The following is a 55,159-nucleotide window of genomic DNA, read 5'->3' on the forward strand; positions in this document are numbered from 1 at the left end:
CTCCTGCGAGGGATGGTATTTGTTCCTATGACACAGCGTAGTCGTCCGACGAGGTACGAAATCGACAGCGGCGGAAAATTTCCGCTTGAAACCGATGCCGCGTGTCTCCACTGATGACGGTATGAGTCGTGGAATACACAAGGAGCAACAGGATGGCAACGGCAAATCTGATTCCGCGTATCGGCCTGGGCACCTTTCGTCTCAAGGGGCAGGAGGTCATCGACTCGGTGAGTTCCGCGCTCGAACTGGGTTACCGGCATATCGACACTGCCCAGGCGTACGAGAATGAAACCGAGGTGGGGCAAGCGATTCGGCAAAGCGGCGTGCCGCGTGACGAGATCTTTCTCACCACCAAGGTGTGGTACGACCGCCTCGAGAGCGATGATCTGATCAGGAGTCTGGAAGAGAGCCTCGATCGGCTCGGCGTGGACCACGTCGATCTGGCGTTGATCCACTGGCCATCGCCGAATGGCGAGGTGCCGATGGGCGAAACCATCGGAGCCCTCAACGAGGCGCGAGAGAAGGGGCTGACGAAACACATCGGCGTGTCCAACTTCACCATGGCGCATCTCGACGAAGCGCTCGGCGTGCCCGGGGGTGAGCATCTCGTCACCAACCAGATCGAGGTGCATCCCTACCTGGCCAACCGTAGGGTGGTCGAGCATTGCCAGGCCAGCGGGCTGCAAGTCACCGGCTACATGCCGCTGGCGGTGGGCAAGGTGATGAAGGACCCGCTGCTGCAGGAAATTGCCGACGCCCACGGCGCGACACCGGCACAGGTCGCCCTGGCCTGGGTCGCCGGCCGCGATATCGTGGTGATTCCGTCGTCCACCAAGCCGGAGCACCAGCATGCCAACCTGGCGGCACTGGAACTCGAGCTCAGTGACGACGAGATCGCCAGGATCGACAAGCTGGACGCCGGCGAGCGCATCGCCGATCCCGAATGGGCACCGCGGTGGGATGAATGAGCGAGTGACAGCCAAGATCCTCGTGAGTGCCTGTCTGCTCGGTAGCCCGGTGCGTTATAACGGCAGCGACAAGCGCATCGAGCATTCGCTGCTGGAGCGATGGCGGTGCGAAGGGCGTCTGGTCTCGATCTGCCCTGAAGTCGCCGGCGGCCTGCCGACGCCGCGTCCACCCGCCGAGATCGAACAGGCAGCCAGCGGGAGCGACGTACTGGAAGGCGAGGTGCGTATCCTCGATGCCCAGGGTGACGATGTGACCGCGCCCTTCGTTGCCGGCGCTCGGCTGGCGCTGCAAGTGGCCCGGGAGTATGACTGTCGCTTCGCCCTGCTTACCGACGGCAGCCCCTCCTGCGGCAGCAGGGAGGTCCATGACGGCAGCTTCAACGGTACCCGTCATGCCGGTGAAGGCGTGACGGCCGCCTTGCTGCGTCGGCACGGCATCGAGGTCTTCGCCCATGACGAGATCGAGGCGCTGGCCGAGCGCCTCGGCGGGCTTTGAGTAGCACTCTTCCGAATAACCAGGCGAGATACGACTTCCGGGCCCGTCGCGAAGTCGACTTGACTGGCCGACTCTAGCGGTTACGCTCACTGTTTCCTCCGTCCTTGCAGACCCGACCATGCATCCCCAGAGAGAAATCCTGCACAACGAGCTTCATGCCCGGCCCTCGATCTATTTCACGGGGCCGGCATACCTGCACCATTTCGCCTTTCTCGATGCCGATGGCGTCTGTGACACCATCATTCGCCGTCTTTGCGAGGCCGCCGAGACGCCGCTGGATACCAACGCCGCCCAGGGGATCATCAAGCTCGAGGGTATGACCCTGAAGTGGGAGCGGCACACGGAATTCTTCACCCTCACCATGCTGGTGCCCAAGGTCGAAGACGGCGAGCACTGGCCTGAACCCCCCGTCGTGCTGGCGCACATCGTCGATCAACACCAGGACGTGTTGATCAATGCCAGCCTGGTGCTGATCGAATCGGCGACGCACTGGGCGGGAGATACCGCGGCCTATGGTTTCCAGGACCCGGCCGGCTCGAATGTCGGTGGTGGGGACGCCACCGTGTGGAGTGACTTCCGACTCACTCCGGAGGGCGTCAATCGTCTGCTGGTCGTCAATCGCCAGCTCAATGACTATCGCCTGGGCAGGATGACGCGTCGGCTGCTGGAAATCGAGACCTACCGCATGATGGCTTCGCTGTCGCTACCACTGGCCAAGGAACTCAGCAAGGAACTCAGACAGTTCGAACACGAGCTCGGCGACCTTTCGGACCGCAATGCCGAGAACGATCACGGGAGCCCGCGGCCGTTATTGGATGCCATTTCGTCGCTCTCGGCACGCCTGGAACGCAGCAGTGCTCGCTCCCGACAGCGTTTCAGTGCGACCGAGGCCTATGCCAGGATCGTGTTCAGCCGTATCGAGGAACTGCGTGAAACCCGGGTGGAGGACTGTCAGCGGCTGGGTATCTTCATCCTGCGACGTTTCCGCCCGACGGTCCGTTACTGTGCGGCGATCGACAAGCGCCAGGTGAGCCTGGCCCAGAGTGTCGCCCAGTTGAACGACCTGCTGCGAACGCGAGCCCAGGTCGAGATCGAGGAACAGAACTCGGAAATGCTGCAGAGCCTCAATGAACGCACCAGCAGCCAATTGAAGATCCAGAAGGCTGTCGAAGGGCTGTCGATCATCGTCATCAGCTACTACATCGTCAGCCTGTTCAAGCTTTCCCTCGAAGGGGTCGATGCCCTCGGTCTGGCGGTCGAGCCGCGACTCGCGGCCGCCATCCTGGGCCCCCTTGGCATCCTGATCATCGGGGGGCTGGCCTGGCGTATCTGGAAGGTCAAGCGTCACTGAGCGAATCCCTTCAATTTTTTCGTTGCCTGCCGATAACGCATGACACGACCCGGTAACGACCGGGTCGACTGTGCTGTTCTCTGCGATTCTCAGAAGGCAATGAAATGAAAAGACGCCTGAGCATCCGGGCCATGCTGATTGGCCTCTTCGTGGTATCTCAAGGAAATCGTCGAGCGCCTGGAGCAGGTCACGCACTTTGCCTCGGAAATCGCCGATGCCACCCAGGAGCAGTCGATCGGTATCGAAGAGATCAACCGGGTGATCGCGCAGCTTGACCAAGTGACCCAGCAGAATGCCAGCCTGGTACAGGAGGCTTCGACGGCCAGCCATAGCCTGGACGAACAGGCGGCCGAGATGCATGCCCTGGTCGGCCATTTTCAAGTCACTGGCGACCCGACGTCACCGCCAGCCCATCGGCCGGCCTTGAGTGACAAGAGAGAAACAGCGACCACTGACGGGTGAAAAGGGGGAGCGATCATGGTGGTGGCATCGATTGCCGCTCATTCAGCATGCAATCGAATGCCTCTTGTCTTATGTTCGATGGACAGGCTTCGCTAACGGACTGCTGGAGACACCATGATTCGCACCCTGCTGGTCACCGCCGACGGTCAATTCCACACCGGCAACGAGGAACTCATTGCCCGCTGGCGTGACGACCCGGACAGCCATATCTGGATCGACCTGCAGGGTGAACCGATGGCGCGAGAGCGGGCATTGCTTGAGGAATTTGGCTGTCACCCGATGGCCATCAACGACGCGCATCGTGAACGTCATCCGCCCAAGATCGAGGAATTCGAGTCTCACACCCTGGTCATCTATCGCGGCATCTCCTCCTTCGATGCCGAACTGAACTACCAGCCACAACAGATCTCCTTCTTCATCAGCGATCGTTACCTGATCAGCCTGCATCCCGGCATGGCCATGAGCGTCGACCGCTTGTTCGAGCATGAGGGCAAGCCCCTGCTTCGGATATCCCCCGAGCATGTCGCCTTGAAGATCATGTATATCTCCGCGGGTTTTTATCTGGATGGCCTGCTGGAATTCGAAACCCAGCTCAGCGATCTGGAAGATGAACTGCAGGAAGCGGGTACCGACAAGCTGATGCGGCGAATCATCAGTTATCGGTCGCGACTGGTGAAGATGCGCCGTATCTTCAATTACCACCAAGGCATCACGCGGGAGCTGATTGCCTACGACTACCGACACCTCTCGCGCGAAAATGCCGAGACGCTGCACGCCATCAACGATGTCTACGAGCGCTTCGAGCGGCTCTATAGCCTGACGCAGATGTACTACGACATCTGTGGTGACCTGATCGACGGCTACATATCGATCTCGTCTCACCAGCTCAATAACACCATGCGCATCCTGACGGTCATTACTGCCATCTTCGTGCCGCTGACCTTTATCGTCGGCATCTATGGCATGAACTTCGAGCATATGCCGGAACTGGGCTTCAAGTACGCCTATTTCGTGGTGCTGGCCCTCATGTTCGGTATCGGCGTTGGCCTCACCTGGATATTCCGCCGCAAGGGGTGGATCTGAGATGGTTGCCCTTATGCCGTGGTCGTGGTGCCGAGAACTCCGGTGTTGGTCAGCCTGGCCCGCAACATCAGCAGGGCAGCCATCAGCAGGATGACCAGGCCGGCCAGCAACAGCGGAAAGGCCTGGGCGCCGACCAGATCGAGCAGTGGGCCGGTGAGCGATGGTGCGATCATTGCTCCCAGGCCACAGGCAAGAAAAATCAGCCCGGTGTTGCGTCCCGTCATCTCCATGACCTGATTGCCCAGGCTGAGCAGCGTCGGAAACAGGGCCGATGCCGACAGCCCGAACAGCAGCACCGCCAGCGACAAGGGCAGCCACAGTGCATGGAGCGCGAGAGCGGTCAGCAGTCCCAGGCCCAGGCAACCGTAGAGCATCGTCCAGGGAGACCCCCAGCCCAGCAGCGGTATGGCCAGTAGGCGCCCCAATGACAGGGCGAGCCAGAACAGCGACACCAGGAAGGCGGCGTCATCGGCGGATAGGCCATTGAGGGTGCCGTAGGTGGTGATCCAGCCGGCGAAGGTGATCTCGGTGCCAACGTAGAGGCCGAACATCAGCATGAAACCGGCCAATAGCCAGGCATCCCGGGGCTTGGCGGGAGATTCCTCCGGTGCGCCTTCACGGGAGCGCTGCCGGAGTGGGCTGGCCAGGCGCGACAGCGGCCATATGAGTGCCAGCAGATAGAGGCCGACAAGCCAGAAGGCCCAGTGGAACTGCCCGGTCAGGGCGATCGCAGTGATCATGACCAACGGCACCAGCATGTTGCCCAACCCGAAACAGAAGTGCAGGGCACTGATATGCGGCCCGGCCATCTCGCGGTGGGTCCACAGCAGTAACGTATTGCCGCCGGTGTTGAGCGAAACCTCCGAGAGCCCGAGCAGGAACACCACCGCGGTGAGCACGGCAAGCGCCACGCTCAAGGGGGCCAGAACGAGTCCCAGGACAGCCAGCAGTACCATGCCGGTCAGTAACCGGTGACCTGGTAAGCGATCCAGCAACAGACCGGCGCTGACAGCACCGATCATGGTGCCCAGCGCCCGCGCGGTAAACAGGATGGCGATCTGGCTCATGCTCGAGCCGGTCATCGCGGCGAGATGCGGCAGGGCCGGGCCCAGCAGCCCGGCGGTCATGCCAGCGCCGACAAACATCCCGAAGTAGGTAAGGGTCACCTGCCGATGGTGACGGCTGGGAAAACGCAGCATGTCCAATCCCTGGCGAAACGCATGGAGTCGAGGACGCATCCTGACGCATATGGCTGCGAATGTTGCCACCGATGAGGGTGTGACGTAAACGTTTTAGTTTGTCATCATCACGCCCTCCCTGGAGAAGCTCCCTCCAGCAAATGACCGGGTCTCGCCAGCGGCTATTCCAGCACCCACGGCTCCAGCGACACTTCGTCCTTGCAGCTATCGTCCACGGTCGCCTGGGGATCGCCGAGAAACTCCTGGATCATGATCGAGCGGCATTCGGTGACGGGGCTGTGCCCCATGGCCTGAAACTCCACGAACTGCAGATTGGGCATGGTGCGTGCCGCATGCTCGCTCCAGCGCGTTCCGCAGCACGGGTCCATCTGGCCATGAATCGCCAGGGCCGGCGTCTCCGAGACCAGCGGGTCGTTGTGCTCCGCCGGCACATCGCCGTCTTCGCCCCACCAGGCGCATAGCCATGGAGGTTCGAAGCCCAGCACCGCGGGTTCGCGTTGGACCGCGGCGATCGAGTCCTCCGGGGTGGGGCGATTGGTGCCCATGTCGCTGCAGACATGGGCCAGGAAGTAGCCCAGCGCATAGGTGGGCGCTTCCGGCTCGGGGTCGTAGTCGTCGATCAGGAAGAAATCCTTCAGGCGGGAGTAATCGCCTTGCTCGATGTCGGTGATCAGACTCGGCAGCATCGCGTAGTCGCTGGCCAGGGTCAGGTAGAGAGTGTCGATAAAGGCCGCGCCATCGAAGTAGAGCGTCTTCTCGCTGCCATCGGCCTCCTTTACGGTGGTGACGAAAGGCTTGGCATCGAGGGCCCGGCGTGCCCTGTCGATGGCCAGGAACCAGGCGGGCAGCATCTCTCGGCAACCTTCACGCTGCGTTACGCACAGGGCCAGGGTGTCGGTGAAGGTCTGCTTGGCGGTATACAGCTCGTCCACGGGCGCGCGATTGCGCAGGTTGATGAACCAGGGCCAGCCGAGAATCGCCGCGCGCACACTGTCCGGGTGATACTGGATGTAGGACAGCACCGTGCCGCTACCCGTCGATGAGCCGAAGGCGTCGATGGTGTCGTAATCGAGCAGGCGACGAATCTCCTCGACGTCCCGGCTCACCGAGTAGGAGTTGTACTGGGAGACGTCGATGCCCTCATCGACGAGCTTCTGGTAACAGTCGGCCACGACGCCGGTGATGCTATCCAGGCGTTCCATGGGATCCAGCGAGGAGGCAATGGCCGGCGTGTGGATGATGTTGTGGTAGGGAGACACCGCCGCATAGTCGGGACATTCCAGCGCCGGTTCGGCATGAATGAACCCGCGGTGATCCATCGTCACCAGCGTGCGGTTGCCGACGTCCTTGAGCAGTTGCTCCAGGTAGTCGCGATTGCCGAGCGAGGAATAGCCGGGACCACCGGGGAAGAAGATGACCGGCACATCGGCACTGTCGTCTCCTGACGCCGCTTCTGCTTCGGGCTCGAACACCGCCACGGGCAACTCGATGATGATGCCGTTCGGCTCGTCCCAATTCTCTTGGCCATAAAAGGTGTAGCACTGCGCCTGTAGCTCGTTCAGCACCTGCGTCGCGCACTCCGACGGCTCCAGGCGGGGAACCTGGTCCGACGATTGGGCGTGGGCTGGCGCCTGCCAGAAGGCGGCGCCAAGCAACAGGAAACCAAGCGTGAGAGGAACGGCGGGAGAGGGGTAGTGAGGATAGCGGATGAATTTCATGGTCAGCCACCGAGGTTTGTTATTGGGCTTGTCCGTGATCGCTGACTCTCAAGCTAGCAGGGGCGGCTAGGGGGGCAAGTGGCAGCGTAACTGTTCCAACCGCGCATAGAGATGTTCCGTAAAGAAACCGTGCATCAGGAAACGCTGGCTCAGGTTCCCGGGGCCAGCCAGTCGAGGGTCACCAGGTCCAGCACCACCGGCCAGTTGCCAGGCATCGATGTTTGTTGGAAGATGTTAGGAAACGGTGTTCGAAAACTTTAGTCAAGAACGCAATATTTGCAAGAGTCACAGCGAGCGGCAGGGGAGGCTACGACTTGAGCCAACGACAAGGAAATGCCACGGCGCATCAGGCCGTCAGAGACCGCTATCCCGATGCCTTGCGGGCCGGCGCCTTGCTGGTGGTGGTGTTCGGTCACTGGATCGCGACATTGCCGCGGCTCCAGGACGGGCAAATGGTGGCGACCGATCATCTGCTGGTGGTCTGGACCGGGGCCGGGGTTCTCACCTGGGTGCTGCAGGTCGTACCGCTGTTCGTGTTCGTGTCGGCCGCGGTCAGTGCGGATGGCGCCCTGCGCCGGCTCGAGGAAGGCCATCGACAACTGCATTGGTGGGCAGGCAGGGCACTGGGCCTGGCCCGCCCCACGGTCACCTACCTGGCTGTCCTCATGGCCTTCGCCATCGTTGCCGCCTATACCGGCGGTCGCCTCCTTGGCCCCCTCAACCATTCGCTGACGATCCACTTGTGGTTCCTGATGATGCTGCTGGGGATCCAGGCGTTGCTGCCGCTCAGTGTCTGGGCCGATCGTCGTTGGGGGCTCAAGGCCGTGGTCGGCCTGCTCGCCATCGCCGCTGTCGTCGATCTACTGCGTGCTCGTATCGCGTCTCCCGGTGACCTGCTGGAATTGGGAGCACTGGTCACCAGTCGCGACGGTGGGATCGGCTGGGTCAATGCCGCTGCCGTCTGGCTGTTGCCACAACAACTTGGCATCGCCTGGAAGCGAGGCCGCTTCGCCGGGCCACGTGTCGGTATCGGCCTGCTGCTGCTCGGGCTGCTGTGGCTGGCTGGCACCGTCGCTACTGGCTATCCCGTGGCCATGGTGGATGGCGAGTTCGGCAGCCCCAGCAACCTTCTGCCGCCGACGCTGGCACTGGTGGGGGTGATGTGGATCCAGGTGGGTGCGGTGCTGACATTCGAGGGTCCGGTGCGGCGGCTGCTGGAGCGTCGTCGGGTGGACCGGCTGGTGGCGATTCTCGGGGCGCTGGGGATGCCGCTGTATTTGTGGCACAAGTTCGCCGAGTTGCCAGCGGCATGGCTGGGGGAACGCCTGGGCGTTCCCATCGATGCCGGGGTCCCCGGGGAAGTGGGGTTCTGGTTCGGCCGCCTGTGGTGGATCGCATTGTGTATTATCGTGGTTGCGCCCGTCATGGTGGCGGTCGTGACGTTCGAGATGCGCCGCAAGCGGGATGTGGCACATGCCACCGTGACTCCGGTGATTGTGGTGGGAGGGGCGGTGCTGATCGGCGGCATCGTTATCAGCCTGGTGCTGGGCGCGCTTCCCGGCGCCATTTTCGGCCTCGTGGGCGTGGCTGCCGCGTCCTATCTGCTGCGCGCTCACCCGCAGCCGCAGCGTGCCTGATGGGGGCGCCGTCCTGTTCAACAACCTCATTGCGATAGATAAGGATTCCTATGTCACCCCAGGCACTCTTGGCAGAACTGGAGAGGAAGGGCGAAGAAAACGATGCCCGAACCACCGAGCGATGCCGGAAATATCTCAACATCACCCGCGACACCGGTCAGTTCCTGGCAGTGCTGCTCAAGGCCATGCAGGCCAGCAGCGTGCTGGAAATCGGCACCTCGAATGGCTACTCCACCCTGTGGCTGGCCGCGTCGATCGTTGAGTCGGGACGGATCACCACCGTCGAGGTCTCGCCCGACAAGGTGCGCGAGGCTCGCGACAATTTCGCCAGGGCCGGGTTGGCACACAAGATCCAGCAGATCGAAGGCTCGGCAGCGGACTACCTTCGAGCGCAGAAGGCATGCTTCGATGTCGTCTTCCTCGATGCCGAGCGCTCGGAATACATGGGCTTTGCCGATGATGTGGTCGCGGCACTGAAACCCGGTGGGGTGCTGGTCTGCGACAATGCCGTCTCGCATCAGGCGGAACTGGCCGACTTCATGGCCCATATCGAGAGCCTGCCGGCCTTCACGACCTGCCTGGTGCCCGTCGGCAAGGGCGAGTTCGTGGCGTACAAGGAGGCGGAATAAGCCTCGCCGCTACCGGTCTGCTACGGTTATGACTAACAATCTCTCCAGCGATGAGGTTTGACGCCATGATCCATGACCCCAGCGGACACATCAGCCTGCACCCCAATCCACAGCGGGTTCGCGTCTGGGTCGGCGGGACACTGATCGCCGATACCCATGACGCCATCGAACTGCGCGAGAAGGGCTATCCCCATCGCCAGTACATTCCGCGCCAGGACGTCGACATGCAGCGCCTGGTTCGCTCGACCACGGTCACCCACTGCCCGTTCAAGGGCGATGCCAGCTACTACTCCGTCGAGCTGGACGGGGAAACGGTGACCGATGCCGCCTGGAGCTACGAACAACCGTTCGAGGCCATGGCCGATATCGCTGAACACCTGGCGTTCGATACTCGCCTCGTCGACGAAAAGCACTCCTGATAACCGGGAATCACCTTGATAAGCCATTTCTTGTTTGAAATGACTCGCCTCGACAACTACTCCTACAAGTAGCTGGCAGGATGGTGCTTAGCATGAGCGCCGAGCCCAGCGCATGGCGCTCCGACATGGTTTCGCTAACAAACGGAGGTTTTGTTATGCAAGTCAGAGAAGTCATGACGCCACGGTCACAGGCTAGCTATCTCGACATGGATGCGAGCATTCGCGAGGTGGCCGAGAAGATGCAGCAAGACGGCTCAGGATTCGAGCCGTTGGTGCAAGGCGACAAGATCGCCGGTACGGTCACCGATCGGGATATCGCCGTCCGTGCGGTTGCCGAGGGCAAGAGCCCTGATGACAAGGTGAGTTCCATCGCTACCACCAGTGTTCTCTATACCTTTGAGGACAAGGACGTCAAGGACGTGCTCCAGAACATGCGGGAGCAGAAAGTTCAGCGTCTGGTGGTGCTCAACAACGCCAGCGACAAGGATTTTACTGGAATCCTTAGCTTGGGTGACATAGCCAATCGCTGCGAGGATGACGAAGCGGCCAAAGGGATCGTCGGCTGCTGCAAGCATTATCACTAACCGTCTCTCAGCAGTTCTTTGTCAGGCACCGCTTATATATGCGGTGCCGCTTTTTTGTTGCCACGCCCTGGAGTGGTCCCCTCCCGTGCGGCACAGGCGATAGTGCACGGTGACGGAGGGCCGATGTGCTGCTTCTCGAAAGACTTTTCCCTTGAGGTTCCGTGGGTTGCGTGATTTGTGGCAGAAGGCAGAGGCGCAGGCTAATGTGAGGTGGCGAGCACGCTCGTTTCCGTAGGGGAACGGGTAACCGTCGGATCGTCCTGTTCCCATATCCATGATCACATGTCCACGAGGGAGGTAGCCATGACCAACCTAGTCCCCACTCCCCATCTCGCCGTCAACGATGGAGAAGCCGCTGTGGCATTTTACGAGAAAGCCTTTGGCGCGACACTCGAAGGAAAGCATCTTGCCGAGGACGGAAAGCGGTTGATGCATGCTCATCTGAATCTTGGCGCTGGCGCGATCTATCTGCATGACGAGTTCCCTGAGTTTGGAGACCATGGTGGTGCCAAGGCTCCCACGCGGCTTGGTGGCGCGAGCTGCGTCATCCATCTCGATGTACCTGACGCCGATGTCGCCTGGGAGCGGGCAGTCAACGCCGGCGCGGAAGTCATCATGGCGCTCGACAATCAGTTCTGGGGGATGCGGTATGGCCAGATCAAGGATCCCTTTGGTCATATCTGGTCCATCGGTGGCCCAGTGAAATGAAACACCGTTCGATATGAGGTCAAGATGAAAAATCTGACGGGTTCGTGTTTGTGTGGGAAAGTAGAAATCCAGGTGGCGGATAAATTCGACTTTATCGGCTACTGTCATTGTTCGGAATGCCGCAAGTGGTCGGGCTCCGCGTTTGCGGCCGGTGGTCTTGTGGATGCAAAGGATTTCACGATTACGGTCGGGGAGCAGTTCGTATCCCGCTACCCGAAATCCGAGGAGACGGAATTGGGGTTTTGCGGCCACTGTGGTTCGAGCCTGTTCTCCCACAAGCTGAAACGAGGGAAATATATCGTTCGGCTAGGTGTGCTCGATGATGCCCCCACGCAGCAACCCAATGTGCATATATTCTGTGCATCGAAGGCGCCGTGGTTCGACATCACCGACCAGCTCGATCATTTCGATGAGCTTCCATGAACGTGACTTTAGTGAGTTCTTCCCGGCCAATGGAGAAGATACCATGATAGCCGTCATATTCGAAGCCATGCCGACACCCGACCAACGTCAGCGTTACTTTGATATTGCTACCGAGTTGAAACCGCTGCTTGATGATATCGAGGGCTTCATCTCCATCGAACGTTTCCAGAGCCTTAATGACCCGAATAAACTGCTGTCACTTTCGTTCTGGCGCGATGAAGCTGCCATCGAGCAATGGCGACGCCTGGAACAGCATCGAGCCGCGCAGCGGGCGGGTAGGTCCTCGATATTCGAGAACTACCGACTAAGGATTGCTCATGTCGTGCGTGACTACGGTCTCGACGACCGCGAGCAGGCGCCAACGGATAGCCGCGAAGCCCATGGGCGATAGTGCTGTCATTTTTTTGGGTTGGCGGACAGACCCAAGAAATCATCGAAGCCTTGGCCCGCCCTAGGGATGAGGCTTCGAAACAAGCATGTTGTGCTGATCAGTGCGGGGAGCTTTCTTGTTCAAGCAAATCGGTATCCACGTCAAGCTTATGTAATACGATCACTTGTTCAGACTTGAGCGTCGATCGCATCCGCTCTCGACACTTGATCCCTTCTTCTGACCAGTCATGCTCTTTCTCGTAGGTTTCATGATCTGGCCATTGAGCATAAGCGATGAATTTACCATCTTCCGCTCTATGCAGGCGCGAGCCTAGGCTGCCGAAATTCGTGTGGATATACTTTGTCGTTTCTTCCCAGGCTTCACGAAACGCTTCCTCTTTCCCTGGGATAACATCGAACTCCAGAATGATAGCCAGCATACTTCTTCCCTTTTAAACAAATAAATAATCGGAAGCATTAAGCATGCCAGAAAGGTTCTTCATTTTCGTCCTTCCTTTGACTGTCCCCGGGGCTTGCTGCAGCCGCGATGGTACGCCATTCCCTCAGGCTCTTCCTAACTCGCATAAGGATACGAGTCCGATGAGGAGTCCCTCGGACCTGGTGGCCGCGGTAGCGCGGATAGAATTCAAGGAAGAAATTCGGATCCAGGTTCGTGCCGCCTTCTGGTGCTGCGACTGGCTGGTTGCGAGATAACCCATACACCACTCTTTGCATCGAAGGCATTGCCAAGAGAGGATGGGCTTCGCGAAGCGAAGCCCATTAATTCACGTGGCGTGACGCTCAGGATCCGATTTTCCAGAGCTGGAGCAGCGGCTCCTTGATGCCGTTGCGCCTGGCCACGTACTCGGCTTCGCGCCGCGCGTTGGCTGCTTGCTCCACGCTCATCGGTCCCTCGTCCGGCTCACGTCGTGCCGTGACTATCGTACGCCCTGCCCAGGAGGCTCTGACGATACCTAGGTGGAAGCGGCCAATTTCAGTGATGTGTTGAGTGTTCATGGGATGCCCTCCGGTTTGGGTGCATGTGCTGGACATGGCTTACCCCTGACGCTGCAGCTTTTTTTACAACCGGGTCTGTGCGCTTTCGACGACAGGCTTACCTGAACGTTAGTACACATTTTGTTACATTCAAGGAGATTATTGAGCGCTCGTGTCGACGGGGGCATAACGCCTAGACTCGAAGGGTATCCCTGTTGATGGGAGGCTAGGCTCATGGTCACACCCCTTACCTGCGTACGCCAGCTTGCGACTCGGTGAGCGCAGCAGCGACTACGATGCGCTGCTGGAGCAGGTCGGCGACCGGCCGTTCGTCCTGCTCGGCGAGGCCTCCCACGGCACCGCCGAGTTCTGTCGTCTGCGCGGAGAGATCACTCGACGACTGATAACGACGGCCGTCGAGCCTTTCGACCGAGGTGAAAGCTGGCAGAAAAAGAAGAGGCTCCCGAGACTTATCCCTTCGGGGTTTGAGCCACACCGGCGCCTCGATTGGGTAGAATGAAATTTGACCAACGGCTTCGAAGCGGGCGCTGCCCGTTCCTCATCATGGCAATCGAACCTGACAGCTCGGTGATCCCGACGCAATACTGGCACGCGCTTGACGATGGGCGCATCCAGTGCGATGTCTGCCCACGCGCCTGCAAGTTGCGCGAAGGCCAGCGCGGGCTGTGTTTCGTTCGCGCCCGCGAGGGCGACCAGATCGTGCTCACCACCTACGGGCGCTCCAGCGGCTTCTGCATCGACCCCATCGAGAAGAAGCCGCTCAACCACTTCCTCCCCGGTACTTCGGTGCTCTCCTTCGGCACCGCGGGCTGCAATCTCGCCTGCAAGTTCTGCCAGAACTGGGACATGAGCAAGTCCCGGGAGATGGACACCCTGGCCGACGCCGCCAGTCCCGAGATCCTGGCGGACGCCGCCGTGGCCCGCGGTGCCCACAGTGTCGCCTACACCTACAACGACCCGGTGATCTTTCTGGAGTACGCCAGGGATGTGGCCGACGCCTGTCGCGAGCGCGGCGTGCGCTCGGTGGCCGTCACCGCGGGCTATATCTGTGACGCCCCGCGGCGGGAATTCTTTGCCCACATGGACGCGGCCAACGTCGACCTCAAGGCGTTCACCGAGGGTTTCTACCGCAAGATCTGCGGCGGCAGCCTGACTCCGGTGCTGGACACCCTGGAATACCTGCGTCACGCCACCGACGTCTGGCTCGAGATCACCACCCTGCTGATCCCGGACGAGAACGACTCGCCGCCGGAAATCGAGGCCCTGAGCCGCTGGGTAATGGATCGGCTCGGCCCCGACGTGCCGCTGCACTTCACCGCCTTTCATCCGGACTGGAAGATGCGCGACAAGCCGCACACTCCCTCCGCCACGCTGAGCCGGGCGCGCGAGATCGCCATGGCCAACGGACTGCGCTACGTGTTTACGGGCAATGTGCACGACTCCGCTGGCGGCAGTACCTACTGCCACCACTGCGGGGAGCGTCTGATCGGACGTGACTGGTATGCCCTCTCGGAGTGGAACCTCACCGACGCCGGCCACTGCCGGCGATGCGGTACCCGCTGTGCGGGGGTGTTCGCCGGCCCGCCCGGGCACTGGGGCCGCCGTCGTGTGCCGGTGCGCCTCGCTCGGTCGTAGCCACGATGAGGGCACCGTGGTCCCGACGCCGCTGCTGCTTGGGGCACACCCGCATTTCCAGGCGACCTTCACACCTTGACCTTGCCCCGCAGCGCCTTGGTCTTGCCCTTGTGGGTCTTCTTGTCCACCCGGCGCCGCTGGGAGCCTTTGGTGGGTTTCGTCGGCCGGCGGGCCTTGTGCTGCTTCACCGCGCTCTGGATGAGTTCCTTGAGCCGCGCCAGGGCATCCTCCTTGTTCAACTCCAGCGTGCGGAAGCTCTGCGCCTTGATGACGATCACCCCCTCCTTGCTGATCCGTTGATCGGGGAGGGCCATCAGGCGCTCCTTGTAGAAGGGCGGTAGGCTGGAGTTGAGGATATCGAAACGCAGGTGCACCGCGGAGGCGACCTTGTTGACGTTCTGGCCGCCCGCCCCCTGGGCGCGGATCTGGCTGATCTCGATTTCCCACTCGGCCAGTTCCACCGTATTGGAGATGGTCAGCATGGCATGCCTCGTGATGACGATTCGATGGCTTTGCTACAGGCTACACCACATCGCCATGATCCGGCTTGGGCTCCCGCCCGACAAGCTGTGGGTCCAGCCGTAAATGCCATGAAGGCTTCGTCGGTCGTCCCGTTACCCGGCGGCGTCTCCCGGGATCGGTATCGTGCGGGTCACGTAGCCCAACCGTGGCCCACCGATACGCAGCGTGATCTCTCCCTCGCCTTGGATGACCCAGCGGGCACTGGTCTGGTGAGCGTTACCACGTGAGCGCTGAAACCAGGGCATCTGCGACGCCTCGCCCAGCCCTCGCCCCCAGCCGTCCAGGTGGCCCAACGTCTGACGTGCCATCCCCGGGTCCTGCAGTCGGCAGCCGACGACACTGGCGTGCGCTTCCACTCCGGTGTTCCATGGCCGCTCCCGGGCGGCATTGAGCCCATGGCTGGGCAGGTAGCCGCGATTCTCCACCGTGACCCGTAACTCTCGATAGCCGTCGCCCAGCGGCGTACAGCGCACGCCCGCGATTGCCAACCGTGGCAGCAAGGACGCGACACGCAACCAGTAAGCGGTGAGGCTGTCGCAAATTTCCGGCAAGACCTCGGGTGGTGGGTTCCAGATACCGATGATGGGGTCCAGCCCACCCACCTCCAACTCGCCCAGTTGCGGATGGTGCAAGGCCTTCCAAGGGTGGAACAGACGCTGCTGGTTATGCTCGGCATCCCACTGTGCCAGCCATTCCATATCCTCACGCTCGAAGGCCGCATAGTGCTCCACGAAGCGCTTGGGGCGGGGCCGGTCCATGCGGTGGAACAGATCCCACAACTCGCAGACCAGCGCCACACAGCCCCGCTGGTGGTAGGCGAATTCGGTGAGGTCGCCATGCAGTGGGGTATCGGGCTGGTAGGTGAATTCCTCGAAGCCACTGACGGTGGGATAACCGGCACAGGAGCGCCCCCAGGCGGCCAGTTGCCGGTAGATGGCCAGGTCGCCCTGGTCCATGCGGCTGTCCGGAGCGTCGATCAGCGGGCGGATGAACACCCCTCCGAAGGTGTGCAGGTTCAGCCAGGCGTAGAGGTTGGGGTGGGCGACAGCGAAGTCGATGACGGCGCGGGTCTCGGGTTCGGAGCCGGGGTAGGGGCCGGCACCGAGCTGTTCGGGCTCCGGCTGCCAGCTCCAGGGGAAGTTGCGGTTGAAGTCTGGCGTATCCTGTAACCACTGAGGCTCGGGGATCGTCTCGCCGTCCCAGTGTTCGATGACCCCCTCGGGGTAAAGTCGCCAGTAGGGTGGTGGGTCGTCGATCTGGCGTGGCAGCATCAGGCCGGGATAGTGGGGCGAAGCGACGAAGTCGCCGGCCTCGTCCTCGAGGCGCAGGTAACGGCAGCGGCCGTCGCCGTCCAGGTCCTTGGCGCGCCAATAAGGCTTGTCGGCGGCATCCGGATTGCGCCGCGGTGCGGAGCGCACGAAACCGGCCTGCCGGAGCACCTGCTCGGCGCCATCCGGCGAGATGCGCGGGCACACATAGAACAGCACCTCCTGCAGGAAATGGCGAAGGTGCTCGGGCAGATCGTCGGGCAGGGCCGCCGCCTCGGTGTGCAGGGCCAGCGCCGCCTCGGCCACCGCCAGCGCGACACTCGAACCGGCCAGCTCGGTACCGTGCATGTTGCCGTCCACCCATACGGCGGGACGCTGGCGCTCGGGCTCCGGGCCAATGGTGAGCACCCAGATCTCCCGTCCCTTGGGGCTGATGCCGATGCTCTGTAGATGGGCCAGGTGCGGATAGGCCTGAACCCACGCCTTGAGCTGATGAGTCAGTGCGTCATGACTCAGGTAGCGATGCCGGAAGCGGCTATCGTGTACCTCCCGTCCCATGTCCCTGCCCCCGATTGGCCATGCCTGGTGACAGTATGGTTCAGCCTATGGGTTGGGGGTCAGGCTCATGTTTTTATCTAGATCACTCCGGTGTCATGACGCCTCCCGCTTTCGGGCCGGATGCCTCCTGCGGCCCGAAGCGCGTCACACGATAGGGGGTGAGGTCCAGGGCGGGGGATTCACCCTGGATTCGAGCGGTTACCAGTTCCGCGGTGATCGCTGCTTGGGTGAGTCCCAAGTGCTGATGACCGAAGGCAAAGTGCACCGCTGGGTAGGTCGGGTGGCTGTCGATGACCGGAAGGGAGTCAGGCAGGGTGGGACGGAAGCCCATCCATTCCGTCGCGGTGGTATCGAGGCCTGCGGGATCGCGCAGCAATGCACCGGCATGGCGACGCAGGGAATCATAGCGACGCGCCACCGGGGGTATCGATAGCCCCCCAAGCTCGGTGAACCCTACCACACGCAAGCCGCATGTCATCGGGGTCATGACACAGCGGCGCTCCGCCGACCCGACCGGCTGTCGCAACGCTTCTCCGCGGTCAGGCAAGGTCAGATGATAGCCGCGCTCTGTTTCCAACGGCACCGTGAGGCCGAGGCCCGCGGCCAGGTGGTGGCTCCAGGCGCCGGCAGCCACGACTGCCTGGGCCACCGTTAGGGTCCCGGCGTTCGTCTTCAATTGCACACCGTCACCGGCAGGCACGAGACGCTCGACCTGCATTTGGCGCAACTCCCCGCCTCGGGCCTGAAACGCCATGGCCAATCGGCGGACCAGGGCATAGGGGTCGCGAACCTGGTGGGCGCCAGGGAAGAAGAGGCCATGGCTGATGGCTCCCGACAGGCCGGGCTCGCGAGCACGAACCTCTGCTGCCTCGAGCCATTCCACCTCATACCCCCAGCGGCGCAGGTGCTCCATCTCCGCCTTGGCTGCCGATTTCCCCCGGGAGGATTCCCAGACCTTCAGGTACCCCGAGGCGACCAATTCCTCCTCGGCATCGATATCGGCCAGGCAGCGCTGCCAGGCCGGCACCGAGGCGCCGTTGAGGGCCGCCAGTGCCTGACGGCCCTTCGCTACCCGGGAAGGTCGAGCGGCGGCAATGAAGCGTGCTAGCCAAGGCAGTAGTCGGGGTAGGTAGCGAAGCGGCAGCGCGACAGCCCCATGGGGATCCAGCCACAGCCCGGGGGCTTTCCGAAGCATGGCGGGAGTTGACAGTGGATCAATCAGCTCGGTGGCGAGGAAGCCGGCATTGCCATAGGAGGCTCCCTCTCCAGGCGCACGGGGATCGAGCACGGTGACCTGGTAGCCCCGACGCTGGAGCGCCAGAGCGGTGGTCATGCCGACCACACCAGCGCCGACCACCGCGATCCGGGAGCCCAAGGCGCCTTCGCTCATCCCCGTTCCTCCACCATGCGCATTTCCTCGTCGGTTGCCTCCTCCTCGATGGGCTCGGCCCGCTTGGAGAACCAACCCATCTGAGCGTAGAGGATGCCGAACAGCGGCGACAGCCAACAAGCGAAGGCCAGGGGGATATAGAGCAGGGAGCTGAAATCACCGGCGGTCACGCCCAGGCCCAGGGCGCCGATCACAAAGGCGCCGCCTGCGTTCCAGGGCACCAAGGGAGACACTAGGGTTCCGCCCTCTTCGATGGCACGGGACAGGTTCAACCGGGAGTAGCCCATGCGGTCATAGGCCGGCTTGTACATCCGACCGGGCAAGGCGATGGACAGGTAGACATCCCCCGAGACCACATTGGTGGCGATGGAGGTCAGGATGGCGCTGGTTTGAAGCCCCCGAAAGCTTTTCAGCCGCGACATGATGGCAGTGACGATGGACTCCAGACAGCGGGTGCGCTCCAAGGCGCCACCGAAGGCCAAAGCGAACATCATCAGGGTCACGACCCAGGTCATGGAGGTAACCCCACCGCGATTGAGCAGGCTGTCCAGCGTTGCGGTGCCGGTCTCGATGGAAAAACCACTGTGTGCGAAGGTCAGGGCGTCATGATAAGTGGCTCCCTGGGTCAGAATGGCCACGCCGCCGCCCAGCATCACCCCGGTGAACAAGGCCGGGATCGGCGCCACCTTGAAGAAGGCAAGGCCGATGACCACCAACAACGGCAGAAGCTGCCACGGGCCCATCGCGAAGCTGTCGGCCAACCCCTGCTTGATGAGCTCGATGCGCTCCAGGGAATGGGCCGCCCCAGCATCAGCGCCCCCCACGATCCAATAGACCGCCAGGGCGATCAGCATGGCGGGAATGGTGGTCGGAAGCATGTAACGAATGTGGTCGAAGATGTTGGTCTCGGTCACCGCCGGCGACAGGTTGGTGGTGTCCGACAGCGGCGAGATCTTGTCGCCAAAGAAGGCCCCGGAGACCACCGCACCGGCAGTCCAGTAGATGGGCACGCCGAAGGCATCGCCGATCCCGATCAGCGCCAGCCCCACGGTGCCAACGGTGGTCCAGGACGAGCCGATGGCCAGCGAGACCATCGAGCACATCAGCATCGCCGCGGCCAGGAACCAGCTCGGGTCGATCAATTCCAGCCCCAGGTAGATGAGCATGGGGACGGTGCCGCTGGCGATCCAGGTTCCCACCAGCATGCCGACGATGATCAGGGTGGCAATGGAGGGCATCGCCACGTGGAGAACCCTGAAGGCGCCCGACTCGATGTCCTTCCAGCGATAGCCCTGTAGCCAGCCGACCAAGGCGGTAATACCGAACCCTATGGCTAGCGGGATATGTGGGGTGAAGTCGTCATAATAGAAGATCTGCACCGCCAGTAGCGCGATGGTCAGCAAGATGGGCAGCATGGCCAGGGGCAGACCTGGCATGGGGATCGCAGGGGTCGCGTATTCTTTCATCGGAGTGTCATTCCTGGGCGAGCGAACTCGCCCTCGTTGTCGTTGTATCGTAGGAGTCCAGAATGCGGGGGCCGGGCTCAGTCTCGGCAGCGCTCGTAGGCCAGGATGGCGGCGGCGAGATCTTCCACGGAGGCGCCCACCGACTTGAAGACCGTGATCGCCTCGTCGGGGGCCGTGAGCTGTGACCGACCGGCGTGGCGTCCCGCGCAGAGGTCGGGGAAGTCAGCCAGGATGTCGTCCACCGAGATGACGCCGCTGGCAATGGGATCGATCAGATCGCCTGTTTCGCTCAGGGCCCCTTCGCGGGTATCGACGAAGATCGCACCGCGCCGCATGACCGTGTCATCGGCCTCGCGCATGAAGGGCGTGAAGCTGCCGACCAGGTCCAGGTGAGTCCCCGGCGCCAGCCATTCTCCCTGGATAAGGGGATCACGGCTGAGAGTGGCGCAGCTGATGATGTCAGCCTGCCCGGTGGCTTCAGCCAGACCATCGACGGGCACTATTTCGGCATCCACGCCTTCGGCGCGGAGTTCCTCTGCCAGAGTCTGGGACGAGGCCTCGCGGATGTCCCAGATGCGTACCTTCTCGATGGGGCGGACAGCTTGATGAGCCGGAATCAGGCGGCGCCCCATTCGACCGGCACCCACCATCAACAGCTCGTGGGCGTCCTCTCGGGCCAGGTAGCGTGCAGCGAGGGCCGAGGCCGCGGCAGTGCGACGGGCCGTGAGCTCGTTGCCATCCAATTGGGCCAGGTGGCGGCCGGTGCGAGCACAGCTCAGCAGGTAATGGCCGCTGAGTCCGGGCTCGCCACGGGCGCTGTTGCCCGGGAAGACGTTGACCTGCTTGACCCCGAGGTATTGGCCCTCGAGCCAGGCCGGCATCAGCAGCAGGGTGGCGTCCGGCTCGCCCGGCACGCTGATATGGTGGTGATGACGCACCGGCGAGTGCACGGTGCAGGTGAAGATGTCGTCCAGCGCGTCCACCAAGGCGCTCCAAGGCAGACTGGTGGTGACTTGTTCGGCGTCGAGATACATGGCAACCTCATTTATAGTTGTACCCACGACCAGTCTATGTGGGTAATGAGGTGGGTTTTTGCCCCTGTCTCCGCAAACGTTGTCTCAGGCTACGCAATCGCCCCGCTCCCAGGGGGAAGCTCCATGTCCCAGACGCAGGCACACTGTAACCGTATCGCTCGTACCTCCGGCGAGCATTGCCACGCCTACCCTCAACTGATGCTGGGTTGGCGTGGTGCCATGGACTACGAGTTCAGTCGTGGTGGTGAACGGCTGGTATTGGGCCAGGCGGCGATCCTTCCCAGCCGGGAAACGCACCTTTACCTTGGTCGAGGGGACGACAGCGAGGTGCTGGTGATCGACCTGGACGACGACGATCCTTGTCTGACTTCTTTGGAGCAAAGCTGCGCCCTGGAGCTTCGCGAGTCATTGTTCGCTGAGCCCCGCGCTCTCAGGCTGCCGCCCAACTTGATACCCGTGGTGGAATTTGCCACCGGACAGCTGAAGGCAGCTCGCTCGCCGGAACAACACGCGTTGATCAACCATCAACTGGCAGTGCTGTTCGTGAGCCAGTTCAGTCAGTTGCTCGCTCAGGGGGATATGGAGACGCTCAGGCGCAGCCGCTTGTCCGCTGCGGCTCTCGATGCCGTCATCGACGAGCGTCTTGCCATGCCACCCGACAACCAGGCACTGGCGGAAGCCATGTGTCTCGGCCAGAGCCAACTTCATCTGCTCTGTCAGCGCCAGTTCGGGGTCACGCCTCAGCAATATGTCATGAATCGCCGATTGCACTGGGCCCAATATTGGCTGACTCACACTCGTCGTTCGGTGGGCGAGATCGCCCTCGATATAGGCTTTGCCGATGTCTCCAGCTTTTCACGGGCCTATCGGCGACGCCTAGGCCATCCGCCTAGCGAGGAGCGTAAAGCCAGCCTTTCCTGATTCCGCTGAGGCCGTGATGCAGGTTTTGCAGGAGCGGCTTCAGCCGCGATTGATGGGCCGAAGTCGCTCCAGTTGATCTTCTATTTCCTTGATCTGGTAGCTGACCGCCGCGGGTGTCAGCCCCACCTCGTCAGCCGCGCGCGTGAAATTCAAATGCCGCCCGACCGCTGCACTGCTTCTTACAGTAACTCTCGTCTACTCTCCCTATCAGCATCAGCGTAAACCAATGTCGGATAGGCTGATAAGTATCATCGAGATGCAAGAGAGAGCTGACCAGCCTACTGGACCGCTCAAGAGGTAGAGAGAGCTCATGACAGCCCGCCATCGCCATACACAGCTTGCCACACAGGTTCGTCATATCCTCGAGACGGTGCCTGACTCAATGCTACCAATGACCTACCAACAGCTCGCCGAGACGCTGGCACTAGAGCCACCGCGCACCATCCAGCGCGTCGCCCAAGTACTTGAACAGCTAATGCGCGAGGACGCTGAGCAGGATCGCCCCTTCATCGCGGCGCTGGTCGTCAGCCGCCGAGGCGAAGGCCTGCCCGCCAAGGGATTCTTCGATCTTGCCGTTGAGCTCGAGCGCTTCCCGCCGGATCCAGCACAGCACGCCGAGGCCTACCGCGCCGAATTCCGCCAGGCGCTGAGGCAGCGTCCATGAGCCGATGAGTGTGACGAGGGGGAGTGAACCGCTCCGGGATTCCCGGAGACTCCATTTCTTGAGAGGATGGAGTGATGACAACATCGAAGAAATACTCATCGGAGGTGAGGGAGCGGGCGGTTCGGATGGTGCGCGAGCATCAGGACGAGTACACCTCGCAGTGGGCCGCGATCGAGTCGATTGCCGGCAAGTTTGGCTGCGCCCCGCAGACCCTGTGCAACTGGGTGCGGCAGGGTGAGCGTGATGCTGGCGAACGGGCCGGGCTGACGACCGAGGAACGCGCCCGCCTGAAGGCGCTGGAGCGGGAGAACCGGGAGTTGCGCCAGGCCAACGAGATCCTGCGCACGGCCTCCGCGTATTTTGCCCAGGCGGAGTGCGACGGGCAGGCCCTCCTGCGCCGCTTCAAGTCATGACGGCCTTCATTGACGAACATCGTGAGGTTCATGGAGTCGAGCCGATCTGCCGGGTACTGCCGATTGCTCCATCGACCTATTACGCCCATGTGCAGCGCCGTACTCAGCCCGCTCGGCGCTCACGCCGTGAACAGCGTGATGAGCGGTTGTGCCAGGAAATCGAGCGTGTCTGGGAGGAGAACTTCCGGGTCTATGGCGCCCGCAAGGTCTGGCGGCAATTGAAGCGGGAGTCCCTGGCGGTTGCGCGCTGCACGGTGGAGCGCTTGATGCGTCGTCTGGGGCTGCAAGGCGTGGTACGGGGCAAGTCCGTCAAGACCACGGTCAACGACAAGGCCAGTGCGTGTCCATGGGACCGGGTCAATCGCCAGTTTCGTGCCGATCGGCCCAACGCCCTGTGGGTTTCGGACTTCACCTACGTCAGCACCTGGCAGGGATTCGCTTACGTGGCCTTTGTCCTTGATGTGTTTGCCCGCCGCATCGTCGGCTGGCGGGTGTCCGGCACGGCACGCACAGGGTTCGTGCTCGATGCCCTGGAGCAGGCCATCCATGAACGACGCCCTCGCGATGACAGCGGCCTTGTTCATCATAGTGACCGCGGTGTGCAGTATGTGTCGATTCGCTATACGGAACGGCTGGCCGAGGCGGGAATCGAGCCTTCTGTGGGCAGTGTGGGTGACTCCTATGACAATGCCCTGGCCGAGACCATTAACGGACTGTACAAGGCCGAGGTCATTCATCGCCGGTCATGGCCGACCCGATCCGCTGTGGAACTGGCGACGCTGGAAGGGGTGAGCTGGTTCAATCACCGGCGGTTGCTGGAACCCATCGGCAACATACCACCCGCCGAGGCGGAAGCCCGCTACTATCAACAAAGTACCGAGTCCGCTCAGGCAGCGTGACTCAAACGAGAAAGTCTCCGAGATAGTCGGGGCGGTTCAAAGCATCTTCCGGTATACATTGGGTTGATGATGTTCCTCCAACCGTTAAAGATTTGAATCCTAGAGCTGAGGAGTTACGGGGTGGAAGGGTGGATTTATTTTCTGGATCTAGCGGGTGTAGTAGTATTCGCCCTGTCGGGAATCACACTTGCCTGCCGCTCCCGAATGGATCCTTTCGGCATGTTGGTGCTGGCGTCGGTCACGGCAATTGGCGGTGGTACCCTACGTGATGTGTTACTTGGCGTGCGTCCCATCTTTTGGGTGAGTGACCCCACCTATCTCTGGGTCATTATCGCTACCGTCGTGATAGCCATTGCCGCCTTCCGACACATTCACCGCATATCGAAACGTCTCTTGCCGGTGTTGGATGCGTTTGGACTGGCGCTTTTCACTGTGATCGGCACGTATAAGGCACTAACCCTGGGCCATACTGACATAGTGGCGGTATTGATGGGACTCCTGACCGGGGTTGCCGGTGGCATGATACGTGATGTGCTGGCACGCCGCGTTCCCATGGTACTTCGACAGGAGATCTATGCCACGGCCTCCATCGCGGGCGGTGTCACTCTTGCTGTCATGATAAGCTTGGCCATCCATTCCTATATAGCGATCGCCCTGGCCATTTTCATCACATTGGCAATTCGGCTTAGTGCTATCTATTGGCACCTTACGCTGCCAGTGTTTGCCTGGGTTGCCGTGCCGGTAGACATTCCCGAACGGGCTGGTGAGGTTGCCAATCGGCAAGATAAGGCCAAGACAGAGGTCCAACCGCATCGCAAGGTCAGAGTGCGCATGATTGCGCCTGGCCAAAGACGAAAGCATTGATGACCGACTTCTTTCGGGGCACGGCCCCTTGTGTCGCTCTGGTATTGCCCGAATCCACCCAAGGAGACAACTCCAATCCTTCATAAATTTGGGCCACCATTTTGGATAAAATTGCCCAACAAGGCGCTCCAGCTTACCGCTCAACCTCTTCGGTTCTGCGTCGGCTGAGCGCCGCTGGTCTAGTCTAGAGCTTGGCATGCAAACCGCCTGATGCTCTGTCACCGCTAATCGTCTTGCTGAGAGAGGGCGGCCAAGCTGGTGAAGTCCACTTCGTTGATGTTCTCGCCAAGAAAGTCCAGCAGGGCCCTTACCGAAGGCAGCAGCCCGCGCCTTGTGGGGAACACGGCATGCAGGATGCCGGCTCGTGGTTCCCAGCCAGGCAGGACGTCGATGAGGTTGCCACTGGAGACGTCCTTGCCCGCGACAATCAAGGCCAGCTTCACGATACCCAAACCCGCCAATGCTGCCTGATGCAGGGTCTCTGCGTTGTCGGTCACCAGCCGCGGCCGGTGTGGCACCTTGGCAGTCATGCCATCGGGGCCGTCTAGGTGCCAGACGTGCTGCTTGTCGACCTGCTCGAAATCCAGGCTTGGCAGCTGTGCCAGGTCGCCGGGCGAGTGGGGTAGCGGGTGCTGGTTGAAGAGGCTGGGGGACGCCATCAGGCGTTGTGGGCTGTTCGACAGTACCTTCATGGCCAGGTCGCTGTCCTCCAGGGGCGGAAAGCGCACCCGGATCGCCATGTCGAAGCCCTCCTTGACCACATCGACTCGCCGGCTGGTGGCTTCGACCTGCACCTCAACGTCAGGGCACTGGGTCATGAAGCGCACCAATAGCGGCGAGATCAGATAGTGCAGCAGGCTGGGCGGACAGCTCAGCCTGACGGTGCCACGAGGTTTGGCGAGGTTGCGTTTTATCAGCTCCTCGGCTGCCTCGGCCTCCACCAGCATCGCCACGCAGTGACGGTAATATGCCTGCCCCAGCTCGGTCACCGAGAGATGGCGAGTCGAGCGATTGATCAACCGCGTCTCCAGTCGTTCCTCCAACTGCGAGATGCGCCGACTCAGTTTCGACTTGGGGGTTCCCAGGGCGCGTCCCGCTGGAGCGAAGCCGCCATGATCGACCACCTGGACGAAGTAATAGAGGTCGTTGAGATCCTGCATTGTATTGTTCCATGAATAGAACGGTGAGTGTGAATTCTAGCCTCTAGTGCGCAATTCGTCCCTTATCTAGGCTTCCCATGTCAGGGCCGAGCGCCCTCTGATTCATGAAGGAGCCTGGAGATGAAGAAAATCCATGGCGTTTACAGCGCCCCACGTGGCCACTGGGTCGGTGACGGTTTCCCGGTGCGTACGCTGTTCTCCTACGACCGCATGGGTGCGGAGCATGTGAGCCCCTTCCTGTTGCTGGACTATGCCGGCCCCTTCGATTTCGAGCCGGCTCAACGGGCGAGGGGGGTGGGAGCACATCCGCATCGTGGTTTCGAGACCGTGACCCTGGTCTACCAGGGTGAACTGGAGCATCGCGACTCCACGGGCAGCGGTGGGCGAATCGCCGAAGGCGACGTGCAGTGGATGACCGCCGGGGCGGGCATCATCCACGAAGAGCTCCACTCCCGGGCCTTCACCGAGCGGGGAGGAACGCTCGAGATGGTGCAACTCTGGGTCAATCTGCCGGCCAGTGACAAGCCCGCGCCCTCGGCCTACCAGACGCTGCTCAAGGGCGATATTCCCGATGTGGCTCTGCCGGAGGGAGCGGGTCGCGTTCGCGTGGTGGCGGGTGACTACCTGGGCCACCAGGGGCCCGCCCGGACTTTCACGCCGATCAATGTCTGGGACGTTCGCCTGAGGCCGGGTGGCGATGCGTTGCTGCCCGTACCTGACGGCCACACCACGCTGCTGGTGGTGCTCAGTGGCGCGGTGCAGGTCAACGGCAGCGAGCTGGTGCGCGATACCGGGATGGTGAGCTTCGCGCGCCGCGGTGACGCGCTGCATGTGGAGGCCAACAACGATGCCAAGCTCTTGCTGCTCAGCGGCGAGCCCATTCAAGAGCCCGTGGTGGGCTATGGGCCCATGGTGATGAACAGCACAGAGGAGATCCAGCGAGCCTTTGCCGACTTCCAGCAAGGGAAGTACGGCGTCCTGAGTGACAGGCGGGATTGACCCGTCTGCTCAACCACCCGGCAGCCCGGTTGCCGGGTTCCCTGCTGCAACATGAAAGGAGAGCTGTCATGTCCTATACCTACAACCGCCTGAACAAGGACGATGTCACCCTGCTGATGGTCGACCATCAAGCCGGCTTGCTGTCGCTGGTGCGCGATTTCAGCCCGGACGAGTTCAAGAACAATGTGCTGGCACTGGCCGATATCGCCAAGTTCTTCGACATTCCCACCATCCTCACCACCAGCTTCGAAGATGGCCCCAACGGCCCCATGGTGCCCGAGCTGAAGGAGATGTTCCCACAGGCGCCTTACTACGCTCGTCCGGGGCAGATCAACGCCTGGGACAATGAAGAGTTCAAGGCGGCGGTCAAGGCGACCGGCAAGAAGCAGTTATTGATCGCCGGTGTGGTCACCGAGGTCTGCGTGGCCTTCCCGGCGCTCTCGGCGCTGGAAGAGGGTTATGAGGTCTTCGTGGTCACCGATGCCTCCGGTACCTTCAACCAGACCACTCGTGATGCCGCGTGGGACCGCATGTCACAGGCCGGTGCCCAGTTGATGACCTGGTTCGGTGTCGGCTGCGAACTGCATCGTGACTGGCGCAACGATATCGAGGGCTTCGGCGGGCTGCTGGCCGGTCACCTCCCGGCCTATGCCAATCTGATGCAGAGCTACGCGCAGCAGAGTCTCTCTAGCCAGAGCTGATGCCGACCGACTCGGCCCCGGGCATGATGAGGAGAGACCGCCTATGCTGAAGCGATCTCCCCCGATGGGGCCGAGCCGTGCCCAGGAAGCGCTGAATAAATGCCTTATCCCCAAGGAGCACCTCATGAGCAATCTCATCGATGACAAGACGCCGTCGTCCTCCTTGGACTGCCCAGTGGTGGCTGGCAAGCGTCTGATCCAGCATATCGTACCGCGCACCGCCGACGTGGGCGGCATTCCCGTCAATCGGGTGTTGCCTTCTCGGCAGCGCCGTCTGGTGGGGGCGTGGTGCTTTCTCGATCATGCCGGCCCCGCGGTGTTCAAGGGTGACAGCGCCGGTCTACGGGTCGGGCCGCATCCCCATATCGGCCTGCAGACCTTCACCTGGATGATCGAAGGCGAGGTACTTCATCGCGATAGCCTGGGGTCCGAGCAGGTGATACGTCCGGGGCAGGTCAATCTGATGACGGCGGGGCGAGGCATCAGTCATACCGAGGAGTCGGTACCTGGTGAGTCCCACCTGCACGCGGTCCAGCTATGGATCGCTCTGCCCGAGGCGCACCGCAACACCGAGCCGCGTTTCGATCATTACCCAGGCCTGCCTCGCTGGCGGGCGCAAGGCGTAGAGCTGACCCTGCTGATCGGTGAATTTGCCGGCTACCAGGCGCCGACGCTGGCGTTTTCCCCGTTGGTGGGAGTGGACCTATACAGTCCCCAGGCAACGACGCTGTCACTGCCGCTACGGGATGACTTCGAATATGGGCTGCTGCCGCTGGCGGGCGCACTCACGATCGAGGATGAGCCCTTCGCCACCAATGAGCTGGCCTATCTGGGTCGTGGCCGCGACAGTGTCGAAGTGGCGCTGCCGGAAGGTGGGCGTGTCATCCTGGTGGGCGGCGAGCCACTCGAGGAAGAGGTGCTGATCTGGTGGAACTTCGTCGGCCATAGCAAGGTGGAGATCGCCGAGGCGCAGCGCGACTGGGAGGCCGGCAGCGAGCGCTTCGGTCATATCCCCCAGTACCAGGGCGAACGCCTGATGCCGCCACCGCTGCCCTGGAAGGTCTAGCCTGATCAGCACTTTGGTCCTTATGCGATACCGCCGTTCGCATACAGCACTTCGCCGTTCACCCAGTAGCCATCGCCGCGGCATAGCAAGGCGACGACATCGGCGATGTCTTCGGGCTCTCCGATCCGGCCATGTGGCGTATGTTGCGCGAAGCCCGCGATCTGGGCTTCCGTTTTCCCGTCGGTGAATAGCGTCGTATCGACCACGCCCGGCGCGAGCGCATTCACGGAGATGTTCCGACCGCCCAGTTCCCTGGCAAGGACGCCGGCATACATGTCTTGAGCGGCCTTCGATGCCGCATACGGGCCATAGGTGTCAGTACGGAATTTGGTGATGGTCGAGGAGAGGGTAATGATGCGCCCGCCGTCGCGCCCGTGCCGAGTCCTACAAGGCGCGCGATTATCCCGAGAACGTCGATCCGCAAGTCTCGGGACTCTCCACAATTTTCAGTATGATAAATTTAAAGCAATGAATTCTCTAACGAATTGATTTCTATTCCTCGAAGACAACGAGACGCCAGTTTTCAACAGAGTGGTCCAAGGAGATCATCTGACTATTGCTAGAGCGAGATAGTTGAAATGACATCAAGAAATCACCCACCAGCCATCTCGAAGTGTTAGATGAGATGACTCGGAAGTCGTCATTAGCCAGTACGGCTGGCTTGTGCAGCCTCATGAGATGAGGAATGACGACAGGCTCCAGATTGTTCAGAGGAACATCCGCCCCAGCAATCCCAAGGAAAACATCACTATAGTAGACAGGAAGGGAGAACGTGCAGATATACATGTCAACGCCCAACATGTCGACATAGGGTCCAATCACATGTCCTGCTTCTTCATCTCTAGGCTTGTAGAACCAAGGCATATTTGGGTAGTCGTAAAAGGTATCGCTATGTTCATCGAGATTGACCTTAAGTGGAATAAAGTTTCCAGGCTTTGCCCCTTGTCGCCACCACTCCAAATAAAGCCTTGCATCCGACAAAATATCAGGGGCGACCACGAATCCGGCCCCATTGATATGAACCTCAGCTACTGATATCAGTTTCTTGACTGATGTTTGGAGGGTTGCCAGGTCCTTTTTTGACACGCCCTGCTTCTGGAGGTTGGGTTTGTTTCTCCAAATCTCCAGAACTGTGTTCCTGACTTGCTCCACTGTATGAAGTATGGTGGAAACCGAGGATTCGATGCTCTTGGCGCAAAGGCGAATAATCTCCTCATCCTCTGAACTTACACCAAGTTTTTTATCATATGTCATGTTATTATTACCTCAGGGAGCTTTATCACCTTTCTCAAGTTCCAAACGCGCATCAATCACACGCATCACTTGTTTGTGGCAGAGCGACGCTGACAAGGAGCTGGCTAGGGAGCAGTTACCATTAGCAATAGCATCGGTAATGGCGTATAGCTTATCTGTGTGGGCTTTTAAATCAGAGGCGCCCAGAGCAACCATCCACAAAAACATACCAAGCTCCGATTGTAGGTGCATCTCTGCTTGGGTTAAGCGTACAGATTGCGATACAACTGCCACATTGACATGAAATCTCATATCTGCACGTCTTTGCTCGGAGCGGCCATCCGCTTTTTCCATCAGCCTCACATGTTGAAATAATAGATCAACATCGTCGGGAGTCGCTCGTGCTGCGGCCAGCCATGCTGCATGACTGCTGATGGCAGCATGTTCGTCAGCATAATCGCGAAGATCGAAGACACTGTAGCGTTTGAATTCGTCGATTAGCCTTGCATGGGCCACTTCAAGGTTTGCTTTAACGAAACTTCCACCACTTCTCCCACGCCGGGTTTCCACGAACCCTTGCTGACGCAGTAATGATAGAGCTTCCCTGAGAGTAACAGTGGCTACCCCAAACTGTGAGGCCAAGTCAGCTTCACTAGGAAGCTGATCACCTTCAGAAAAGATGCCGAGATCCATCGCCTCAATCAGACGACGTACGACTTCCTCGGTTTTCCCCTCGGATCGGATCCGTAGGAAGGATGTATCTTGGCTTGAGGAAAAGTGATTCATCCGGCCTTCTCCGAAAGCTCAAGGTTCAAAAAAATCGAGTAACATGAAAGCTCCGATGCAAGTCACATGGCGGACATGCTCAAATCCAAAAGCCCGGTAAGGCACCGTGGCATGAGGCACACTACCGGGCAGTGTATCACATCATCAGATCAGCAGCCCTTGTAAGGCACCTGGAACCTAATCGAAAGGATATGACAAGGATGGCATCCATTTTTGCCAAATAACTCTCAGCGAACCATCGTCAATCATGCGGTCGAGTGCATGATTAATCCTGGAAAGCCCTTCTGAATTCCCTTTTGCTACGACAGCCCCCCAGGCATTTCGAGTTGGGACGGTGAATGCGATCCTGAGATCATCTGCTTCAAGTGGCACGAGAGCAACATCGTCATCGACGAGCGCATCGATGTCACCGTTTCTCAAAGCATGCACCATATCACCAAACACATCATCACTGGCGCCATCGAACGGCACACAGATAACATCAGGGAACGACTCTGCCAACTGCATGTTCAGGCTGTTGGCGATCGCCCCGACACGCTTCCCGGCCAGGTCACCGGGTTGTGCGGTATTGCTATCGGACCTTACCATCACGGATTCATCGAATATGGCGTAAGGCCTGGTAAAATCACCCAAGCTGGCACGATACTCCGAAATGCCCTGCCCACAGAGGAGCAAATCTCCATCTCCCGCAGACAGTGCTGGATAGAAATCGCTCCATTGCCGATAAACCCACTCGACGCGCAACCCCATCACTTCTCCGATGAGCCGTGCGACATCGGCCTCATAACCATGACGCTTACCGTTCGCGTCGCGTTCGAATAGTGGGGGCGCGGGCAAGTCTGCACATATGACTTTAAGAGGTGTCTGGTTTCTCACGGCAAATACTCCTTGTACATATCACGCTCCCAATCCGTGACCGCAGCACAATAGCGGGCCCACTCATCCGCCTTCAGATCGACGTAGAGAGAGGACATGGCCTCGGGGAAGGCGCCCTTGATGACAGGATTATTCTTGAAAGCCTCCACGGCCTCACCCAGTGTCAGAGGAATACGAGCACTTGCGTCGATATCGCGTGAATAGCTGCTAGTCCCGATGGCTTCGCCGGGGTCGAGCTTATGTTCGATACCATTTTCGATAGCAGCCAGTAGGGCCACATGCGAGAGGTAAGGATTCACGCTGGCATCAGGCAGCTTGTACTCGAGACGACCGATCGCGGATAGCCTCACGCTGCAGGTCTTGTTGTCCATGCCCCAGTTGACTTGGGAGGGGGCAAATTGACCGACATCCCAGAATCGTTTATAGGAGTTCACCGTCGAGGCCATGATGAGCATGGCTCCCGGGGTATGCTTGAGCAGTCCTCCCAGAGAGTACCGAGCGATGTCGCTCAAATGAAGGTCGGTACGGCCTTCTTCTTCGAAAGTATTGACAGCACCTCGCCACAAACTGATGTTATGGTGGCATCCGTTGCCCATGCCACCAGTATAGGGTTTTGGCATGAAGCTTGCCGTGACGCCGAACTCCTTGGCCACCTGCCTACAGATTTGCCGGTAAAACATAAGGCGGTCAGCGGTCAACTCACAAGTGTCGAACATCCAGTTCAGCTCGAGTTGATAGGGATCTTCATAATCCCCCTCGATCATATCGAAACCCATTTGGGATGCGTAATCGATAACCCTCTGATAAATAGGTCTCATCAACTCGAGGTTGCTGAGCTGATAAGCTGGACTCGCCCCGGGCCTGGGATTAATTTTCATGGAATCGCCCAGCCAGGACATTTCCGGCTCACATCCAGATTTCAGTCGCATTCCCTGTCGCTCGGTGAAAGCCTCATGAGTGCGAATCAATAGCCCTCGGGGATCTGTCGATAGTGCTTGCCCTCCGACTTCAGCGCGGTGACCCGGTTCGTAGACACGACAAAAGAATGCTCCAACGCTACGGTCCCAGGGGAGCACCTGGAAGGTGTCCAAATCGGGCATGGCTGTAAATTCAGCGGCTTGGGTGCCGCCCCCCATCAGTTCCCCGAACCGGTTACACTGCATATCACTGATAGCAGTACGATGAAACTGTATGCCCTTGGCAAGGTTACGCTCGAGTTGCGTGGCGGGAACGACTTTTGCCAGCAGTTTTCCACCAAGCGTAACAACTTGGTAATAGATATATTTGACACCGGATTCATGGATGAGGGACTTGATTTCCTGAATTTTCGATTCATCCATGTTGTGTTCTATATGAGAATTAAGGGCGGTCATATTATGGTCCTTTGTTGTCTTATATGTGTGGTTTCGATGTTTCAATGAACATGGTTGTTATAAGGCGCTTGATACCCCAGCTTCTTTCCTGCTCCCGGTTTGCCAATACCTTACGGCCCAATAGATCATTGCTGTCATGAAGAACGTGGGCAGGCCGGCACTCATATAAAGAAACAGGGGGCCTGGCGCATCAGCCACTGGGTTATAAGTCCAAAAATAAAACAAACCACCGAGGATAATGGCGAAATATGCGCCATAGTTGATTCCATTCTGGTAACGGTAGACTGATGAGGAGCGATCATACATTCCTGTTAGATCTACCCGGTATCGACGAATAATAACCAGCTCGACAACCATCACCGCTCCAATGGCAGCCATGATGAATGAGATATAAGAAAGGAAGGTTGTGTAACCATCGTAGAATGCAGGCGTCAGCATCAAGAGCATAGCTGGTAGCGTCGTTGCAATGGCCTTTAACCAACTCCACTGAGGAAACAGTGTCTTGATACTGATACCCTGGGAGTAAACCAGGATGGTTGCCGAGGTCAGGTTGGCCAGAATAAGCAGAAGCAACCCCACGATCCCGAAGACTGGCCCGCCGGCGGAAATCATCCATTTGGCAGGATCATAGACACCGACGAGCAGTGCCGTTAGCGCGCCAAGAATCGCCGCGATATTCAACAACACGCCCCAGCCGATAAAACTCCCCCAGACTGCGGTTTTTTCCGTTTTGGCGAGGCGACACCACTGGCCAAAATACGCTGCCCAGGAGAACCCCAGTCCGACATTCCACTCGATGGCTGATACCAGCCCGCGGCGGGGGTCATCATAAGGTGCTGCCGGCGCGGCGCTGAATGCCTTGTCGAGGCCTTCGACCCACAGGATGTAAAAAATCAGCCCGGCAATAATGGCGAATATGGTGGGCACGCCGACACGATTGAACAACTTGATGGCAATGGGCCCTCGATAGGCGATCATCCAAGCCACGAGGAAGGCGCAGATCGCAAATAAAGGAGCACCAATGGAGCGGTCAACGACCCATTGAGGCGCATTGAACTCGGCCAGCAGTGTCGTGAATGATTCGCCGAGCATGAAGGATGCCATCGTCATCCAGCCAAGGTTGATGATGGCAAATACGAACAGAAATATATTACTTCCTAACCAGCCAAGTACGACACGTGCACCGATGAAGGTGTCGACGCCATACCTGCAGAAAAACTTTGCCAACCCGAGAAGCAGCAGCACGGGTATGGCATTACCGAACAGAATCACAGGAATCGCCTGGCTCGCAGGCAGTACGCTCCCGGTATAGCCTCCAATCAGGAAGCTCCAGGCCGCGATCCCGAAGCCCACCATCATCATGACGTAGTCCGTCAACCCAAAGGGGCGTTCATTAGCCATGGCAGGTAGCACCCCGAAATGGGAGGCTTCCTCCTCATGGGGTGTGCTATCTATTGAATTGTCATTCATTTTCTTGACCTCTCATGCAATTGTTATTGTCCACAAGGTCTGTGTTGTCAGGTATGTAAAATCAGAGACTCCACAGCAAAAGGGCCGATATAAGTACACATAGCCCGATGGGCATAACCCATTCCGCCAGCTCAATTTCTTTAGGCCGTTCGCCTTTCTCGATTCTCGCTATTCGCTCAACCAGCTCTTTCTTGGTCTGGTTATCCAGGTCAATGTCCATGGCATCACCGTTTTATCTTGTTGGTGGGTATCGTCGCGACACATTGGGTGGCCGACTAACCTCAATTTATTCATCCATGATCGTAATGGCTTGCTCTGGGCAAACGTCCGCGGCCTCCTCGGCAGAATCTCTCAGGCTTTCGTCGACATGGGACTCATATAGCAACGTGCCATCCTCCCCGAAGCGGAAGATGTCCGGTGCAGCAATGACGCACTGGCCATGGTCCTGGCACTTATCTCTGTCAACGCAGATCTTCATGGGGGTGATCTCCTCCGGTGTAGTTGTTGTCACCGAGCGTCCATTTCCCGGGTCATGGGCGTCGGGTCAAAAAAACATATGACACCAAATTTTATGTGTCAAGGTTCCCCTTGTATTTTGCTCGCAATGTCACATTTTATGGCGCTTACAAGGCCTCTCTATTGCTCGCGAGCAAGGGGGTTGCTCAGGAATTTCGGTTAATCTATTGATTTAAATAATATTTTTTTACGTTCGGCAGGGCGCCTTAAAACATTTGACATAATAGTTTATAGTCCATATGTTTTGTAGGGAGCACCACTGGGGCTTCGCCGGAATTCCCGGAATGACAACGACAAGAGCACACTGGACCTCTACAACATGTTGAAAGATATATATTTACCCAGCCATTTATGGATAAACGGACGAGCCTGCGAGGCCGCTTCCGGCGAGCAGTTCGACTGCCTGTCCCCCCGCGACGGGAAGCTTCTGGTCCGTGTGGCGGAAGGCGGGAAAGATGACATCGATATGGCCGTCCAGGCCGCTAGATCGGCCTCGGATACTTGGGCCCGTCAGGCGCCCAAGCAGCGCCGTCGACACCTGCTTCAGCTTGCCGACATCATCGAGTCTCATCAGGATGAACTCGCGTTCCTGGAAAGCCTGGATACGGGAAAACCGATCACCCACGCGCGACGTGACGACCTTCCCCTCTCTATTAACTGCTTGCGCTTCTATGCTGAAGCCATCGACAAGCACTATGACGAAATCGCCCCAACAGCATCCGATGTGCTGGCCACCATTAGACGTGAGCCGTTAGGCGTCATTGGGGCTGTCGTGCCCTGGAACTTTCCTCTGATGATTGCCTGCTGGAAACTGGCACCAGCCTTGGCCGCTGGCAACACGGTGGTGTTGAAGCCAGCGGAGCAATCGCCGCTGACAGCCATTCGGCTTGCCGAGTTGGCGTCTGCCGCTGGATTGCCTGATGGGGTGATCAATGTGGTGCCTGGCTATGGAAAAACAGCCGGTGCGGCGCTGGGCCGCCACCCTGATGTCGACGCTGTCAGCTTTACCGGCTCGGGGCCGGTAGGTCGCCTATTCCTGCGCTACGCCGCGGAATCCAACATGAAGGCGGTCTTTCTCGAGTGCGGGGGGAAAAGTCCACAAATCGTTTTCGACGATGCGGATGACCTGGACAAGGCGGCCCAGGCCGTGGCGCAGGGGATCTGTTACAACCAAGGGCAAGTCTGCAGTGCCGGTTCGCGTCTTCTGGTCCAGCAATCGATTGCCGATGACTTTATCGATCGAGTGCTCTCCCATGTTGACACGTGGTCTTTGGGAGACCCCCTGGATCCGGCAACCAAGATGGGGGCCCTCATCGAATCGAAGCATTTGGAACGGGTGCAACGATTCGTCGATATCGGCCATGCGGAAGGGGCAGCCCTCGTTTCAGTGGGCAACCAGCATAGTCCTTGTGAAGGTGGTTTCTATTTCCCTTCCACTATCTTCGACCATGTCCAGAAGGACATGACACTCGCCCAAGAGGAGATTTTCGGCCCGGTGCTGGCCGTCACTCGCTTTGCAGACGAAGCCGAGGCGTTGGAGCTTGCCAACGCGACCCGCTTCGGGCTGGCTGCGGCCGTCTGGACATCTTCGCTTTCCCGTGCACACCGCATGTCTCGTGACCTTAAGGCCGGTACGGTCTGGGTCAACAATTACGATGGCAGCGATATCACTGTCCCCTTCGGTGGTTTCGGTGAGTCCGGAAACGGTCGGGATAAATCCCTGCATGCTCTCGACAAGATGTCGCAGCTGAAGAGCACCTGGATACAGTTTTAATCGGATGGGCTAATGAAGATTTCTTCTGCCATATTGCTGCTGCATAACCACCAGGACTCGGCGGGAACGCTACCCGAGTTGCTGGATAGCTTGTCCATCGAGTCCGAGATGGCCTATGTCGACCAGCCACTGCCGGCCCCTACCGAAGAACAGCTGGTCGTGGTCATGGGGTCCATAGAGTCTGCTTACGACCACACCTTGCCATGGCTGTCCGGTGAGCTGGAGTGGTTGAAGTCGCTCACCGATAGAAACCAGCCGGTACTTGGCATTTGTTTTGGCAGCCAGCTACTTGCCCGGGCACTCGGCGGTGAGACGTACCGCAACCATGCAGCGGAGATTGGCTGGATACCTGTCACGACCACCGATAGCCGCATGTTATCCAGTGGTCCATGGTTCAATTTCCATTTTGATGCTTTCCATACTCCTGCTCGCGCCACGCTATTAGCCAGTACTGGCATGGCGCACCAGGCGTTCATTCACCGCAGGCAGATCGGGGTGCAGTTTCACCCGGAAATCACCCCAGAGATGTTCGACTCCTGGCTGGCGGCATGGGATGCCACGGAGTCGGGACGCGCTTACCTTGCTCGCTCTGGTGATATGCCTACTCGGCTCAGGCAGCAAATCGTCGATCATGAGAAAGATAATCGAAAGAGGTTCAAAGATTTTCTCATAAGCGCGATTGAGCACATGACAGCTAATTGAACACACTCTCACAACAATACCAAGGTAAAGATATGACCATTGCAACTCAACTGCCGTTAGATAGCGCCTACCTTGATGTCTCTGATCCCCGCTTCGTCATCCATTCCCAGGAAGTGCACGATGCCCGAGAGAAAAACTGGTTTGCCAGGACCAACTATGGCCTCGCCATTCTTCGATATGAAGAAATGAAGCAACTCCTACGCCACCCCAAGCTTCGCCAGGGTAGCGCGGCGTGGCCTCGTCATAACGGTGTGACAGAAGGGCCATTCGCCGATTGGTGGAACCATGTCCTGCTGAACTTGGAAGGCGTCGATCATGCCCGACTGCGCAGGCTGGTGAATCCCGCTTTTTCGCCTAAGATGTTGGAGAAAATGAACCCTCGCTTCCAAGCATTGGCCGGGGAGCTCATCGATGTCATGGCTGCTCGTGGTTGCGGCGAATTCATGAGCGAGTTCGCCGAGCCCTACGCCGCGCGTGTCATATGCATCATGCTGGGCCTGCCGGAAAGCGAATGGAAAAAAATCGCAGGCTGGTCATCGACCCTGGGGCTCGCGTTGGGTGTCACCCTGAAGCAGGACCTGCCACGCATAGAGAAGGCGCTGGAAGGTCTGTATCAATATGCCGACCAGCTCATCGATGATCGGCTTAACGAGCCCGGCGATGACTTCGTATCACGGCTGGTGCTGGCGCAGCGTGACGATGACGCCATGAGTCGCGACGAGTTGCGTGTCATGCTGGTGTTGCTGATCTTCGGGGGCATGGACACCACGCGCAATCAGCTCGGCTTGGCCATGGAGTCTTTCATGCAGCACCCGGAGCAATGGGAGCTTCTCGCTGAGCGGCCCGAACTGGCTGGCAATGCAGTAGCCGAGGTCATGCGGACCAACCCGACCGTCACCTGGGTGACTCGTGAGGCCGTGGAGGACTTTGAATACCAAGGTCTTTCGATCGCCCAAGGCACCACGGTGCACTTGTACTCCCAGGCAGCGGGAACCGATCCTCGCGCCATGCTCAACCCTGAGTTCAATATTGCCGAAGAGCGCCCACCCCATTTCGGGTTTGGTGGAGGCACGCACCATTGCTTGGGCCACTTCATCGCCAAGAGTGACATGAGCATCGCGCTGCCCCTGCTGGCCAGGAAGTTATGTCAGATCCGGCTAGATGGTGACGCAACCTGGCTGCCGCGAAGTGGCAACACCGGTCCTATCACACTGCCGCTGGCTTTTAGGGTCCGCGCGTGATCACGGGAGGTAGGTCGTATGTCATCTCCGATTGTTATTGTCGGTAGCTCTCTGGCGGGGCTGCGCAGTGCGGAGCAACTGCGCAGCCAGGGTTGGTCAGGACCTATCACCCTGGTAGGGGAAGAAGAGCACTTGCCCTACAACCGTCCCCCTCTTTCGAAACAAGCTCTGGCCGATGCCCGTAGTGGGTCTCTCGAAGCCCTGCATGAAAAGCTAGCCTTGGCACTCAAGCCTCGCTTGGGTGACATCCATTGGCTATTGAGAAAGCGGGCTATCTCATCGGACTTGGAAAAACAGCAGGTTGTACTGGATGATGGCGAAACACTAAGCTATGGCGGCTTGGTAATCGCCACCGGGCTACGCGCAAGACAACTGCCGTTATCAGGTGGCGAACCACAGCGTTACCGTATTCGCACTCTGAGCGATGCCTGGCGACTGGGTCGCGTGCTGAAAAAAGGGTGCCGTATCTCCATTGCCGGTGCTGGCTTCATCGGCTGTGAACTGGCAGCCACCGCTCGCAAGCTGGACTGTCACGTGACGGTCATTGATTCCGCCAAGGCACCGCTAGTCAGCGTGCTAGGCCGTGCACTCTCGGAGGAGCTGTTGGCGTACCATCGCTCTCATGGCGTAGCGCTTTATCTGGACTCTCAGATATCCGAGATAAAACATAACCATGACGGTGCCCTCCTGGGCGTGAAGCTGGCTGATGGGACGACTATCGATAGCGATATACTCGTCGAGGCCGTGGGTGCAACACCGAACACGGAGTGGCTGGCTGGCAACGGACTAGACCTCGACAATGGTGTGCTATGCCATAGCGACCTGTCTCTGCCGGGCTATCCCAATGTCATCGCGGTAGGAGACGTTGCACGTTTCAAGAATCCCCTTTTCGATGATTCACCGCGCCGAATTGAGCACTGGAATATTGCCGGAGAAACGGCTCGATGTGGTGTCGCCAGCCTCTTGTCCCACCTTGAGGGGGAGAGGGCGCCTGTACATGTAGCCCTAAGGCCCATTGTCCCTTCGTTCTGGAGCGATCAATTTGCCGTTAAAATTCAGGGAATTGGAATGCCGTCACTTGGCGATAGTGTAAAGCCAATCGAGGGAAGCCTGGATGCTTCCTTCACGAGCGGGGAGACGCTCGCCTTGGGCTACTATCGCGATGGGTCCTTGATCGGCATTACATCCATCAATGGAGAAAAGCAACAGCCACGTTATCGTAAGATGCTGCTAGAGGAGCGAGAGAGGCTGCAAGCCGTCGGGGTGGTGTGATATTGGAATGTCATGCCATCGCGAGTTGTCCCTGAACATGGCGATACCAATCAAGTCAAACATTGTTGCGGTCCATAAATCATGAAGATTTGTATTTTTGAGAATGGTCTGGTTCCTGATGACCTAAGTCCAACCTATGGATCATATCCAGATATGATTTCTCGTTGGCTCGGCCCCAGTCTGCCTGAGGCAAGCTTTTTTTTATGCTCGCCGGTGTCGGGAGAGTCATTGCCCTCTCCTGACGCTTATGATGGTTACATTTTATCCGGTTCCCGCCATAGCAGCTACGATGAGCTGTTGTGGATGCAATCCATGAGATCGTTTCTTCGAGAGGTAAAGGACATGGATCGTCCGGTATTTGGCATCTGCTTTGGGCACCAAATCATGGCAGATGCCTTTGGTGGGCTGACGCAAAAAGCGAAAAATGGCTGGGGAATTGGGGTCCAGAAGTATTTTTCCTCGCTCTCGAGCGATTGCTTCTCAACAGGAACATTTGTCTTTCACCAAGATCAAGTTGCTATTCTGCCTCCTGAAGCCAAGGTGGCGGGGGGGTCAGAGCATTGCCCTAACGGTATTATCCAATATGATTTTCCGGCGCTTTCCGTACAGTTTCATCCAGAGTTCAGCCGTGATTATGTAAAAGAATTGGTTGCCAGATATTCGGGTTCCACGATACCTGAAGCCACATGTCGTTCTGCCATCAACAGCTTGCATGAGATCCCGGTTGATGGCTCGCCATTGGCGACCTATGTTGCCGACTTCTTTAGACGGTGGATTGAACTGTCTCGAACTTTCAGGCATTCGGAAGACATTGAAAACAGGGTTGTTCGGAGTGATATCAATCACTCAACCATCAGAAATGCGACCCGGACAACGCCATCAGGGAACTGATCAAGAGGGTTCCCAAGACAGCCCGGCATCACAATACACAGCTTGCAGCACAAGTCCGCCAGATCGTCGAGACGGTGCCCGAGGCAATGAGGCCGATGACCTACCAGTAGCTCGCCGAGATGCTGGCGCTAGAGCCATCGCGCACTATCCAGCGTGTCGCTCAGGCGCTCGAACAAGTGATGCGCGCAGACGCCGAGCAGGGGCAACCCTTTATTGCCACCCTGGTCGTCAGCTGCAGGGGCGAGAGTCTGCCACTGGCACACGCTCATCGACGAAACGCCGCCAAGGGCGAATGCCTCGGCGGCGCGTTGTTTCAGAATTGTCCGTCCGTCGACTCCGAGATGTTGCGTCTTTACAACATACGGTTACCGGCCGTGGTTGGTATTGCCGACCCCACTGACTAGGGTCTAGGAAAGAAGCCTGAAAGCTGGAAGCGATCCGATGTCGTGGAGGTGAAACCATGGAATCCGATCGATTCTTCGACCCGACCAGCCAATACCCCCGGCCGCCGTTTTCCGCACAGCCGCAAGAATGGCCGGGTCTGGCCAATAAAATGGACCCGCCCCCGGACCACGGCGAAAAGAGCTACCGGGGCAGTGGCCGGCTGACCGGGCGCAAGGCGCTGATCACCGGGGGCGATTCCGGTATCGGTCGCGCGGCGGCGATCGCCTATGCCCGCGAGGGCGCCGACGTGGCGATCAACTACCTGCAAGCCGAGGAATCGGATGCCCGGGAGGTGATCGAACTCATCGAGGCGGAAGGGCGCACGGCGGTGGCCATTCCCGGCGATATTCGTGACGAGGCGTTCTGCCGCGAGTTGGTCGACTCGGCGGTGGACCAACTCGGCGGGCTCGATATTCTGGTCAACAACGCCGGACGGCAGCAGTGGAAGGCCTCGCTCCTCGATATCACCACCGAGGATTTCGACGCCACCCTGAAGACCAACCTCTACGCGATGCTGTGGATCACACAGGCCGCCATGCCGTACCTCTCGGAAGGCGCCTCGATCATCAACACCGCATCCGTGGTCGCCTACGACCCGCCCGAGGTCCTGCTCGATTACTCGATGACCAAGGCGGCAATCGTCAACTTCACCAAGTCGCTAGCCAAACAGGTCGTCGATCAGGGCATTCGCGTCAACGCCGTGGCGCCCGGTCCGTTCTGGACGCCGTTGCAACCCAGTGGCGGCCAGCCTCAAGAGCATGTGAAGAACTTCGGTGAGGATAGGCCAATGGGTCGCCCCGGCCAGCCGGTGGAGCTGGCCAGTGTCTATGTCCTGCTCGCCTCGCAGGAATCCAGCTACTCCTCCGGTCAGGTCTACGGCGCCACGGGTGGCAAAGGTCATCCCTGATCGCGATTCCTGGCTCGACCATGCCCCCAGTGAACGTTGGGTGGGCGGGATTCGGATTTCGCTATGCTTTGTCTGAAAAGTTGGCGAGCGCAGGCAGTTTTCAGACAAAGCGTAGGCAGTGGAAGCGGAGGGGGGCTTGACTCCGGCTGACGGATGATCGGTGCCTAGGTAGGCGCGTTTATTGACTTGAACGCGCAGGCACGTTCATCTGGATAACTGAGCGCGTCATCATCACTGTTAGGGTGCAAAATAGAAATCAAGGTGAAATATGAAAGTCAAACGAATCATGGCCAACACAGCGACATCAGACCTCAACAAGGCGGCAACCTTTTACGGGGACATATTGGGCCTTGAACTGCTTATGGATCACGGTTGGTTTCAAACTTACGGCTCAGATGCAAAGATGACTGTTCAGGTGAGTTTCGGGTCCGAGGGCGGCTCAGGGACTGCCGTGCCCGATTTATCTATTGAAGTCGATAATATCGAAGCCGCAATAACGCGGTTCAAAGAGGCGAATGTGCCTATTGAGTATGGGCCTGTAAGCGAGCCTTGGGGTGTACGGAGATTCTACGTCCGCGACCCTTTTGGAAAGCTCATCAACATCTTGCAACATGAGTGATCGCCTGCATCCTAACAAGGCGCTGCAGCCGATGCTGGACTTCCCCCACTTCAGTGGATGCGTATCGCAAACCGCGTGCCGGCTTTCCGGCCGCTGCCGTTATGTATAAATCAGATTGTGCTCAAGGATCCCCTCATGTTGTCCGTCCTTCATCGCCTGCAGGAAATCGCCGCGCCCACCATCGGCCTGGGCTGCATGAACCTCTCCCACGCCTACGGCAAACCCCTGTCCGAGCCCGCGGCGCTGCGCGTCCTCGATGCCGCCTTCGACATGGGCTATCGCCACTTCGATACCGCAACACTCTACGGGGCAAGTGCCAACGAGCGCCTGGTGGGCCGGGCACTGCAAGGCAAGCGCAATCAGGTCTTGCTGGCTAGCAAGTGTGGCATGGCCATCGACCCGAGGCTCGGCAAAAAGGTGATCGACGGACATCCCGAGACGCTCAGGCGCCAGTGCGAGGCCAGCCTCGAGCGCCTGCGGACCGACCATCTGGACCTATACTACCTGCACCGCCTGGATCGACAGGTGCCCATCGAGGAAAGCGTCGGGGCCTTGGGGCGTCTGGTGGAGGAGGGCAAGATCCGCGCACTCGGCCTGTCCGAGGTCTCCGCTACCACGCTACGACGCGCCAGGACCGAGCACGTCGTTGCCGCGGTGCAGTCCGAGTACTCCTTGTGGACCCGCAACCCCGAGATCGCCCTGCTCGACGCCTGCCGCGAGGCGGGCACGGCGCTGGTGGCCTTCAGTCCCCTGGCGAGAGGCTTTCTGACTGGCACCCTGAAAGAGGTGGCGAGCCTGGAGGAGGACGACATCCGTCGAGGCATGCCGCGCTTTAGCGCCGAGAACTACCCCAAGAACCTGCGCTTGCTCGAGGACTTCCTGGCCGTGGCCCGGGAGGTGGACTGCACTCCCGGGCAACTGGCGCTGGCCTGGCTCAAGGGGCAGGGGGAGGACGTCATCCCGATCCCCGGGACGCGATCGGTTGACCATATGCGTGAGAACCTCGGTGCCGATGAGGTCAACCTGGATGCGGCCACCCACGCTCGGCTGAATGCCATGATGACACCGGACCAGGTGGCGGGGTCCCGCTACAGCGAGGCCCTGCAGGCGGATATCGACACCGAGGAGTTCAGCTAGTTGTCGAGGTGCCTGTCTCATTTTCTTGTATGCGCCGGCCTTCCGTCGCTGGGTGGAAGGTGTGGATTGCCTGCTAGACTGGACCCGAGACTGTTTGCACATCAGGCGTTGGGCGTAACAAAGCGATCAAGGAGAAGACAATATGAAATCCAAAGAAGAACGTGACGTAGAGAAGGGCTACCCGAAGGCCGACTTCGTGGCCAAGCTGCGGCGTCTCGCAGATGCTATCGAGAACGAAGATCGTTTCGAGATACAGATTGCTGGCGAACGCATTTATGTGCCTGTTCGAGCCAAATTCACCATCGAACACGAACGGTCAGATGATGAAGAGGAGATAGAGTTTCAGATCAAATGGGAAAGAGAATAGATCAGGAGTATTCCCTAATTAAGCCATCTTCGCAGCCTTCCATTCGGGCGAACAGTTACCCATGTTCGATATTCCGGCTGCCGGCACTAACGCAAAGCCGGATCGCCCCACTTCTTATTGAGCAATCATCAGCTCCGGGTGCGCCATTTGGCTCCAGGACCAACCGGCGCACGCCGGTTGGTGTTTGTCCAGGGGAGCTTGCAACCGGTCAGGAGAGGGTGTCAATAAATGAACGATATGAATCCAAAGGTTGATGAACTTTTAAGGAAGGACAAGTGGCAAGAAGAAAGGAAGACGTTGAGAGCGATCCTTCTTGACTGTCAACTGACCGAAGAAGTGAAGTGGGGTAAGCTGTGTTACACGTTCCAGAAAAGTAACGTGGTTATGATATATGGGATAAAAGAATACTGTGCGCTTGGATTTTTTAAGGGTGCCTTGTTGAATGATGCCGATGGTATTCTCGTCAAGCCTGGGGAGCATTCACAGGCGATGCGCCAAATTCGCTTTACTGGAGTGCAAGAAATAGATGAGCTGGAAGCCAGATTGAAAGCCTATATTCATGAAGCCATTGAAGTGGAGAAAGCCGGTTTGAAGGTGGATTTCAAAGAGAAAAGAGAACTCGAATTTCCTGAAGAATTTCAAGATAAATTAAATGAAGATCCTGTCTTGAAAACTGCTTTTGAAGCATTGACGCCGGGGCGACAAAGAGGATACATCCTTCATTTTTCTGGTGCCAAGCAATCCAGGACTCGAGTGTCAAGGATTGAAAAGTGTATATCGAGAATTCTCGACGGAAAGGGATTAAATGATCGGTGAGTTCGGCTCATCCAGCCCGTAGTGATCGATTGCGTGCAATTTATGCCATGCTGCAAGGGGTAGCCCCATTCCCTTATCCAAACAGGAAGATCGACATTGGCCGGTGCAAGCTTACTCACGCTGATCGACGATATCGCGACGATCCTCGACGATGTGTCGTTGATGACCAAGGTGGCGGTCAAGAAGACCGCTGGAGTGCTCGGTGACGACCTGGCGCTGAACGCCCAGCAGGTGAGCGGGGTGAAGGCCGACCGGGAACTGCCGGTGGTGTGGGCGGTGGCCAAGGGTTCGCTACGCAACAAGGCGATCCTGGTGCCGGCAGCGCTGCTGATCATCGCCATCACCCTGGGCAGCGTGGCCGGTACGCCCTTCCTGCAGCAGGTCGCGGTGTTGGTGGGCATCGCCCTGATCATGACTGTTGGCGTCTATGGCCTGGTCGCCGGCATCGTCAAGCTCGACGACCTCGGCCTCTACCTCAGCCAGCGTAGCGCTGCGCCGGCCCAGGCCGTGGGCAACGCCATCGTGCTGGTGGCGCCCTACCTGATGAAGTCGCTCTCGGTGATCGGCACCGCCGCCATGTTCATGGTCGGGGGCGGCATCCTGGCGCATGGGCTGCCCGCCGTGCACCACGGCATCGAGGCGCTGGCTCACTTTGCAGCCGATCTGCCCAGTGTCGGCACGATCCTCGGTCCGCTCAGCGAGACGGCACTGAATGCCGTCATTGGCGTGCTCGCTGGTGCCGTTGTGCTGGCGGGGGTCAAGGCCTTCGGTATGCTCAAGCGGCGAGTCGCCTAGCCGAGCTAGGTAGGGCTGTCGCCTTACAGGGTCAGCAGCGCCGCGATGAAGCAGCCGCTAGCGGCTGTCGAGGCCGAGCGTATGCACGTGGTTCCACAAGGTCCACGCTTTCAGGTAGCGCGTCCATACGGCGCCTGCATCGCCAGTTGCCCTGGCACTGGTCAGCTCGTTGTTGAGTGGCACGGTGAAGAGCAGGGTGACGCCGCCGTCTCGTCGGTGAAGTGCGGGCTCAACGTTTGAACGCGATCGAGCATTGCGGCCGGGCATCAACCTCCAGCGTGAAGACGTCGGGACGGCTGTAGTGCCCGGCCACGTCAAAGGCACGGCGGGCGCTGGCGACACGAGCTATGTCGATGTCCGCCTCGAGCAGGCCGACCTCCTTGCGCATCGGGCCGGCGATGATCTCTCCACCTGGGGCGATCACCACGCTATCGCCAATATTCATCCATTCCTCAGCGTTCGGGTAGAGCCGGTCCTTGTCGGGAAAATCCGCCGGCAGATCAGCGACGCGGAGCACATTGCCTGCACCAAGTACCCAGCAGCGCGCCTCGCGGGCGATGTGCTGCAAACTGCCGATCCAGCCGTCGCCGCTGTCATTGGTCGGCGCGACATGGATCTCGATGCCCTGACCGTAAAGCGCATACCGCGCCAGCGGCATGAAGTTTTCCCAGCAGATCAGCCCCCCGACCCGGCCGGCGGGCGTATCGACGACGCGAAGCCCGCTGGCATCGCCAAATCCCCAGACCATGCGTTCGGGATTGGTCGGCATCAGTTTGCGATGCACATTGATGAGGGCGCCATCCGGCCCGATCGTGACAAGGCTGTTATAGACCGTCGTGCCACTGGTCTTGCTGTCGCGCTCATTGATGCCGCAGATCACGGTCGCTTTGGCCTTTGCCGCCGCATCATAAAGCGGCTGCATCTGATCGCTCGACAGATCGACGGCATTTGCCACCAGCCTTGTATGCAACGTCTCGCTCAGACCCCAGTCGCCACTAGGTTTAAGACGCCAGATCCAGGCCGGATAGCCGGGCACAAAGGCCTCATTGAACACGATCATCTCCGCACCGTGCGCCGCCGCCTCGGCAACCTTTTCGACAGCCTTGGCGATTGTCTTTTCACGATCCAGAAACACTGGCGGTTCCTGAACGATTGCGATCTTGGTCATACCTTTCTCTCCCTTTTTGAGCCTTGCCCGCGTAAGGCGGAACGCTATTCCGTCACCTGTTCGCCCGATCCGCCGATTTCAGCTGGAAAGTCTTTGAATTTGGGCAGGCCGTCCCGCATCGGAAGCACAGCTTCGGCATAGTTCACATGCACGCCCGGAACGAAGGCAAGGCTGGGGAGCACCGCTGCGAAAACGTCGGTCACACCCCACTCCGGGTGATCCGTCATGATGTGCCCGCCGCATTTTTTGCAGAACTGGCGCACCGAGTTCGGCACCCCAGAAAATTCGCCGAGCAGGTCCTGCCCGTTGGTGATCCGCACGCTTCCGGGTTTCCAAAGGCTGAACGCGTTCACCGGCCCCGCCGACCACGCGCGGCAGGAAGCGCAGTGGCAATAGCCCATCCCTTCGGGGGTGCCGGAAACTTCGATTTCAACGCTACCGCAAAAGCAGGTTCCTTTATGTGTCGTAGTCATTTTGACTCCTCCTTGGATTTTGGGCGCTCAACCGGCTTTGGTTGCGGCGGCGACCAGCATCTGACACGGGCCGTTGAACTGGCCGTTTTGCTCGTATGTCTCCAGCAGTTCCTCGATCTCCGCCCAGGCTTCGTCCTGTTCGGAGGCGGAAAGGCCGGCCAGCATCTGATGAAGAGCGCCGAAGGATTCCTGTTCGAATTGCAGGCACTCTTCCGCTGATCTCAAACGCACCGGAGCCTCTACGATCTCGATCTCCACTTTCGTGAAACCAGCTTCCGCCAGCCGCTTTGCCAGCACATCGGGATCGCCGAGGCTGAAGGGGCCGGGTTGGCCCGGCAAGGGCGCGGGCAACGCAGCGCGGCGCCGGATGATGCCGACCGGGCCGGAAAAGAAACCGTTCTTGTCCGCCGCCGCATAGGTGATCGCGCCGACCCGCCCGCCGGGCCGCAGGTGCTGCTTCATCCCGGTCAGCGCGGCATGCTGGTCGGGAAAGTAGATCAGCCCCACCCGCGAGATCACCGCATCGAACGGCTCGGCATTGATCTCGCCAAGCGCTTCGCCGTCAACAACTGCGGTCTCAACATTGCCAAGCCCTGCCAGCTTGGCGTTCCGTGCAGCGTAATCGAGGATGCCCGGCGAGATATCGGTTGCCAGCAAATAGCCGCTCGGGCCGACCCGCCGAGCCGCCGCTAGGGTCTGTTCCCCCGCGCCCGCCGCCACGTCGAGCACGCGACTGCCTTGTTTGACACCGGTCATGTCGAGCATCAGCTCGGTCGCCGGTCCCAGCCAGCGCGACAGAAGCGGTGACCAGCGGTCCCAGGCTTCGGCGGCAGCATCCCACTGCTGGCGCGTGGTACTCTTGAATTTGACTGGGTCGAAAGCTGGAGTTGTCATTTTCCCCTCCCGGAAAGACTTTGCTTACCTAGAGGGTGCTCCCCGCCTACCGTCAAAACAATTCTCGAAATATCGACATACGGATTGCAATAATGCAATTTGAGGAAGGTGCTGATGCACTGGGACGATCTGAGAATATTCCTGGCGGTGGCCCGCGAAGGATCCATCAGCGGCGGCGCGAACCGGCTGAAGGTGCAACATTCGACCGTCTCGCGCCGGGTCAAATCACTTCAGGCGCAACTTGGCACCACTCTGTTTGAACGCAAGAAGTCCGGGTTCGAACTGACCCAGGCCGGCGAGGAATTGAGGGATTCCGCCCAGCGGATCGAGCGCGAGGTGATCGGTCTTGAGGGAGCGCTTTCCAATCAGGACAACTTTGCAGGAGGTGAGCTTACGGTCACGGCCATCAACAACATGGCCTCGACGATATTGCTTCCCGTCTTCGCCCGTTTCAGCATGGAGCAGCCGGAAACCAGGCTTCATATCCATGTGTCAAATAAATATGTCAGCCTCGCCGAACGCCAAGCCGACGTTGCCATCCGGCTGACCAACACCCCGCCCGAGACGCTGGTCGGCACCCGCCTGACGACCGTGACTTCGGCCGTCTACGGGTCGTGCAATTACCTGCGCTCACTCGCAAAGGGCAGCAAACCAAGATGGCTCGGTATCGAATGTTGTGAGTACCATCGGTCATGGACCAGCGAGGCCTGCCCCGATCACGACCATAATTTCTATATCGACGACACACTGCTCACCCTTGCCGCGCTGAAGCAGGATCTGGGCCTCGCCTATCTGCCCTGCTTTATGGGGGACGGCGAAGAAAGCCTTCAACGCTATCGTCCCCCCGATGCCGCGCATGATCTGGGGCTTTGGCTGCTCTATCATGCCGACCTGAAGCAGAACAAACGGGTGCAGCTTTTTCGCGCCCACATGATCCGCGAGATCGGCAACCTGCGTGCATTGTTCGAAGGGGAACAGTCGGTGATACCGTAAAACCACTGCAGTGGCTTGGGAGAGGCAATTGCGCCATCGCTAAATTCCGATAACCAGCGAAAGCCGCCGTTCAATTACAAGCAGGGAATGACCGCTGTCGCAACGCTGGTGCGGAAGGGATTGATCTGCCAAGCGACCGACAACAAGGATCAGCGTCAGGGCTGATGTGACAAAGCGCTTCGGCCTTTGCCACGAAGCATCGAGCCCATCGCCTTGAGGATCCTGGTGCCTTCTGGGCCGGTACCGGCCGCCTCATTCATGGTACCCACCGCTGCACGGCTCACTTCAGCGAGGGGCAAGCTCACCCCCATGTTCCGCACGCCCCCAGTCAGGGGGCGTGATGACAACGGCTAGGATCGGGTCACAGCGTAGCCTCATTCATATAGCCAGGCAGAAACGTTGCCAAGCCGGGGAAGGCAATCAGCAACAGCGCCATGAGAGCCATGATCAGGAACATCGGCGCCGCCGCTTTGGCGATGAAGCCAAGGCTGTGGTTGGTCAGGCCCTTCATGACGAAGAGATTGAAGCCTACGGGGGGCGTTATCTGGGCCATCTCCACCATGACCAGGACGAAGATACCGAACCAGAGCAGATCGATGCCGGCTTCATTGAGCATGGGCGTGACGACTGCCATGGTCAGCACCACTGCCGAGATGCCATCCAGAAAGCAGCCCAGCACGATGTAGACGAGCATCAGCGCCACCAGGAGCATGAAGGGAGAGAGATCCAGGGACCCCACCCACTCGGCCAGGCCGCGCGGCAGTCCGGTAAACCCCATCGCCAGCGTCAGGAACGAGGCGCCTGCCAGTATCAAGGCGATCATACAGGAGGTCTTCGCTGCCCCCATCAGGCTTTCCACCAGTGAGGAAAAGGTCAGGCTGCGTTGTATGGCGGCAAGCAGCAGGGCACCGACGACCCCGAGGGCGGCGGCTTCCGTCGCGGTGGCGAGGCCGGAGTACATCGAACCGATCACGGTGAGGATCAACAGCGCAACAGGAATCAGCAGGCGCGATTCATAGAGGCGATGTTTCATTGTCATGGCCGGCTCTTTGACGATATTGGGCTTTTTCAGGATTCCCCAGGCCACGACATACCCCATGAACAGCGCGGCCAATATCAGGCCAGGGAGTATCCCCGCGATAAACAGCTTGGGGATGGACTGATTGGTAATCACGCCATAGACGATCATGGTCAGCGAGGGGGGAATCATCAGGCCAAGGGTGGAGGCCCCGGCCAGGGTCCCCACGCTCATGAAATCGGAATAACCACGCTTGCTGAGCTCAGGCATGGACATCTTGCCCACGGTGGTCAGCGTGGCGGCGGAAGAGCCGGAGACCGCGGCGAACAGGGTGCAGCCGATGACATTGGTATGCATCAGCCGCCCAGGCAACCAACTGAGCCAAGGGCTCAACCCGCGGAAGAGGCTTTCGGAAAGTCGTGTGCGGTAAAGGATTTCCCCCATCCAGATGAACAGAGGAAGGGCCGTGAGCGTCCAACTCGTCGATGACGTCCAAAGCGTGCTGTACATCGAGGCCCCGATCGGGCGGCCGGTGAAGAACGCGATGCACACGATGGCCACCCCGACCAGGGACAGGGCCACCCAGACGCCGGAGCCCAGCAGCAGGAAAAGGATGAGCAGAAGCGCAATGGCCAGTTCGGTGAAATCCATCAAAGACTCCTCACGGGATGGGTTCCGTGGTGGTTGGCACGAGCGGAACGAATCAAAGCGGCCAGAGTGCGAACGAAATGATCGAGTATCGAAATCGTGAAGGCCGTGGAGCCGAGTGCAAGCAGCGACTGGGGTATCCAGAGCGCCATCGCATCTTGCCCCGATGAGACGTCACCAAACTGATAGGACCAATAAGCCGCATCGAAGGCATGCCACGTGATGAAGCCGGCAATGCCGCCGGCGACCAGCAGGCACCACAGCTCGCCGATGGGACGAAAGCGCCCGAGTCGCTCCACCAGGAGGCCGACGCGGATATGCCCACCTTCGTGAAAGGTATAGGCCGCAGCAAGGAACGTGCTGGCGCCCATCAGGTAGCCGGCATAGTTGGTGGCGCCAGGCAGGGTCATGCCGCTCCAGCGCAGCACCACCTGGACGACGATCACGACCAGCATGATGAAAATGCAAAGCGCGGCAAGATATCCGAAGACGCGATAGAGCGTTTCCAGCCATCTGACGGCACGAGAAGAGGAGGTGTTCATGGGAGCTACCCCTAGTTCCATCCAGCGAAGCGGAGTCCCCATTCCGTGGAATGGGGACGTGAATCGTGCTGTCACTGCATTGCACGATATTCCTCTACCAGTTGCTGGCCTTGCGGGCCGGCTTTCTCTAGCCACTCCTCCTGCATCTCTTCACCGATACGGGTGAATTCCGCCTGCAGTTCCTCGTCAGGCTGGTTGATCGCAACGCCCTTGTCGCTCAGCCGGCTCTTGAGAGCATCGGTGAGCTCGCGGGCCTGCTTCTCGCCGCGCTGCTCGGCTTCTTCGGCAATGGCCAGGACCTCCTGCCTCGTTTCCTCATCGAGGGCTTCCCACCGCTCCTTGTTGACGAAGACGTGGCTAAGGACGAGCCAAGCCTTGGCATCGTAGAAGTGGGGGAGGTAGTCCCACAGCTGATGGTTGTAGACGGGATCCCCGGAGGATATCAGCGATTGCACCATGCCGGTGGCGGCCGCCTGCGAAAGCTCGGCCTCCTCGATCAGGGTCGGCGTCATGCCCATCAGCTCGGCAAAGCGCGCCGTGGCGGTGTTATAGGCTCGGAACTTGAGCCCCTCCGCATCTTCGGGTGAGTCGATCTCGCGGTCGAAAAAGACGCCTTGCGGAGGCCATGGAATGTGATAGAGCAACTGAAGATTCTGCTCCGCCATCAACTCGTCCAGCGCTGGTTTGGTCACTTTCCATAGCTGTGCGGACTCTTCAAAGGAATTCGCCAGGAAAGGCACGGAATCGATACCGTAAAGGATGTTCTCGTTCTGATGGGCAGAAAGGACGTGAACGCCGATCTGTGCCTGGTCGCGCTGTACGGCGCGCTTGATCTGATCGCCGGGAAACAGCGATCCACTCGGATGGACGCGTATGTCCAGCTCGCCATCGGTGGCCTCGCGCACCTGATCGGCGAACCAGCTTACGTTCTCGGTGATGTAGTTATCCGACGGTTGCGGAGAAGGAAGGTCCCAAACGTCGGCGTAGGCAAGGCTGCTGGCTGCCAGCGTCAGGGTGGTAATGGCGACTGTCTTGCTCAATGCATGGACCATGCTGTTGGTCTCCTCTGTTCTAGTTGTAGGGAAGGTGGTCGGGTCTTTTCTCTTGTCGTTGTTATCCATTTTGTCCTCTGGTTCATGGTCAATGAAGCCGTTGGCTATCCCAGGCTTCGTGTAGGGTCGTGGGCAGGCAATGCTTGACGATGCGGTGGCTGGGGGTTCGCTCGAACTCCTCCACGATGGCGAGATAGCGCGGGCACTGGTAGGAGGCCAGGCGCTCCTTCAACCAGAGGTAAAGCTCACGCAGCTCAATGACGCGACCGGCTTTCGGCTTCAGGAAGAGCTTGATCTCCTGCTCTCCGATGTCGGCATCGACACCGACCATTGCGCACTCCTCGACATCGGGGTGCAGCTGGGCGACCGATTCCACCTCCCAGGCCGAGACGTTCTCGCCCCGACAGCGCACGCTATCGGTGATGCGCCCAAGAAAATAGAGAAAGCCGTCCGCATCGAGCCAGCCGCGGTCGCCGGTATGTAGCATGCCGTTTGTCAGCGTCTTCTCCGTGGCCTCGGCGTTGCGGAAGTAGCCATCGAACAGCACGCCAGGCTGCGTTTCACGGACCACCACCTGGCCCGGTTCGCCTGTCGGTACCGGGCGGTCCTGGTCATCGTGAATGGCGATGTCCAGCCAGGGAACGGCACGGCCCACCGATCCCGGCTTTCCTTCGGCATTGAAGGTGGTCAGGCTCGAGGCTTCCGTCATCCCGTAGCATTCGCGGATCTCGAAGCCGAAGCGATCCTGCAGGGTCGACCAGATGTCGCTTGGACAGCCTCCGCCCCAGGCGGTACGCACGTTGTGTGTGGTTTCCAGCTCGCTGGGCGGCTGCTTCAGCAATATCTGCAGCACCCCTCCCAGGTAGTGAATGTGAGTCGCACCGCTGGCATTGACCTGCTCCCAGAAGCGACTGGCGCTGAAGCGCTCGGTCAGGCTGAGCCGCACATCGAAGAACAGCGGCAGCAACAGCATCTGGGCGCCGCCGATGTGATAGAAGGGCTCCCACTGGAAGAAGACGTCGCCCGGCTCGATCGAGCACAGCAGCTCGACGCTCTTGAGGGCATAGGCCATCATCGCATGCGTGACGCGTACCCCCTTTGGCTTGCCCGTCGTGCCGGAGGTGTACATCAAGGCGTATAGCTCCGACATGACTGGCGCCGGGGCGTCCAGCCTTTCCCTGCCGTCCAGGTGCTCGGAGATCGTGTCTTCCGCGCCTCCCAGCAGCAGCGTCTTGCCCGTGAATGCCGCCCCGCTATCGACGACGACCGGCCACAGGTCGGCATCGGTAAACAGGACCGCGGGATCGCAGTGCTCGAGGATGTACTTCAAGCCATTGCCACGCTGGCGGGCATTGACCGGCACCCAGACGATACCGGCCTTGGCCAGGGCGAACAGGATAGCGATGGCCTCCGGGCCGTTATGCATCATGACCGCGGCACGCTCGCCGGGGCGAATGCCCAACTCCCGGCGAAGGTAGGCGGCGAGTGCCTCGGCCTGATGGTCGAGCTCGCCGAACGTCAGGGGACGTTGGTCGAAGCTCCCGAACAAGCGCTCCGGCTCGCGCGTTGCGATATCGCGCAGCGCGATAATGAAACTGGGATCGTTGAGGTTGAATATCATAGTGGTCAGATCTCTATCTTCAACCGTTTCGGCGCTTGAGGAAGAGCTCCATCATGCGTGCCGGTTCGCCCGAGGCGTAGGCCTCGCCCTGGATGCGAACCCCCGCTTCGAGGCAGTCGCGAAAGCCCGGCTCGGTGATCTCCTTGAAGCGCTGACGATCCAGGCGCATCGCAACGGGTGGCTTGTCGGCGAGTTCTTCGCCCAGCGCCAGCGCTTCCGGCAGAACCTGATCGGCCGCGACCAGACGGTTGATCAAGCCGAGGGCATGCGACTCGTCGGCATTCATCAGGCGACCGCTCAAGGTCAGGTCGATGGTGCGAGCGAGCCCCAGGTGTTCGCGCATGATCCAGGGGCCGGTGGTGCTGGCGATACCTGAGTTGATTTCGGGCTGTCCCATGCGCACGTCGGCATGGGCGATACGGAAGTCGCACAGCAGGGCCACCTGGAAGGCCGAACCGGCCGCCACCCCGTTAAGCGCGGCAATGATGGGCTTGGGGCTGCTGCGCAGCTTGTCGTAGAGCGTCTCCCACTCTCCCACCCAGCTTTTGGCTCGCTCGGCGTCAAAGGACCGAGTCTCGTTGAGATCCTGGCCGGCACTGAAGGCTCGCTCGCCCGCACCGGTCAGCACGATGGCGCCGAGCGAATCGTCGCTGGAGAACTCCTCGAGCGCGGCGATGAGCTGCTGGCGCATCTCGCTGTGCCAAGCGTTGAGGACGTCGGGGCGGTTGAGGGTAATGACGCCTACACGGCCTTGCTTGTGGGTGAGGATGTGTTCGGACATGATTGCCTCTCGATTGTTTGTGTCTTTGTGATTGCAATGCGATCAGTAATGATCTACATTTAATCAATGTAGTTGAATAGCAAGCATTGTAAAACCCAAAATCGACACGAGAAGCGATTTTTCTCAC

At 59.5% G+C, this 55,159-nt stretch carries 58 protein-coding genes, 1 pseudogene and 1 other annotated feature; of the genes and pseudogenes, 32 read left to right on the top strand and 27 right to left on the bottom strand.

What is annotated here, in order from left to right; translation table 11 throughout:
• Window positions 1–152: 152 nt before the first annotated feature.
• The 5 genes from dkgB to ACFOEV_RS19975 all read left to right on the top strand — a co-directional run bounded on the left by dkgB (window position 153) and on the right by ACFOEV_RS19975 (window position 4,360).
• Complete coding sequence (dkgB, locus tag ACFOEV_RS19955) at window positions 153–968, top strand: 2,5-didehydrogluconate reductase DkgB (RefSeq protein ID WP_386776650.1); 816 nt, start codon at window positions 153–155, stop codon at window positions 966–968.
• Window positions 969–972: 4 nt separating this feature from the next.
• Complete coding sequence (locus ACFOEV_RS19960) at window positions 973–1,464, top strand: DUF523 domain-containing protein (RefSeq protein ID WP_386776651.1); 492 nt, start codon at window positions 973–975, stop codon at window positions 1,462–1,464.
• A gap of 118 nt (window positions 1,465–1,582) precedes the next feature.
• Window positions 1,583–2,815 (top strand): DUF3422 domain-containing protein, encoded by a 1,233-nt coding sequence (locus tag ACFOEV_RS19965; RefSeq protein ID WP_386776652.1) that lies wholly within the window; start codon window positions 1,583–1,585, stop codon window positions 2,813–2,815.
• Between the two features lie 138 nt (window positions 2,816–2,953).
• Window positions 2,954–3,277: a hypothetical protein gene (locus ACFOEV_RS19970; protein ID WP_386776653.1), complete on the top strand. Its 324-nt coding sequence runs from the start codon at window positions 2,954–2,956 to the stop codon at window positions 3,275–3,277.
• Window positions 3,278–3,391: 114 nt separating this feature from the next.
• Complete coding sequence (locus ACFOEV_RS19975; RefSeq protein ID WP_386776654.1) at window positions 3,392–4,360, top strand: magnesium transporter CorA family protein; 969 nt, start codon at window positions 3,392–3,394, stop codon at window positions 4,358–4,360.
• 11 nt (window positions 4,361–4,371) lie between these two features.
• Here the strand turns inward: ACFOEV_RS19975 and ACFOEV_RS19980 are convergent, their stop codons facing one another.
• Window positions 4,372–5,559, bottom strand: coding sequence for an MFS transporter (locus tag ACFOEV_RS19980; protein ID WP_386776655.1), 1,188 nt, complete (start codon window positions 5,557–5,559; stop codon window positions 4,372–4,374).
• A 161-nt stretch (window positions 5,560–5,720) separates the two neighbouring features.
• Window positions 5,721–7,277 (bottom strand): alpha/beta fold hydrolase, encoded by a 1,557-nt coding sequence (locus ACFOEV_RS19985; RefSeq protein WP_386776656.1) that lies wholly within the window; start codon window positions 7,275–7,277, stop codon window positions 5,721–5,723.
• 314 nt (window positions 7,278–7,591) lie between these two features.
• On the opposite strand from ACFOEV_RS19985, the gene ACFOEV_RS19990 reads away from it, so the two are divergent.
• The 7 genes from ACFOEV_RS19990 to ACFOEV_RS20020 all read left to right on the top strand — a co-directional run bounded on the left by ACFOEV_RS19990 (window position 7,592) and on the right by ACFOEV_RS20020 (window position 12,068).
• Window positions 7,592–8,914, top strand: coding sequence for an acyltransferase family protein (locus ACFOEV_RS19990; RefSeq protein WP_386776657.1), 1,323 nt, complete (start codon window positions 7,592–7,594; stop codon window positions 8,912–8,914).
• Window positions 8,915–8,964: 50 nt separating this feature from the next.
• On the top strand, window positions 8,965–9,543 hold the full coding sequence (locus ACFOEV_RS19995; RefSeq protein WP_386776658.1) for an O-methyltransferase: 579 nt from the start codon (window positions 8,965–8,967) through the stop codon (window positions 9,541–9,543).
• Window positions 9,544–9,608: 65 nt separating this feature from the next.
• Window positions 9,609–9,962, top strand: a complete 354-nt coding sequence (locus ACFOEV_RS20000) for a DUF427 domain-containing protein (RefSeq protein ID WP_386776659.1) — start codon at window positions 9,609–9,611, stop codon at window positions 9,960–9,962.
• 92 nt (window positions 9,963–10,054) lie between these two features.
• Window positions 10,055–10,546, top strand: coding sequence for a CBS domain-containing protein (locus tag ACFOEV_RS20005; protein WP_386776660.1), 492 nt, complete (start codon window positions 10,055–10,057; stop codon window positions 10,544–10,546).
• Window positions 10,547–10,849: 303 nt separating this feature from the next.
• Window positions 10,850–11,254, top strand: a complete 405-nt coding sequence (locus ACFOEV_RS20010) for a VOC family protein (RefSeq protein WP_386776661.1) — start codon at window positions 10,850–10,852, stop codon at window positions 11,252–11,254.
• A 24-nt stretch (window positions 11,255–11,278) separates the two neighbouring features.
• Window positions 11,279–11,677 carry a GFA family protein gene (locus ACFOEV_RS20015; protein WP_386776662.1) on the top strand — a complete coding sequence of 133 codons (399 nt, stop codon included), beginning with the start codon at window positions 11,279–11,281 and terminating at the stop codon, window positions 11,675–11,677.
• Window positions 11,664–12,068 (top strand): antibiotic biosynthesis monooxygenase family protein, encoded by a 405-nt coding sequence (locus ACFOEV_RS20020; RefSeq protein ID WP_449280248.1) that lies wholly within the window; start codon window positions 11,664–11,666, stop codon window positions 12,066–12,068. Before ACFOEV_RS20015 ends, ACFOEV_RS20020 begins: the two co-directional genes overlap by 14 nt.
• A gap of 97 nt (window positions 12,069–12,165) precedes the next feature.
• On the opposite strand, the gene ACFOEV_RS20025 is transcribed toward ACFOEV_RS20020, so the two are convergent.
• Both ACFOEV_RS20025 and ACFOEV_RS20030 read right to left on the bottom strand, forming a co-directional pair.
• Complete coding sequence (locus ACFOEV_RS20025) at window positions 12,166–12,486, bottom strand: antibiotic biosynthesis monooxygenase family protein (RefSeq protein ID WP_386776663.1); 321 nt, start codon at window positions 12,484–12,486, stop codon at window positions 12,166–12,168.
• A gap of 361 nt (window positions 12,487–12,847) precedes the next feature.
• The gene (locus ACFOEV_RS20030) at window positions 12,848–13,063 is read right to left on the bottom strand and encodes a hypothetical protein (RefSeq protein ID WP_386776664.1); all 216 of its coding nucleotides are present in this window, start codon (window positions 13,061–13,063) and stop codon (window positions 12,848–12,850) included.
• A gap of 543 nt (window positions 13,064–13,606) precedes the next feature.
• Between ACFOEV_RS20030 and amrS the strand changes: the two genes are divergently transcribed.
• The gene (gene amrS / locus ACFOEV_RS20035; protein WP_386776665.1) at window positions 13,607–14,698 is read left to right on the top strand and encodes an AmmeMemoRadiSam system radical SAM enzyme; all 1,092 of its coding nucleotides are present in this window, start codon (window positions 13,607–13,609) and stop codon (window positions 14,696–14,698) included.
• A gap of 68 nt (window positions 14,699–14,766) precedes the next feature.
• Here amrS and arfB read toward each other — a convergent pair whose 3' ends face one another.
• The 5 genes from arfB to ACFOEV_RS20060 all read right to left on the bottom strand — a co-directional run bounded on the left by arfB (window position 14,767) and on the right by ACFOEV_RS20060 (window position 20,936).
• Window positions 14,767–15,180 (bottom strand): alternative ribosome rescue aminoacyl-tRNA hydrolase ArfB, encoded by a 414-nt coding sequence (gene arfB / locus ACFOEV_RS20040; RefSeq protein WP_386776666.1) that lies wholly within the window; start codon window positions 15,178–15,180, stop codon window positions 14,767–14,769.
• Window positions 15,181–15,312: 132 nt separating this feature from the next.
• On the bottom strand, window positions 15,313–17,046 hold the full coding sequence (locus tag ACFOEV_RS20045) for a M14 family metallopeptidase (protein WP_386776667.1): 1,734 nt from the start codon (window positions 17,044–17,046) through the stop codon (window positions 15,313–15,315).
• Window positions 17,047–17,128: 82 nt separating this feature from the next.
• Window positions 17,129–18,436, bottom strand: a complete 1,308-nt coding sequence (locus tag ACFOEV_RS20050) for an NAD(P)/FAD-dependent oxidoreductase (protein ID WP_386776668.1) — start codon at window positions 18,434–18,436, stop codon at window positions 17,129–17,131.
• Window positions 18,433–19,902 carry a Na+/H+ antiporter NhaC gene (gene nhaC / locus ACFOEV_RS20055; protein WP_386776669.1) on the bottom strand — a complete coding sequence of 490 codons (1,470 nt, stop codon included), beginning with the start codon at window positions 19,900–19,902 and terminating at the stop codon, window positions 18,433–18,435. Before nhaC ends, ACFOEV_RS20050 begins: the two co-directional genes overlap by 4 nt.
• A 77-nt stretch (window positions 19,903–19,979) precedes the next feature.
• Window positions 19,980–20,936 (bottom strand): ornithine cyclodeaminase family protein, encoded by a 957-nt coding sequence (locus ACFOEV_RS20060; RefSeq protein WP_386776670.1) that lies wholly within the window; start codon window positions 20,934–20,936, stop codon window positions 19,980–19,982.
• 123 nt (window positions 20,937–21,059) lie between these two features.
• Here ACFOEV_RS20060 and ACFOEV_RS20065 point away from each other — a divergent pair, with 123 nt between their 5' ends.
• Window positions 21,060–21,857: a helix-turn-helix transcriptional regulator gene (locus tag ACFOEV_RS20065; RefSeq protein ID WP_386776671.1), complete on the top strand. Its 798-nt coding sequence runs from the start codon at window positions 21,060–21,062 to the stop codon at window positions 21,855–21,857.
• Window positions 21,858–21,896: 39 nt separating this feature from the next.
• Here the strand turns inward: ACFOEV_RS20065 and ACFOEV_RS20070 are convergent.
• Window positions 21,897–22,016 (bottom strand): annotated as a pseudogene (locus ACFOEV_RS20070) (LysR family transcriptional regulator); the annotation flags it as partial.
• Between the two features lie 151 nt (window positions 22,017–22,167).
• On the opposite strand from ACFOEV_RS20070, the gene ACFOEV_RS20075 reads away from it, so the two are divergent.
• The 3 genes from ACFOEV_RS20075 (at window position 22,168) to ACFOEV_RS20085 (ending at window position 24,697) form a co-directional block, all read left to right on the top strand.
• Complete coding sequence (locus ACFOEV_RS20075; RefSeq protein ID WP_386776672.1) at window positions 22,168–22,521, top strand: hypothetical protein; 354 nt, start codon at window positions 22,168–22,170, stop codon at window positions 22,519–22,521.
• Window positions 22,522–22,595: 74 nt separating this feature from the next.
• A protein-coding gene (locus ACFOEV_RS20080) for an IS3 family transposase (RefSeq protein ID WP_386776673.1) occupies window positions 22,596–23,833 on the top strand; the annotation gives its coding sequence in 2 pieces (ribosomal slippage) (window positions 22,596–22,881 and window positions 22,881–23,833; 1,239 coding nt in all).
• Window positions 22,874–23,005 (top strand) — a sequence feature (AL1L pseudoknot). It overlaps the preceding gene by 132 nt.
• Before the next feature lie 120 nt (window positions 23,834–23,953).
• The gene (locus ACFOEV_RS20085) at window positions 23,954–24,697 is read left to right on the top strand and encodes a trimeric intracellular cation channel family protein (RefSeq protein WP_386776674.1); all 744 of its coding nucleotides are present in this window, start codon (window positions 23,954–23,956) and stop codon (window positions 24,695–24,697) included.
• A 224-nt stretch (window positions 24,698–24,921) separates the two neighbouring features.
• Here ACFOEV_RS20085 and ACFOEV_RS20090 read toward each other — a convergent pair whose 3' ends face one another.
• Entirely contained in the window at window positions 24,922–25,857 is a 936-nt protein-coding gene (locus ACFOEV_RS20090) for a LysR substrate-binding domain-containing protein (RefSeq protein WP_386776675.1), read from the bottom strand.
• A gap of 120 nt (window positions 25,858–25,977) precedes the next feature.
• On the opposite strand from ACFOEV_RS20090, the gene ACFOEV_RS20095 reads away from it, so the two are divergent.
• The 3 genes from ACFOEV_RS20095 to ACFOEV_RS20105 all read left to right on the top strand — a co-directional run bounded on the left by ACFOEV_RS20095 (window position 25,978) and on the right by ACFOEV_RS20105 (window position 28,623).
• The gene (locus tag ACFOEV_RS20095) at window positions 25,978–26,856 is read left to right on the top strand and encodes a pirin family protein (RefSeq protein WP_386776676.1); all 879 of its coding nucleotides are present in this window, start codon (window positions 25,978–25,980) and stop codon (window positions 26,854–26,856) included.
• A gap of 68 nt (window positions 26,857–26,924) precedes the next feature.
• Window positions 26,925–27,557 carry an isochorismate family cysteine hydrolase YcaC gene (ycaC, locus tag ACFOEV_RS20100; RefSeq protein WP_386776677.1) on the top strand — a complete coding sequence of 211 codons (633 nt, stop codon included), beginning with the start codon at window positions 26,925–26,927 and terminating at the stop codon, window positions 27,555–27,557.
• Window positions 27,558–27,681: 124 nt separating this feature from the next.
• Window positions 27,682–28,623 (top strand): pirin family protein, encoded by a 942-nt coding sequence (locus tag ACFOEV_RS20105; RefSeq protein ID WP_386776678.1) that lies wholly within the window; start codon window positions 27,682–27,684, stop codon window positions 28,621–28,623.
• Window positions 28,624–28,643: 20 nt separating this feature from the next.
• On the opposite strand, the gene ACFOEV_RS20110 is transcribed toward ACFOEV_RS20105, so the two are convergent.
• The 8 genes from ACFOEV_RS20110 to ACFOEV_RS20145 all read right to left on the bottom strand — a co-directional run bounded on the left by ACFOEV_RS20110 (window position 28,644) and on the right by ACFOEV_RS20145 (window position 34,839).
• Window positions 28,644–29,066 carry an SDR family oxidoreductase gene (locus tag ACFOEV_RS20110; protein ID WP_386776679.1) on the bottom strand — a complete coding sequence of 141 codons (423 nt, stop codon included), beginning with the start codon at window positions 29,064–29,066 and terminating at the stop codon, window positions 28,644–28,646.
• Between the two features lie 49 nt (window positions 29,067–29,115).
• Complete coding sequence (locus ACFOEV_RS20115) at window positions 29,116–29,877, bottom strand: cache domain-containing protein (protein ID WP_386776680.1); 762 nt, start codon at window positions 29,875–29,877, stop codon at window positions 29,116–29,118.
• Window positions 29,878–29,889: 12 nt separating this feature from the next.
• Window positions 29,890–30,642 carry a FadR/GntR family transcriptional regulator gene (locus ACFOEV_RS20120; protein ID WP_386776681.1) on the bottom strand — a complete coding sequence of 251 codons (753 nt, stop codon included), beginning with the start codon at window positions 30,640–30,642 and terminating at the stop codon, window positions 29,890–29,892.
• 177 nt (window positions 30,643–30,819) lie between these two features.
• Entirely contained in the window at window positions 30,820–31,518 is a 699-nt protein-coding gene (locus ACFOEV_RS20125) for a substrate-binding periplasmic protein (RefSeq protein ID WP_386776682.1), read from the bottom strand.
• Window positions 31,515–32,891 carry a glutamine synthetase family protein gene (locus tag ACFOEV_RS20130; RefSeq protein ID WP_386776683.1) on the bottom strand — a complete coding sequence of 459 codons (1,377 nt, stop codon included), beginning with the start codon at window positions 32,889–32,891 and terminating at the stop codon, window positions 31,515–31,517. Before ACFOEV_RS20130 ends, ACFOEV_RS20125 begins: the two co-directional genes overlap by 4 nt.
• 57 nt (window positions 32,892–32,948) lie before the next feature.
• Window positions 32,949–34,361, bottom strand: coding sequence for a cytosine permease (locus tag ACFOEV_RS20135; RefSeq protein WP_386776684.1), 1,413 nt, complete (start codon window positions 34,359–34,361; stop codon window positions 32,949–32,951).
• Window positions 34,362–34,422: 61 nt separating this feature from the next.
• Window positions 34,423–34,581, bottom strand: coding sequence for a hypothetical protein (locus ACFOEV_RS20140; protein ID WP_386776685.1), 159 nt, complete (start codon window positions 34,579–34,581; stop codon window positions 34,423–34,425).
• Between the two features lie 66 nt (window positions 34,582–34,647).
• Window positions 34,648–34,839, bottom strand: a complete 192-nt coding sequence (locus ACFOEV_RS20145; RefSeq protein ID WP_386776686.1) for a ferredoxin — start codon at window positions 34,837–34,839, stop codon at window positions 34,648–34,650.
• Between the two features lie 357 nt (window positions 34,840–35,196).
• Between ACFOEV_RS20145 and ACFOEV_RS20150 the strand changes: the two genes are divergently transcribed.
• From ACFOEV_RS20150 to ACFOEV_RS20200, 11 genes are all read left to right on the top strand, one after another.
• A complete protein-coding gene (locus ACFOEV_RS20150) occupies window positions 35,197–36,651 on the top strand; it encodes an aldehyde dehydrogenase (RefSeq protein WP_386776687.1) in 1,455 nt (484 codons plus the stop codon).
• Between the two features lie 12 nt (window positions 36,652–36,663).
• Window positions 36,664–37,353 (top strand): type 1 glutamine amidotransferase, encoded by a 690-nt coding sequence (locus tag ACFOEV_RS20155; protein ID WP_386776688.1) that lies wholly within the window; start codon window positions 36,664–36,666, stop codon window positions 37,351–37,353.
• A 32-nt stretch (window positions 37,354–37,385) separates the two neighbouring features.
• A complete protein-coding gene (locus ACFOEV_RS20160) occupies window positions 37,386–38,594 on the top strand; it encodes a cytochrome P450 (protein ID WP_386776689.1) in 1,209 nt (402 codons plus the stop codon).
• 18 nt (window positions 38,595–38,612) lie between these two features.
• Window positions 38,613–39,866, top strand: a complete 1,254-nt coding sequence (locus ACFOEV_RS20165) for an NAD(P)/FAD-dependent oxidoreductase (protein ID WP_386776690.1) — start codon at window positions 38,613–38,615, stop codon at window positions 39,864–39,866.
• Between the two features lie 81 nt (window positions 39,867–39,947).
• On the top strand, window positions 39,948–40,757 hold the full coding sequence (locus ACFOEV_RS20170) for a type 1 glutamine amidotransferase (RefSeq protein ID WP_386776691.1): 810 nt from the start codon (window positions 39,948–39,950) through the stop codon (window positions 40,755–40,757).
• A 460-nt stretch (window positions 40,758–41,217) separates the two neighbouring features.
• The gene (locus ACFOEV_RS20175; RefSeq protein ID WP_386776692.1) at window positions 41,218–42,108 is read left to right on the top strand and encodes an SDR family oxidoreductase; all 891 of its coding nucleotides are present in this window, start codon (window positions 41,218–41,220) and stop codon (window positions 42,106–42,108) included.
• A 268-nt stretch (window positions 42,109–42,376) separates the two neighbouring features.
• Window positions 42,377–42,727 carry a VOC family protein gene (locus tag ACFOEV_RS20180; protein WP_386776693.1) on the top strand — a complete coding sequence of 117 codons (351 nt, stop codon included), beginning with the start codon at window positions 42,377–42,379 and terminating at the stop codon, window positions 42,725–42,727.
• Window positions 42,728–42,862: 135 nt separating this feature from the next.
• Window positions 42,863–43,864, top strand: coding sequence for an aldo/keto reductase (locus tag ACFOEV_RS20185; RefSeq protein WP_386776694.1), 1,002 nt, complete (start codon window positions 42,863–42,865; stop codon window positions 43,862–43,864).
• Window positions 43,865–44,006: 142 nt separating this feature from the next.
• The gene (locus ACFOEV_RS20190; RefSeq protein ID WP_386776695.1) at window positions 44,007–44,231 is read left to right on the top strand and encodes an amphi-Trp domain-containing protein; all 225 of its coding nucleotides are present in this window, start codon (window positions 44,007–44,009) and stop codon (window positions 44,229–44,231) included.
• Between the two features lie 228 nt (window positions 44,232–44,459).
• Window positions 44,460–45,047: a YdeI/OmpD-associated family protein gene (locus ACFOEV_RS20195; protein ID WP_386776696.1), complete on the top strand. Its 588-nt coding sequence runs from the start codon at window positions 44,460–44,462 to the stop codon at window positions 45,045–45,047.
• Window positions 45,048–45,143: 96 nt separating this feature from the next.
• Entirely contained in the window at window positions 45,144–45,842 is a 699-nt protein-coding gene (locus ACFOEV_RS20200) for a DUF808 family protein (RefSeq protein ID WP_386776697.1), read from the top strand.
• Between the two features lie 229 nt (window positions 45,843–46,071).
• Here the strand turns inward: ACFOEV_RS20200 and ACFOEV_RS20205 are convergent, their stop codons facing one another.
• From ACFOEV_RS20205 to ACFOEV_RS20215, 3 genes are read right to left on the bottom strand one after another with little or no spacing between them, the layout of a single operon-like run.
• Window positions 46,072–47,010 carry a carbon-nitrogen hydrolase family protein gene (locus ACFOEV_RS20205; RefSeq protein WP_386776698.1) on the bottom strand — a complete coding sequence of 313 codons (939 nt, stop codon included), beginning with the start codon at window positions 47,008–47,010 and terminating at the stop codon, window positions 46,072–46,074.
• A 44-nt stretch (window positions 47,011–47,054) separates the two neighbouring features.
• Entirely contained in the window at window positions 47,055–47,483 is a 429-nt protein-coding gene (locus ACFOEV_RS20210; protein WP_386776699.1) for a GFA family protein, read from the bottom strand.
• Between the two features lie 27 nt (window positions 47,484–47,510).
• Window positions 47,511–48,377 carry a class I SAM-dependent methyltransferase gene (locus ACFOEV_RS20215; RefSeq protein ID WP_386776700.1) on the bottom strand — a complete coding sequence of 289 codons (867 nt, stop codon included), beginning with the start codon at window positions 48,375–48,377 and terminating at the stop codon, window positions 47,511–47,513.
• Between the two features lie 114 nt (window positions 48,378–48,491).
• On the opposite strand from ACFOEV_RS20215, the gene ACFOEV_RS20220 reads away from it, so the two are divergent.
• Window positions 48,492–49,370, top strand: coding sequence for a LysR family transcriptional regulator (locus ACFOEV_RS20220; protein WP_386776701.1), 879 nt, complete (start codon window positions 48,492–48,494; stop codon window positions 49,368–49,370).
• Between the two features lie 361 nt (window positions 49,371–49,731).
• Here ACFOEV_RS20220 and ACFOEV_RS20225 read toward each other — a convergent pair whose 3' ends face one another.
• The 5 genes from ACFOEV_RS20225 to ACFOEV_RS20245 form a co-directional block, all read right to left on the bottom strand.
• A complete protein-coding gene (locus tag ACFOEV_RS20225) occupies window positions 49,732–51,039 on the bottom strand; it encodes a TRAP transporter large permease (protein WP_386776702.1) in 1,308 nt (435 codons plus the stop codon).
• Window positions 51,039–51,578 carry a TRAP transporter small permease subunit gene (locus ACFOEV_RS20230; RefSeq protein WP_386776703.1) on the bottom strand — a complete coding sequence of 180 codons (540 nt, stop codon included), beginning with the start codon at window positions 51,576–51,578 and terminating at the stop codon, window positions 51,039–51,041. The genes ACFOEV_RS20225 and ACFOEV_RS20230 overlap by 1 nt, the downstream gene beginning before the upstream one ends.
• A gap of 71 nt (window positions 51,579–51,649) precedes the next feature.
• Complete coding sequence (locus ACFOEV_RS20235; protein ID WP_386776704.1) at window positions 51,650–52,699, bottom strand: TRAP transporter substrate-binding protein; 1,050 nt, start codon at window positions 52,697–52,699, stop codon at window positions 51,650–51,652.
• 19 nt (window positions 52,700–52,718) lie between these two features.
• A complete protein-coding gene (locus tag ACFOEV_RS20240; RefSeq protein ID WP_386776705.1) occupies window positions 52,719–54,251 on the bottom strand; it encodes a class I adenylate-forming enzyme family protein in 1,533 nt (510 codons plus the stop codon).
• A gap of 19 nt (window positions 54,252–54,270) precedes the next feature.
• Complete coding sequence (locus ACFOEV_RS20245) at window positions 54,271–55,032, bottom strand: enoyl-CoA hydratase/isomerase family protein (protein ID WP_386776706.1); 762 nt, start codon at window positions 55,030–55,032, stop codon at window positions 54,271–54,273.
• Window positions 55,033–55,159: the final 127 nt, after the last annotated feature.

Origin of the sequence: Litchfieldella rifensis (genome assembly GCF_042646605.1) — a bacterium.
Taxonomy (GTDB): Bacteria; Pseudomonadota; Gammaproteobacteria; order Pseudomonadales; family Halomonadaceae; genus Litchfieldella; species Litchfieldella rifensis.

What these genes read in the sequence shown, in the direction of transcription:
- dkgB (WP_386776650.1), top strand. Translation starts at nt 153, where the DNA reads ATGGCAACGGCAAATCTGATTCCGCGTATCGGCCTGGGCACCTTTCGT.
- ACFOEV_RS19965 (WP_386776652.1), top strand. Translation starts at nt 1,583, where the DNA reads ATGCATCCCCAGAGAGAAATCCTGCACAACGAGCTTCATGCCCGGCCC.
- ACFOEV_RS19975 (WP_386776654.1), top strand. Translation starts at nt 3,392, where the DNA reads ATGATTCGCACCCTGCTGGTCACCGCCGACGGTCAATTCCACACCGGC.
- ACFOEV_RS19980 (WP_386776655.1), bottom strand. Translation starts at nt 5,559, where the DNA reads ATGCTGCGTTTTCCCAGCCGTCACCATCGGCAGGTGACCCTTACCTAC.
- ACFOEV_RS19985 (WP_386776656.1), bottom strand. Translation starts at nt 7,277, where the DNA reads ATGAAATTCATCCGCTATCCTCACTACCCCTCTCCCGCCGTTCCTCTC.
- ACFOEV_RS19995 (WP_386776658.1), top strand. Translation starts at nt 8,965, where the DNA reads ATGTCACCCCAGGCACTCTTGGCAGAACTGGAGAGGAAGGGCGAAGAA.
- ACFOEV_RS20000 (WP_386776659.1), top strand. Translation starts at nt 9,609, where the DNA reads ATGATCCATGACCCCAGCGGACACATCAGCCTGCACCCCAATCCACAG.
- ACFOEV_RS20005 (WP_386776660.1), top strand. Translation starts at nt 10,055, where the DNA reads ATGAGCGCCGAGCCCAGCGCATGGCGCTCCGACATGGTTTCGCTAACA.
- ACFOEV_RS20010 (WP_386776661.1), top strand. Translation starts at nt 10,850, where the DNA reads ATGACCAACCTAGTCCCCACTCCCCATCTCGCCGTCAACGATGGAGAA.
- ACFOEV_RS20015 (WP_386776662.1), top strand. Translation starts at nt 11,279, where the DNA reads ATGAAAAATCTGACGGGTTCGTGTTTGTGTGGGAAAGTAGAAATCCAG.
- ACFOEV_RS20020 (WP_449280248.1), top strand. Translation starts at nt 11,664, where the DNA reads ATGAGCTTCCATGAACGTGACTTTAGTGAGTTCTTCCCGGCCAATGGA.
- ACFOEV_RS20025 (WP_386776663.1), bottom strand. Translation starts at nt 12,486, where the DNA reads ATGCTGGCTATCATTCTGGAGTTCGATGTTATCCCAGGGAAAGAGGAA.
- ACFOEV_RS20030 (WP_386776664.1), bottom strand. Translation starts at nt 13,063, where the DNA reads ATGAACACTCAACACATCACTGAAATTGGCCGCTTCCACCTAGGTATC.
- amrS (WP_386776665.1), top strand. Translation starts at nt 13,607, where the DNA reads ATGGCAATCGAACCTGACAGCTCGGTGATCCCGACGCAATACTGGCAC.
- arfB (WP_386776666.1), bottom strand. Translation starts at nt 15,180, where the DNA reads ATGCTGACCATCTCCAATACGGTGGAACTGGCCGAGTGGGAAATCGAG.
- ACFOEV_RS20045 (WP_386776667.1), bottom strand. Translation starts at nt 17,046, where the DNA reads ATGGGACGGGAGGTACACGATAGCCGCTTCCGGCATCGCTACCTGAGT.
- ACFOEV_RS20050 (WP_386776668.1), bottom strand. Translation starts at nt 18,436, where the DNA reads ATGAGCGAAGGCGCCTTGGGCTCCCGGATCGCGGTGGTCGGCGCTGGT.
- nhaC (WP_386776669.1), bottom strand. Translation starts at nt 19,902, where the DNA reads ATGAAAGAATACGCGACCCCTGCGATCCCCATGCCAGGTCTGCCCCTG.
- ACFOEV_RS20060 (WP_386776670.1), bottom strand. Translation starts at nt 20,936, where the DNA reads ATGTATCTCGACGCCGAACAAGTCACCACCAGTCTGCCTTGGAGCGCC.
- ACFOEV_RS20065 (WP_386776671.1), top strand. Translation starts at nt 21,060, where the DNA reads ATGTCCCAGACGCAGGCACACTGTAACCGTATCGCTCGTACCTCCGGC.
- ACFOEV_RS20075 (WP_386776672.1), top strand. Translation starts at nt 22,168, where the DNA reads ATGACAGCCCGCCATCGCCATACACAGCTTGCCACACAGGTTCGTCAT.
- ACFOEV_RS20090 (WP_386776675.1), bottom strand. Translation starts at nt 25,857, where the DNA reads ATGCAGGATCTCAACGACCTCTATTACTTCGTCCAGGTGGTCGATCAT.
- ACFOEV_RS20095 (WP_386776676.1), top strand. Translation starts at nt 25,978, where the DNA reads ATGAAGAAAATCCATGGCGTTTACAGCGCCCCACGTGGCCACTGGGTC.
- ycaC (WP_386776677.1), top strand. Translation starts at nt 26,925, where the DNA reads ATGTCCTATACCTACAACCGCCTGAACAAGGACGATGTCACCCTGCTG.
- ACFOEV_RS20105 (WP_386776678.1), top strand. Translation starts at nt 27,682, where the DNA reads ATGAGCAATCTCATCGATGACAAGACGCCGTCGTCCTCCTTGGACTGC.
- ACFOEV_RS20115 (WP_386776680.1), bottom strand. Translation starts at nt 29,877, where the DNA reads ATGACATATGATAAAAAACTTGGTGTAAGTTCAGAGGATGAGGAGATT.
- ACFOEV_RS20120 (WP_386776681.1), bottom strand. Translation starts at nt 30,642, where the DNA reads ATGAATCACTTTTCCTCAAGCCAAGATACATCCTTCCTACGGATCCGA.
- ACFOEV_RS20130 (WP_386776683.1), bottom strand. Translation starts at nt 32,891, where the DNA reads ATGACCGCCCTTAATTCTCATATAGAACACAACATGGATGAATCGAAA.
- ACFOEV_RS20135 (WP_386776684.1), bottom strand. Translation starts at nt 34,361, where the DNA reads ATGAATGACAATTCAATAGATAGCACACCCCATGAGGAGGAAGCCTCC.
- ACFOEV_RS20140 (WP_386776685.1), bottom strand. Translation starts at nt 34,581, where the DNA reads ATGGACATTGACCTGGATAACCAGACCAAGAAAGAGCTGGTTGAGCGA.
- ACFOEV_RS20145 (WP_386776686.1), bottom strand. Translation starts at nt 34,839, where the DNA reads ATGAAGATCTGCGTTGACAGAGATAAGTGCCAGGACCATGGCCAGTGC.
- ACFOEV_RS20150 (WP_386776687.1), top strand. Translation starts at nt 35,197, where the DNA reads ATGTTGAAAGATATATATTTACCCAGCCATTTATGGATAAACGGACGA.
- ACFOEV_RS20155 (WP_386776688.1), top strand. Translation starts at nt 36,664, where the DNA reads ATGAAGATTTCTTCTGCCATATTGCTGCTGCATAACCACCAGGACTCG.
- ACFOEV_RS20160 (WP_386776689.1), top strand. Translation starts at nt 37,386, where the DNA reads ATGACCATTGCAACTCAACTGCCGTTAGATAGCGCCTACCTTGATGTC.
- ACFOEV_RS20165 (WP_386776690.1), top strand. Translation starts at nt 38,613, where the DNA reads ATGTCATCTCCGATTGTTATTGTCGGTAGCTCTCTGGCGGGGCTGCGC.
- ACFOEV_RS20170 (WP_386776691.1), top strand. Translation starts at nt 39,948, where the DNA reads ATGAAGATTTGTATTTTTGAGAATGGTCTGGTTCCTGATGACCTAAGT.
- ACFOEV_RS20175 (WP_386776692.1), top strand. Translation starts at nt 41,218, where the DNA reads ATGGAATCCGATCGATTCTTCGACCCGACCAGCCAATACCCCCGGCCG.
- ACFOEV_RS20180 (WP_386776693.1), top strand. Translation starts at nt 42,377, where the DNA reads ATGAAAGTCAAACGAATCATGGCCAACACAGCGACATCAGACCTCAAC.
- ACFOEV_RS20185 (WP_386776694.1), top strand. Translation starts at nt 42,863, where the DNA reads ATGTTGTCCGTCCTTCATCGCCTGCAGGAAATCGCCGCGCCCACCATC.
- ACFOEV_RS20190 (WP_386776695.1), top strand. Translation starts at nt 44,007, where the DNA reads ATGAAATCCAAAGAAGAACGTGACGTAGAGAAGGGCTACCCGAAGGCC.
- ACFOEV_RS20195 (WP_386776696.1), top strand. Translation starts at nt 44,460, where the DNA reads ATGAACGATATGAATCCAAAGGTTGATGAACTTTTAAGGAAGGACAAG.
- ACFOEV_RS20205 (WP_386776698.1), bottom strand. Translation starts at nt 47,010, where the DNA reads ATGACCAAGATCGCAATCGTTCAGGAACCGCCAGTGTTTCTGGATCGT.
- ACFOEV_RS20210 (WP_386776699.1), bottom strand. Translation starts at nt 47,483, where the DNA reads ATGACTACGACACATAAAGGAACCTGCTTTTGCGGTAGCGTTGAAATC.
- ACFOEV_RS20215 (WP_386776700.1), bottom strand. Translation starts at nt 48,377, where the DNA reads ATGACAACTCCAGCTTTCGACCCAGTCAAATTCAAGAGTACCACGCGC.
- ACFOEV_RS20220 (WP_386776701.1), top strand. Translation starts at nt 48,492, where the DNA reads ATGCACTGGGACGATCTGAGAATATTCCTGGCGGTGGCCCGCGAAGGA.
- ACFOEV_RS20225 (WP_386776702.1), bottom strand. Translation starts at nt 51,039, where the DNA reads ATGGATTTCACCGAACTGGCCATTGCGCTTCTGCTCATCCTTTTCCTG.
- ACFOEV_RS20230 (WP_386776703.1), bottom strand. Translation starts at nt 51,578, where the DNA reads ATGAACACCTCCTCTTCTCGTGCCGTCAGATGGCTGGAAACGCTCTAT.
- ACFOEV_RS20235 (WP_386776704.1), bottom strand. Translation starts at nt 52,699, where the DNA reads ATGGATAACAACGACAAGAGAAAAGACCCGACCACCTTCCCTACAACT.
- ACFOEV_RS20240 (WP_386776705.1), bottom strand. Translation starts at nt 54,251, where the DNA reads ATGATATTCAACCTCAACGATCCCAGTTTCATTATCGCGCTGCGCGAT.
- ACFOEV_RS20245 (WP_386776706.1), bottom strand. Translation starts at nt 55,032, where the DNA reads ATGTCCGAACACATCCTCACCCACAAGCAAGGCCGTGTAGGCGTCATT.